General features: G+C 36.2%; 51 protein-coding genes and 1 pseudogene (2 of these 52 cut by a window edge). 24 read left to right on the top strand and 28 right to left on the bottom strand.

Features of this window, described 5'->3' with window-relative positions; genetic code table 11:
• Together B5X53_RS19315 and B5X53_RS06715 are read right to left on the bottom strand one after the other, a co-directional pair.
• Window positions 1-220 (bottom strand): annotated as a pseudogene (locus tag B5X53_RS19315) (amidohydrolase family protein) (it extends 1,025 nt beyond the left edge of the window).
• 152 nt (window positions 221-372) lie between these two features.
• Entirely contained in the window at window positions 373-789 is a 417-nt protein-coding gene (locus tag B5X53_RS06715; RefSeq protein ID WP_079712465.1) for a DoxX family protein, read from the bottom strand.
• Window positions 790-1,075: 286 nt separating this feature from the next.
• Here B5X53_RS06715 and B5X53_RS06710 point away from each other — a divergent pair, with 286 nt between their 5' ends.
• The 7 genes from B5X53_RS06710 to B5X53_RS06680 all read left to right on the top strand — a co-directional run bounded on the left by B5X53_RS06710 (window position 1,076) and on the right by B5X53_RS06680 (window position 12,000).
• Window positions 1,076-1,576 (top strand): DUF4402 domain-containing protein, encoded by a 501-nt coding sequence (locus B5X53_RS06710; RefSeq protein WP_198550770.1) that lies wholly within the window; start codon window positions 1,076-1,078, stop codon window positions 1,574-1,576.
• A gap of 176 nt (window positions 1,577-1,752) precedes the next feature.
• Window positions 1,753-2,244 (top strand): DUF4402 domain-containing protein, encoded by a 492-nt coding sequence (locus B5X53_RS06705; protein WP_079712463.1) that lies wholly within the window; start codon window positions 1,753-1,755, stop codon window positions 2,242-2,244.
• A 95-nt stretch (window positions 2,245-2,339) separates the two neighbouring features.
• The gene (locus tag B5X53_RS06700) at window positions 2,340-2,834 is read left to right on the top strand and encodes a DUF4402 domain-containing protein (protein WP_079712462.1); all 495 of its coding nucleotides are present in this window, start codon (window positions 2,340-2,342) and stop codon (window positions 2,832-2,834) included.
• An 80-nt stretch (window positions 2,835-2,914) separates the two neighbouring features.
• On the top strand, window positions 2,915-3,733 hold the full coding sequence (locus B5X53_RS06695) for a fimbrial biogenesis chaperone (protein WP_079712461.1): 819 nt from the start codon (window positions 2,915-2,917) through the stop codon (window positions 3,731-3,733).
• Window positions 3,734-3,784: 51 nt separating this feature from the next.
• Window positions 3,785-8,887, top strand: coding sequence for a hypothetical protein (locus B5X53_RS06690; protein ID WP_079712460.1), 5,103 nt, complete (start codon window positions 3,785-3,787; stop codon window positions 8,885-8,887).
• Window positions 8,888-8,896: 9 nt separating this feature from the next.
• Complete coding sequence (locus tag B5X53_RS06685) at window positions 8,897-9,415, top strand: DUF4402 domain-containing protein (RefSeq protein ID WP_079712459.1); 519 nt, start codon at window positions 8,897-8,899, stop codon at window positions 9,413-9,415.
• Window positions 9,416-9,495: 80 nt separating this feature from the next.
• Complete coding sequence (locus tag B5X53_RS06680) at window positions 9,496-12,000, top strand: hypothetical protein (protein ID WP_234999243.1); 2,505 nt, start codon at window positions 9,496-9,498, stop codon at window positions 11,998-12,000.
• Here the strand turns inward: B5X53_RS06680 and B5X53_RS06675 are convergent, their stop codons facing one another.
• From B5X53_RS06675 to B5X53_RS06665, 3 genes are read right to left on the bottom strand one after another with little or no spacing between them, the layout of a single operon-like run.
• Window positions 12,001-13,347: a GntP family permease gene (locus B5X53_RS06675; protein ID WP_079712457.1), complete on the bottom strand. Its 1,347-nt coding sequence runs from the start codon at window positions 13,345-13,347 to the stop codon at window positions 12,001-12,003.
• The gene (gene gndA, locus B5X53_RS06670; protein ID WP_079712456.1) at window positions 13,347-15,248 is read right to left on the bottom strand and encodes an NADP-dependent phosphogluconate dehydrogenase; all 1,902 of its coding nucleotides are present in this window, start codon (window positions 15,246-15,248) and stop codon (window positions 13,347-13,349) included. The genes B5X53_RS06675 and gndA overlap by 1 nt, the downstream gene beginning before the upstream one ends.
• Window positions 15,248-15,742, bottom strand: coding sequence for a GreA/GreB family elongation factor (locus B5X53_RS06665; protein ID WP_079712455.1), 495 nt, complete (start codon window positions 15,740-15,742; stop codon window positions 15,248-15,250). The genes gndA and B5X53_RS06665 overlap by 1 nt, the downstream gene beginning before the upstream one ends.
• A 136-nt stretch (window positions 15,743-15,878) precedes the next feature.
• Between B5X53_RS06665 and B5X53_RS06660 the strand changes: the two genes are divergently transcribed.
• Together B5X53_RS06660 and B5X53_RS06655 are read left to right on the top strand one after the other, a co-directional pair.
• Window positions 15,879-17,690, top strand: coding sequence for an SLC13 family permease (locus B5X53_RS06660; protein WP_079712454.1), 1,812 nt, complete (start codon window positions 15,879-15,881; stop codon window positions 17,688-17,690).
• A 125-nt stretch (window positions 17,691-17,815) separates the two neighbouring features.
• On the top strand, window positions 17,816-19,075 hold the full coding sequence (locus tag B5X53_RS06655) for a glycosyltransferase (RefSeq protein WP_079712453.1): 1,260 nt from the start codon (window positions 17,816-17,818) through the stop codon (window positions 19,073-19,075).
• Between the two features lie 54 nt (window positions 19,076-19,129).
• Here B5X53_RS06655 and B5X53_RS06650 read toward each other — a convergent pair whose 3' ends face one another.
• A complete protein-coding gene (locus tag B5X53_RS06650; protein ID WP_079712452.1) occupies window positions 19,130-20,467 on the bottom strand; it encodes an aspartate kinase in 1,338 nt (445 codons plus the stop codon).
• A gap of 167 nt (window positions 20,468-20,634) precedes the next feature.
• Between B5X53_RS06650 and B5X53_RS06645 the strand changes: the two genes are divergently transcribed.
• Complete coding sequence (locus tag B5X53_RS06645; RefSeq protein ID WP_075326967.1) at window positions 20,635-21,279, top strand: hypothetical protein; 645 nt, start codon at window positions 20,635-20,637, stop codon at window positions 21,277-21,279.
• A gap of 120 nt (window positions 21,280-21,399) precedes the next feature.
• On the opposite strand, the gene B5X53_RS19150 is transcribed toward B5X53_RS06645, so the two are convergent.
• Together B5X53_RS19150 and B5X53_RS06640 are read right to left on the bottom strand one after the other, a co-directional pair.
• On the bottom strand, window positions 21,400-21,546 hold the full coding sequence (locus B5X53_RS19150; protein ID WP_198550769.1) for a hypothetical protein: 147 nt from the start codon (window positions 21,544-21,546) through the stop codon (window positions 21,400-21,402).
• 61 nt (window positions 21,547-21,607) lie between these two features.
• Window positions 21,608-22,483, bottom strand: coding sequence for an SMP-30/gluconolactonase/LRE family protein (locus B5X53_RS06640; protein WP_079712451.1), 876 nt, complete (start codon window positions 22,481-22,483; stop codon window positions 21,608-21,610).
• A 155-nt stretch (window positions 22,484-22,638) separates the two neighbouring features.
• On the opposite strand from B5X53_RS06640, the gene B5X53_RS19455 reads away from it, so the two are divergent.
• Window positions 22,639-22,770 (top strand): hypothetical protein, encoded by a 132-nt coding sequence (locus tag B5X53_RS19455; protein WP_257787182.1) that lies wholly within the window; start codon window positions 22,639-22,641, stop codon window positions 22,768-22,770.
• Here B5X53_RS19455 and B5X53_RS06635 read toward each other — a convergent pair whose 3' ends face one another.
• Genes B5X53_RS06635 through B5X53_RS06625 form a run of 3 tightly spaced genes read right to left on the bottom strand, consistent with a single transcriptional unit; the run spans window position 22,771 to window position 25,788 of the window.
• Window positions 22,771-23,841, bottom strand: coding sequence for a transporter substrate-binding domain-containing protein (locus B5X53_RS06635; RefSeq protein WP_079712450.1), 1,071 nt, complete (start codon window positions 23,839-23,841; stop codon window positions 22,771-22,773).
• A gap of 6 nt (window positions 23,842-23,847) precedes the next feature.
• Window positions 23,848-24,297 (bottom strand): 3D domain-containing protein, encoded by a 450-nt coding sequence (locus B5X53_RS06630; protein WP_079712449.1) that lies wholly within the window; start codon window positions 24,295-24,297, stop codon window positions 23,848-23,850.
• Between the two features lie 24 nt (window positions 24,298-24,321).
• Window positions 24,322-25,788 carry a Gfo/Idh/MocA family protein gene (locus B5X53_RS06625; protein WP_079712448.1) on the bottom strand — a complete coding sequence of 489 codons (1,467 nt, stop codon included), beginning with the start codon at window positions 25,786-25,788 and terminating at the stop codon, window positions 24,322-24,324.
• Between the two features lie 284 nt (window positions 25,789-26,072).
• On the opposite strand from B5X53_RS06625, the gene B5X53_RS06620 reads away from it, so the two are divergent.
• Window positions 26,073-26,504: an FKBP-type peptidyl-prolyl cis-trans isomerase gene (locus tag B5X53_RS06620; protein WP_079712447.1), complete on the top strand. Its 432-nt coding sequence runs from the start codon at window positions 26,073-26,075 to the stop codon at window positions 26,502-26,504.
• Between the two features lie 151 nt (window positions 26,505-26,655).
• Window positions 26,656-27,069, top strand: a complete 414-nt coding sequence (locus B5X53_RS06615) for an OsmC family protein (protein ID WP_079712446.1) — start codon at window positions 26,656-26,658, stop codon at window positions 27,067-27,069.
• Window positions 27,070-27,141: 72 nt separating this feature from the next.
• Here the strand turns inward: B5X53_RS06615 and B5X53_RS06610 are convergent, their stop codons facing one another.
• The 3 genes from B5X53_RS06610 to B5X53_RS06600 are packed head-to-tail and all read right to left on the bottom strand — an operon-like array spanning window position 27,142 to window position 30,497.
• Window positions 27,142-27,825: an N-formylglutamate amidohydrolase gene (locus B5X53_RS06610; protein ID WP_079712445.1), complete on the bottom strand. Its 684-nt coding sequence runs from the start codon at window positions 27,823-27,825 to the stop codon at window positions 27,142-27,144.
• Window positions 27,822-29,042: a carboxylate-amine ligase gene (locus tag B5X53_RS06605; protein ID WP_079712444.1), complete on the bottom strand. Its 1,221-nt coding sequence runs from the start codon at window positions 29,040-29,042 to the stop codon at window positions 27,822-27,824. Before B5X53_RS06605 ends, B5X53_RS06610 begins: the two co-directional genes overlap by 4 nt.
• 3 nt (window positions 29,043-29,045) lie before the next feature.
• On the bottom strand, window positions 29,046-30,497 hold the full coding sequence (locus B5X53_RS06600) for a RimK family protein (protein WP_079712443.1): 1,452 nt from the start codon (window positions 30,495-30,497) through the stop codon (window positions 29,046-29,048).
• Window positions 30,498-30,636: 139 nt separating this feature from the next.
• Here B5X53_RS06600 and B5X53_RS06595 point away from each other — a divergent pair, with 139 nt between their 5' ends.
• Window positions 30,637-31,926 carry a dipeptidase gene (locus B5X53_RS06595; RefSeq protein ID WP_079712442.1) on the top strand — a complete coding sequence of 430 codons (1,290 nt, stop codon included), beginning with the start codon at window positions 30,637-30,639 and terminating at the stop codon, window positions 31,924-31,926.
• 81 nt (window positions 31,927-32,007) lie between these two features.
• Here the strand turns inward: B5X53_RS06595 and B5X53_RS06590 are convergent, their stop codons facing one another.
• The 6 genes from B5X53_RS06590 to B5X53_RS06565 form a co-directional block, all read right to left on the bottom strand.
• Window positions 32,008-32,556, bottom strand: a complete 549-nt coding sequence (locus B5X53_RS06590; protein WP_079712441.1) for a type 1 glutamine amidotransferase domain-containing protein — start codon at window positions 32,554-32,556, stop codon at window positions 32,008-32,010.
• 130 nt (window positions 32,557-32,686) lie between these two features.
• Window positions 32,687-33,697: a YihY/virulence factor BrkB family protein gene (locus B5X53_RS06585; RefSeq protein ID WP_079712440.1), complete on the bottom strand. Its 1,011-nt coding sequence runs from the start codon at window positions 33,695-33,697 to the stop codon at window positions 32,687-32,689.
• On the bottom strand, window positions 33,697-34,218 hold the full coding sequence (locus B5X53_RS06580; protein ID WP_079712439.1) for a DinB family protein: 522 nt from the start codon (window positions 34,216-34,218) through the stop codon (window positions 33,697-33,699). The genes B5X53_RS06585 and B5X53_RS06580 overlap by 1 nt, the downstream gene beginning before the upstream one ends.
• Before the next feature lies 1 nt (window position 34,219).
• Window positions 34,220-36,793 carry a phosphoenolpyruvate carboxylase gene (locus B5X53_RS06575; protein WP_079712438.1) on the bottom strand — a complete coding sequence of 858 codons (2,574 nt, stop codon included), beginning with the start codon at window positions 36,791-36,793 and terminating at the stop codon, window positions 34,220-34,222.
• A 95-nt stretch (window positions 36,794-36,888) separates the two neighbouring features.
• On the bottom strand, window positions 36,889-37,368 hold the full coding sequence (locus B5X53_RS06570) for an Lrp/AsnC family transcriptional regulator (RefSeq protein ID WP_037314044.1): 480 nt from the start codon (window positions 37,366-37,368) through the stop codon (window positions 36,889-36,891).
• A 75-nt stretch (window positions 37,369-37,443) separates the two neighbouring features.
• The gene (locus B5X53_RS06565; RefSeq protein WP_079712437.1) at window positions 37,444-38,607 is read right to left on the bottom strand and encodes a M14 family zinc carboxypeptidase; all 1,164 of its coding nucleotides are present in this window, start codon (window positions 38,605-38,607) and stop codon (window positions 37,444-37,446) included.
• A gap of 278 nt (window positions 38,608-38,885) precedes the next feature.
• Here B5X53_RS06565 and B5X53_RS06560 point away from each other — a divergent pair, with 278 nt between their 5' ends.
• Window positions 38,886-39,293, top strand: coding sequence for a helix-turn-helix domain-containing protein (locus tag B5X53_RS06560; protein WP_079712436.1), 408 nt, complete (start codon window positions 38,886-38,888; stop codon window positions 39,291-39,293).
• Window positions 39,294-39,342: 49 nt separating this feature from the next.
• A complete protein-coding gene (locus B5X53_RS06555; protein ID WP_079712592.1) occupies window positions 39,343-39,717 on the top strand; it encodes a DNA topoisomerase IV in 375 nt (124 codons plus the stop codon).
• 2 nt (window positions 39,718-39,719) lie between these two features.
• Here B5X53_RS06555 and mscL read toward each other — a convergent pair whose 3' ends face one another.
• The 7 genes from mscL to B5X53_RS06520 all read right to left on the bottom strand — a co-directional run bounded on the left by mscL (window position 39,720) and on the right by B5X53_RS06520 (window position 51,033).
• A complete protein-coding gene (mscL, locus tag B5X53_RS06550) occupies window positions 39,720-40,175 on the bottom strand; it encodes a large conductance mechanosensitive channel protein MscL (RefSeq protein WP_079712435.1) in 456 nt (151 codons plus the stop codon).
• Entirely contained in the window at window positions 40,176-42,824 is a 2,649-nt protein-coding gene (locus B5X53_RS06545; protein WP_079712434.1) for a DNA gyrase/topoisomerase IV subunit A, read from the bottom strand.
• Window positions 42,824-43,306 (bottom strand): hypothetical protein, encoded by a 483-nt coding sequence (locus tag B5X53_RS06540; protein WP_079712433.1) that lies wholly within the window; start codon window positions 43,304-43,306, stop codon window positions 42,824-42,826. Before B5X53_RS06540 ends, B5X53_RS06545 begins: the two co-directional genes overlap by 1 nt.
• Entirely contained in the window at window positions 43,303-45,165 is a 1,863-nt protein-coding gene (locus B5X53_RS06535; RefSeq protein WP_079712432.1) for a DNA topoisomerase IV subunit B, read from the bottom strand. The genes B5X53_RS06540 and B5X53_RS06535 overlap by 4 nt, the downstream gene beginning before the upstream one ends.
• A gap of 120 nt (window positions 45,166-45,285) precedes the next feature.
• A complete protein-coding gene (locus B5X53_RS06530) occupies window positions 45,286-45,714 on the bottom strand; it encodes a response regulator (RefSeq protein ID WP_079712431.1) in 429 nt (142 codons plus the stop codon).
• A 220-nt stretch (window positions 45,715-45,934) separates the two neighbouring features.
• Window positions 45,935-50,260 (bottom strand): PAS domain-containing protein, encoded by a 4,326-nt coding sequence (locus B5X53_RS06525; RefSeq protein WP_079712430.1) that lies wholly within the window; start codon window positions 50,258-50,260, stop codon window positions 45,935-45,937.
• A gap of 200 nt (window positions 50,261-50,460) precedes the next feature.
• Window positions 50,461-51,033, bottom strand: a complete 573-nt coding sequence (locus B5X53_RS06520; protein ID WP_079712429.1) for a T9SS type A sorting domain-containing protein — start codon at window positions 51,031-51,033, stop codon at window positions 50,461-50,463.
• A 219-nt stretch (window positions 51,034-51,252) separates the two neighbouring features.
• Between B5X53_RS06520 and B5X53_RS06515 the strand changes: the two genes are divergently transcribed.
• Entirely contained in the window at window positions 51,253-52,131 is an 879-nt protein-coding gene (locus B5X53_RS06515) for an AraC family transcriptional regulator (protein ID WP_079712428.1), read from the top strand.
• 78 nt (window positions 52,132-52,209) lie between these two features.
• Here the strand turns inward: B5X53_RS06515 and B5X53_RS06510 are convergent, their stop codons facing one another.
• Window positions 52,210-52,563 carry a 4Fe-4S dicluster domain-containing protein gene (locus B5X53_RS06510; protein WP_079712427.1) on the bottom strand — a complete coding sequence of 118 codons (354 nt, stop codon included), beginning with the start codon at window positions 52,561-52,563 and terminating at the stop codon, window positions 52,210-52,212.
• A 134-nt stretch (window positions 52,564-52,697) separates the two neighbouring features.
• Between B5X53_RS06510 and B5X53_RS06505 the strand changes: the two genes are divergently transcribed.
• The 7 genes from B5X53_RS06505 to B5X53_RS06475 all read left to right on the top strand — a co-directional run.
• Window positions 52,698-53,747 carry an acyl-CoA reductase gene (locus tag B5X53_RS06505; protein WP_079712426.1) on the top strand — a complete coding sequence of 350 codons (1,050 nt, stop codon included), beginning with the start codon at window positions 52,698-52,700 and terminating at the stop codon, window positions 53,745-53,747.
• Between the two features lie 21 nt (window positions 53,748-53,768).
• Window positions 53,769-54,833, top strand: coding sequence for a 3-phosphoserine/phosphohydroxythreonine transaminase (gene serC / locus B5X53_RS06500; RefSeq protein WP_079712425.1), 1,065 nt, complete (start codon window positions 53,769-53,771; stop codon window positions 54,831-54,833).
• A gap of 162 nt (window positions 54,834-54,995) precedes the next feature.
• A complete protein-coding gene (locus B5X53_RS06495; protein WP_079712591.1) occupies window positions 54,996-55,949 on the top strand; it encodes a D-2-hydroxyacid dehydrogenase in 954 nt (317 codons plus the stop codon).
• Window positions 55,950-56,108: 159 nt separating this feature from the next.
• Entirely contained in the window at window positions 56,109-56,729 is a 621-nt protein-coding gene (locus B5X53_RS06490; protein WP_079712424.1) for a DUF937 domain-containing protein, read from the top strand.
• Between the two features lie 119 nt (window positions 56,730-56,848).
• Window positions 56,849-57,268: a DUF6146 family protein gene (locus tag B5X53_RS06485; protein WP_079712423.1), complete on the top strand. Its 420-nt coding sequence runs from the start codon at window positions 56,849-56,851 to the stop codon at window positions 57,266-57,268.
• A 44-nt stretch (window positions 57,269-57,312) separates the two neighbouring features.
• Window positions 57,313-57,615 carry a DUF6787 family protein gene (locus tag B5X53_RS06480; protein ID WP_079712422.1) on the top strand — a complete coding sequence of 101 codons (303 nt, stop codon included), beginning with the start codon at window positions 57,313-57,315 and terminating at the stop codon, window positions 57,613-57,615.
• A gap of 6 nt (window positions 57,616-57,621) precedes the next feature.
• A protein-coding gene (locus B5X53_RS06475) for a hypothetical protein (RefSeq protein WP_143533243.1) crosses the window boundary here: on the top strand, window positions 57,622-57,671 show its 5' portion. Its footprint extends 268 nt past the window's final position; the window shows 50 of its 318 coding nt (coding positions 1-50); the start codon lies at window positions 57,622-57,624; its stop codon lies off the right edge, out of view.

Here is a 57,671-nt window from a genome sequence, read left to right as displayed (position 1 = left end):
TTTTAAAATAGCCTTCGTTAGGAGAATCCCCGGACATACTTCTTAATAAGGATGTCCATAAATGCCAATGACAATCTATAAGGCCGGGAATTAAAATTCCGCCTTCAGCATTTATTGTTTCAGTGTTTGAGGGAGCTTCAATATTTTTACCCAGCTTTGCTATTTTTCCTTTATCAATAAGAACATCGGCAGAATTAAAATCGCCGATTTCTTCATCCATGCTAAGAATGCTGGCATCTTTAATTAAATAGGAATTTTGCTCAAACTGAAAGCGTTTTTGTTGATTTTCAGAAAAAACATAAAACGGATTGATAAATCCGCCGATGCCTAACAACCCGGTTTTCTTTAAAAAATCCCGACGCTCGCTTTTCATTATTTTTTCTTTAAAAGATAATAATCCAGGGAGAATTTACCGGCACCGGTAAAGAAAAGTAAGAGAAATCCGCCCATATATAATAAAGGTAATTCCTGGCGACCAAATCCATCGGTCCAGTGAACAATAATGGCTGCCACTGCCATAGTAATAATTAAGGGAATTGCAGCAAAACGGGTAGCCCAGCCTAGTAGTATTAGTATTGCACAAACAAATTCTGCAAAAACAGCAAATGTAAAGGTCACGGTTTCACCCAAACCTATTGGATCTGCAAAGGCTATTTCTTCGCTGCCAAAAAAGGTAATGAGCTTTGGTACCCCGTGTGTAAGGATTAGTCCTGAAATAAATATTCTAAATAGTAGCAAGCCAAAATCTGTATTTTGAAGATTTAAGCTGGTAGTGTAAGAGTTTTTCATTGATATGATTTTTTTTTGGTAGTTTCAATCCCCTAAATTAAACATATTCTTTTCATAATCCATGAAATTTCCGGTTTCAGGATAGAGAAATTTTTCTCTATCATTAGTGAATCATCAATGCTATTCTCCTAAGGTGAAAAAAATAAAATTTAAGAAGAGATTTCGTTTTTAAATTAAGTTAAATAAAAAACTGAGTATTTCATCGATATATTTGGTATTTTATCGATTTTAATGATGGAATTTAGCTATCTTTATAATCCGAAAATCTTTATAATTTCCTATCTTAATGACGCGATTATATTTAATAACCTTAATTCTACTCTTTACAGGAATGTCTCCTGTCTTTTCACAGGCCTCTGCTACAGCAAATTTTACAGCTTCTGCCACAATCATTCAACCTATAGGTATTACTACAACATCTAATATGCAATTCGCAAATATTGATGCTCAAAATGGCGGAGAGGTTATTCTTACACCAAATAATACCAGGATTATCACTGGGGAATTAGTTTTAGCAGAAGGAGGAAATGTTTCTGCAGCAACTTTTGAAGTTACCGGACAAAACGACTTTGCATTTGGGATAAGTTTGCCAAAGGGAACTCACCGGTTAAGTAGCGGAAGTGAAAGTATGTTAATTCAGGATTTCACCACTAATTATGATGGCAGCAGTTTAAACGGTGATGGTAAAACTATTAGGGTTGGTGCCAGTTTAATTGTAAGACCAAACCAAAAACCGGGAGATTATATAACTACAGGCGATCTACAGATTACGGTTAACTACAATTAAATTTTCTTCAATAAAATCAACGATATCGATGTAGTTTTATCAAAAATTTATCAGAAAGTGCATTTCAACGAGTATTTTATCTTGGTTGTCGAATAAGTTTCATTTGTATAGGGGATTACCCCCATATTTGTACTGTTAAACTTTTGAAACCCAAATCAAAACTAAAAATACTCAAAATGAAAAAAATTACTTTTACCCTACTAGTTGCACTTATTTTTGGAAATGCTTTTGCACAAGATGCTGAGACTGCTACTGCTACTGCCAACGCGGCTGCAGATATCGTTAGTCCTATCGGAATTTCATCCCAACAAGATTTAAATTTTGGTAAAGTTGCTAACAACGAAGCGGGAACAGTAGTAGTGGCTACAGATAGTGATTTTAGCACTTCTACTTTATCTCAAATTGGTTCAACAACTCCAACTGCTGCAAGTTTCAATGTAACGGCAGCTGATGGTTTTAGTTATTCTATTACCCTACCGGGATCTGTTGATCTTTCTAATGGCACCGATGATATTACCGTAGATGAGTTCAAGCACGATGCAGAAGGAAGAACTACAGGAACAGGCAGCGCTCAAACAGTTGGTGTTGGAGCTACTCTAAATGTTGCATCTGCGCAAGCTACTGGGAATTATACCGGTACTTTTGATGTAACTGTGACTTACGAATAGTAAAACAATTACTTTATAATATAAAAAACGCCGCCATTGTGGCGGCGTTTTTTGGTTTTATTAAATCTTTTAGCGAATTGTTATTGAAAATATTAATGAAGAATTATCATATCATTTTATTTTTCAGCTTAATAGGGTTAAGTGCTTCGGCGCAAAACTCGGCTTCAGCGACTGTAAATAGTAGGGCAACAGTTATAGATCCTATTAAAATTAATAAAACGGTAGATTTGGATTTTGGTAACGTAATAAGTGCCTATAACCCAGGACAGGTTATTTTATCTCCAGACGGCTCCAGGGTGGCTTACGGGGTGCAAATTTCAAACTCTATACCAGGAACCGTTAATCCTGCAGAAGCAGTAGTAACCCACGGTAATAACAATTACTCCATTAGTCTTCCTGAACAATTTACATTATACAACCAGGAAAACCCTAACCAGGTGCTTCTTATAGATCAGTTTACTATTCAACCCCAAGAAGGGAATGTTATTGATATAATTAAAATTGGCGGTACTTTAAATCTGGAAGCCAACCAGACTTCCGGCTTTTACACCAATTCCTCCGGCTTTAATGTAACGGTTTCCTATAATTAAACTTTTAGAATTCTTTAACAGGTAACTTATTTAGTATCTTTGTACCCAATGACATAATCTAAAAATCCAGCCCCACGGATATGAAAAAAAAACTACTTAGCCCCCTACTCCTTTTCTTTATATTTACTTTATTAGGACTTGCAACTTATGCCCAAGGTGATCTAATGATTATGCCAAAACGTTTGGTATTCGAAGGTTCTGAGCGTTCTCAGGAAATAAACCTGGTTAATACAGGAAGTGACACCGCGGTATATGCTATTTCTTTTGTGAATTACATCATGACCGAAAAAGGAAATTTTGAACAGGTGGAAGCACCTGAAGATGGTCAGAGATTTGCTGAAGATTTTCTTCGCTATTTTCCAAGACGTGTTACTTTAGCTCCTAATGAAGCCCAAACTATTCGGGTACAAAAAACCAGAACCGGAGATTTAGAACAGGGCGAATACCGTTCTCATATGTATTTTCGTGCCGTAGAAGATCAAACTGCACTTGGTGCCGAAGAAACCGAAGAAAGCGATGGAATTTCCATTAACATCAAAACTGTATTTGGAATTAGTATCCCCATTATTATTAGAGAAGGAACATCTACTACAAATATTACTCTTACCGATCTTGCATTAGCTACCGAAACCGAGTACCCAAAATTATCCCTTGTTATTAATCGTTCGGGTAATATGTCTGTCTACGGAATTTTAAAAGCAACTCATATTGCCCCTAATGGTACTCAAACCGAATTAGGGATGGTAAAAGGAGTTTCGGTGTATACCCCTAATGTAAAAAGGATTTTTAGCTTTGAGCTTAGAAATGCTACGGAAGTTGATTTGAATAGTGGAAAATTGGAAGTTTCATATTCGGAAGAAAAGGGAGAAATTCTTGCGAGTAAAATTTATGAATTGTAAAAATACTCAAAACACTTCGCTATTAGTAAAAATTAATTCTTCCAAAATATAATGATCAAGCCCCCCATTGCACGTATTCTTATCTTATGCATATTTATGCTTGGAAGTTATTTTGTGCAGGGGCAGGTTTATGAACCATTAATCACACAACCTGTGGTTGAAACAAGTTCAATTTGTGCTGGAGAGGAAATAAATATTTCTTTCCAGGTAAGAAATGGCTATACAAGAAACTGGTTTTTTATTTATTATTATACCGATTTTATACCTTTTACTACCAATACAAACTATAAAATTCTCCTTAACACTCAAGATGGACCTCAAGAAATAAAATCATTTAGTTCTCAAACCGCACCAGGAGTAGAGAGTAGGAATCAATTTCAAATAAATACAAGGGTAACCATTCCTGCAGAATTAAGTGGATCAAATTATACTTTACAGGTTCAATCATCAAGTCCCAATTCTCGCTCTGCTCTATCCAATACTTTTACAATAAACTCTTCAACGTTATACCAGGAAAGAGAATCTGGTAACGACTCCTGGATAGGCCACGTTTACGATGGGACAAACCAAAATATAACTTTTGATCAAAATTTCAATAATTATATAGGGGGATATATAGAAAATCTAAATTTTGATCAAGACTTTGGGGGGAATACTAATAATTTTCAGTTAGGTACAGATATTTGCGCTCCTTCGGTTTATACCGAAACTTTTGCGGTAAGATATCGAATAAATAGCAGCCTTGAGGGTTTATATAGTTTAAATATAGGTTCCGATGATGGTAGCAGATTAAGTGTAGATGATGAGTTAATTTATAATGATTGGAGTGATCACGGATATCGCAATCAAAATATTCTACTAAGTCTATCTGGTAATAGTAATTTAGTACTGGATTATTATGAAAACGGCGGTGGAAACCGTATTAGTATCGGGGAGCCACAACTTCTTATTGAAAATATTTTATCCAACAATCTTACTCAAACGCTTAATTCACAGAATTCAGGACAGACAATCACCGGAGACGAATTTAATAATCTTCCAAACGGGATGAGTCGGTTTGGTAATGGATATCAATGGGTTTACAGTACCGTTGAGGGCGGGGAAACCACTGAAATTCCCGGAGCTACAAATTCAAGTTTTACTCCCAATAATAATTTAGCACCATTTTTTAATACCGAAGGTACTTATTATATATATAGAATAGCTACTCTATCCAGTAGCAACAATAGGTTAGGAAGTGCTTACAGGGCAAGGATAAAATCAAATGCGGCTATTATTACTGTAGAAAAGCCGATTAATATTATTGATCAACCCGAGAATTTCACAACGTGTACAGGTAATCCAATTAATTTCAACGTGATTGCTGAAGGACAAAATTTATTTTATCAATGGCAGAGAAATAACGGCGGTAATACCGGATTTTACAATATTAATAATGGAGAAAATTTTTCAGGAACACAAACAACAAGTTTAAGTATCAATGTGATTGAAACTTCTTTAAACGATAGTAGATTTAGAGTAATAATTTCTGATGGAAATGGAAACACCCTTACCTCTAATTCGGCAGTTTTGAATCTTTTCCAAAGTCCCCAAGGCATTTATACCCAACCTTCAAATCAAGTAGTTTGTGAAGGAAATGATATTTCTTTTCAAACTTATACTTCTAATGATCAAAGACAATGGCAGGTCAGTGCAGATAATGGCACTTCCTGGATTGATCTTTCTAACAATCAATTTTATGAGAATGTAAATTCAGAAAGATTAGATATAATAAGTACACCAGCCAATTTTAATAACAACTTATATCGTATTGAAGTTTTCAACCAAAATTGTAGGGTATATTCTAATTCCGCAACTTTACAAGTTGACCCCGATCCTATTACCCAGCAACCCCAGGATGTCTTCGCCGCGTTTGGTGAAAATGCGATAATTGAAGCTGAAGTATCTGGGAACAATCTGAGCTATCAATGGCAAACATATAGTTCAACTTGGTATGATATCAATAATGATGAAAACTATAGCGGTACAAGAACCAAAAGATTAGAGCTTATAACAGTTGGATATTGGCCAGAAGATGGTTCTCGCTACAGGCTCTTAATTACCAATGAAAATGGTTGTGTTTCTATTTCAGAAACAGCTTTTTTAAATGTGGGAGAGAACAATTGTCCCGAAGCTCCTGAGATGACTCTAAAAGCCCCTGTCAACATTTGCCCGGGAGAAATTATTATTGGTGGTTCTTTTACTGGTACAGGTCCATGGAATATTTCGGGAGAAATAAATGGCCAACAATTTAACTTAACTATAAATGAAAGGGATTTTAATTATCCATTTAATATTCAACAAAATACTACTATTGAAATAATCAACATTACCGATGGTAATGGTTGTGAAAATAACAATCCAAATAAAGCGGTAACTATAGATGTGATCAATTCTATTGAAAACAATAGAATTATTGGCGCACAGGAGTCCTGCGGAGTATTCGATGCGGAAAGCCTAATTGGAGAAGATTTAGGAAAAGGATATAATTACGAATGGGAAATAAGCACCACCAGTGAAACTAATGGTTTTACCCAGGCTCCTGGAAATAATAACCAGCCCAATTACAATCCCGGAACGGTGTCTCAAACTACCTGGTACCGTAGAAAAGTAAACGTTGAAAATTGTACTGAAAATATTTCCAATTCAATTGAAATTACAATCAATGCTAACATAGCTAATAATAATATTTCATTTTTCAACGGTAATACAAGCACACTTCAAGCAATAGCAAATGAATATGGAGAAGTAAATTTAGAGGCGCCCGAAGGAACGGTTTTTACTTATGTAGATTTTGCCAGCTATGGAACTCCTTTTAATGACGCAGGCAATTTTAGTATTAATGAAGAATGCCACGCTAATACCAGTCTTCCTGTTACAGAATTTTATTTACTAGGAGAGAATTTAGCTATTATTCCTGCAACAAACGGTGTTTTTACAGATCCTTGTGTAGGTACCGTTAAACGACTTAATATTAGCGCAACCTATTCTGAAACATTTTGTAAAGGAATTGATCCAGGTACAGTAATCGGTACAGAAATAGACGGAAATAATATTTCTTATAGCTGGCAATTGAGTACCGTTGGGCCTGCTTCTGGTTTTGCTCCAGCCCCGGGGAATAATAATCAGCAAAACTATAACCCTGGAATTTTAAACCAGGATATCTGGCTAAAAAGAACTGTAAACTCTGGCAATTGCAGTAACCAATCCCCTATTTTATATATTCCCGTACAGGGAGAAAACATCTGGAGAGGAAGCGAAGATACCAACTGGAACAATATCGCCAATTGGAGCTGTAACGTCTTACCTACCCTGGAAACCGATGTTTTGATACCGGACGATTTGGCTTCAGGGAATTATCCTGAAATAAGCACCGGAGGTAATGCGTATGCTAAAAATCTTTTTATTGAAAATAATGCTTCTGTTGAAGTACACGAAAACTGGTTACGAGTGGCAGGTATTCTTACCAATAACGGAATCCTAAATACTGAAGCCGGAAGTATTTCTTTGCAGGGCGCCTCTCCTCAAATAATACCTGAGGCTGCATTTCTTAATAACCGGGTTCGAAATTTAAGGATCGATAATACTTCAGGAGTGACTTCAGAAGCTATAATAGAAGTTACCGGAATTCTTAATGTGGAAAATGGGAATTTTAATACTGGAGATAACCTGATTTTGATTTCAAACGAGGAACAAACAGCGCTCATAAGTGGAGCAGGAAATGGTCAAGTAATTGGTACAGTTAAAATGCAACGCTATCTGGATAAAGCTTTCGGATATAAATATTTTAGTTCTCCGTTTCAAAATTCAGTAGTTAGAGATTTTGCTTCATATTTGGATTTAGAAGATCCAATAACGGGATTTCCAAATTTTTATAGATATAACGAAAACCGTAATATAAATATAAATGATATTGTTCGAGATGCTACCGGTTGGGAAGTATATACCACGGTTACCAATAGTTTAAATATTGCTGCAGGTTATGCGCTTAATTTTGGAACTTCAATCGCTTCACAAACTATAGAGTTAAGTGGTGAAGTTAATAATGGTATTATTCCCAACCGCCAGTTAGAAAATCATCATCGTGAATATACAAGAGGTTTCCATTTGGTAGGAAACCCATACCCTTCCCCTATAGATTGGGATGCTACCCAGGGTTGGACGAAAACTAATATTGACGACGGAATTTATTTTTTTACCGCCAGTGATACAAGTCAGTATACCGGCACCTATTCTGCTTATGTAAATCAAGTATCTACAACTGATGGAAAATCTTCTAATATTATTCCATCTATGCAGGGCTTTTTTATTAAAGTAAGTGATTCTGACACCCAGGATGTAGTAACCGGAAGCTTTGCAATGGATAATAATGTTCGGGTAAACGATTTTGACCAGGATTTTTTAAGAACCCAGGAAGATTTAAAATCTTTAATTCGATTGGAGGCCGGCTTTAATACTTCAAACCAGCAGGATGCTTTGGTTGTCTATTTTTCATCTTATGCTACTCTAAATTTTGAAAAGGAAATGGATGCCCATAAATTGATGAATACCGATCTCGCCGTTCCGAGTTTTTATACTCTAACCGAAAATAAAAAAGAACTGGCCATAAATGCTATTCCTTTCCCAGAAGCGAGGGGTTATAAGAAAATTCCACTCGGTATTAAAGTGGATAAAAATGGTGAAATGAAGATTGACCTGGCCTCGGTAGAAAATTTGAATTCAAATTTTAATATTTATTTAATAGACCACGAAAAAGGCAAAGGCCAAAACCTAAGAAATAATCCAGAATATAGTTTCAATATTCTAGCAGGAACTCATAATTCCAGGTTTGAAATAATGTTTTCTGATGAAAAAGTAACCAGTCCTGCCATTGCTTTCAATGAACCTTTTGATGTGGAAGTAGAAAATGGGGTTGTGGTGGTAAAAATGAATTTAGAAGAAAATCAGGAAGGGATTTTAAGGGCCAGTACAATGACGGGGCAAATTCTTCAAATAAAAGATGCAGGCGGCAAAGACGAAGTTATTTTTGAAGGAATAACAAGTGAAGGGGTTTATATCATTAACCTACAGATAGGAAAAGCGCAATACGGTAAAAAAGTATTAATAAAAAAATAAACGAAAACTATGCAAAATAGACGCTTATTCAAGAACACATCTTTGTTGTTATTGCTTATGTTTTCAGTATTTGAAATTAATGCCCAAGAAGATCCGCCTATTCCCATAGAAGTGGAAGTTAGGACTTCGAGGAATCTTAATTTCGGTTCATTTACTGCCGGTAGTGCTGGTGGGAATGTAACTGTGAGTTATGACGATCAACGGACTGTTAATGGCGACATTGTTGAACTAAATTTTGGAGAACCTGTCTCTGCCGCTTTATTTGATGTATATGCCAACCCTGGGACCATTATTCAAATTGAAACTTTAGGAGATTATATTTTGCTAAATCAGGATACCGGAGCCGAAATAAAACTTACAATTAACAGTTTTAGTACTGGCCAGCGAACTTTTGTCACCCAGACCGCTAATGCCCAAACCCCAAATGAAGTTTTTGTTGGAGGTACTTTAACCATTCCTCCAGATAATTCAGGTATGCTGCCGGGCACCTATTTTGGTAATTTTACTTTAACTTTTATTCATCAATAGTAAGAACGCTAAGCGAAATGCAAACCCTCCCCTGCGCTTTTCCTGTTGAGTTTTATAAAAAACTTTTTTCAATAATTTTTTTGTTGTTATTATCTTTTACAGGAATAGCCCAGGAAGATTTCCCTGAATACGACGAATTAAGTGTGGATATGAATGTACGAGACCTCGGTACTATTGAAATTCCTATCGCAATTAAAGGTCAGGACGCTTATATTCCGGTAAAGGAGCTTTTTGATTTTTTAAAGATTAAAAATGAAGAAACTACTAATGGCGTCGTAGGTTTTATTATAAATCCCGATTCTACATATCAAATAAATCCTTCAGAAAATAGGATTCTTTATAAGAATGAAGAATTTTCGCTTTCGGAAGAAGATTATATTCAAACTCCGCTAAATCTTTATTTAAAATCGAACTTTTTTGGCGAGATTTTCGGCTTAAATACCAATTTCTCTTTCAGAAGTCTTTCCGTTACCATGGAAACCGAAAAAGAACTTCCGGTAATAAAGGAAATGCGACTTAGAAAAGTAAGGGAAAACCTAAATCGCGTTCGTGGCTTTGTAGAAGTTGATACCACTATGGAAAGGCGGTACCCTCTTTTTAAAAGTGGCGCTTTAGATTGGGGAGTTGTTACTACTCAACAAAGTGAATTTGAGAATGACAACCGATTATCCTTAGGTCTGGGAACAATGTTTCTTGGTGGGGAAACCAACTTAATGCTGAATTACTCCACTCGGGTTCCATTTGATTCCAGAAATCAGTTTTACCAATGGCGTTATGTAAATAATAATAACCGGGTTTTTAAACAGGTAACAGCCGGTAGAATTTTTACCCGCGCTACCTCTTCCCTATTCGCCCCTGTTAGTGGGGTTCAAATTAGTAACAGTCCATTCCAAAATCGAAGATCATTTGGAACTTACGTGCTTAACGATTATACCGAACCTCGCTGGACAGTAGAATTATATGTAAATAATATTTTAGTTGAATTTACTCAGGCTGATGCTTCAGGTTTTTACACGTTTGATGTGCCATTAATGTATGGAAATACGGCCGTTAGTCTCCGGTTTTATGGTCCTTATGGTGAGGAACGTATTCAGGAAAGAGTGATCAATATTCCGTATAATTTTGTTCCAAAAAATGAATTGGAATATACCGTTAGCGCCGGGATTGTAGAGAATGAAGACCTTGACCGTTTTTCCAGAGCTAATTTTAATTATGGACTCAGCAATTCAGTAACCATTGGTGGTGGTGCCGAATATCTTGCAGGTGTAACCAGTGGCGAAGTAATGCCTTTTGTGAATTCATCTATTCGTTTTGCTTCAAATTTTCTATTTACAGGAGAATATATGCACGGCGTAAAAGGAGAAGGGATTTTAAGTTACCGTACTCCCGGAAATATCCAGGTAGATCTTAATTATATAAAATATGATGAATACCAGACAGCGATAAATTTTAATTACCTGGAAGAAAGAAAATTAAGCTTTTCGGCACCTATTAGAAGTAAAAACTTCTCGATGTTCAGCAGGTTTAGTGTAAACCAAATCATTATGCCTACTACCGAGTTCACTACGGCGCAATTATTACTTTCTGGTGCTATTATGGGAATTAGCACCAACCTTACCACCTATGGTATTTATAATGACCGTGTAAAAGAACCAACTATATATACCTCGCTTTCGCAGAATTACAGGCTTCCGAATAAATTTTTGTTTTCACCGCAGGTGCAATACGATTTTAGCCGGAATCAGTTCAATAATATTATTATGGAAATAGAACGCCCGGTTTTCGAAAACGGTTTTCTAAACGTAGCCTATGAAAAGAATATGCTTAGAAATGCCCATATTTTTGAGATTGGTTTAAGGTATGCGTTCAATTTTGCTCAAACATCGGTGACTTCCAGGTTGGGTAACCGCAATAATTCGTTTGTACAATCGGCTCGCGGTAGTTTAATGTTAGACGATAATACTGGTTACGTGATGGCAAATAATCGTACCGCAATGTCAAGAGCTGCTATAAGTATTATTCCGTTTTTGGATTATAATACTAACGGAAAAAGAGATCCTATGGAACCAGCTGTGCGAGGGATGGAAATCAAAAATACCTCTGGCCGACTTTCGTATAACGAAGATGAAACTATTTTACGAATTACTGAACTTCAGCCTTATATAGATATTATTATTGAAGTAGATCCTAATAGCCTGGATAACATTGCCTGGAAAGTGAAAAATGAAAAAATAAAGGTACACACCGTTCCTAATCAGTTTCAGGAGATTGAAGTACCAGTAGAGGTTTTAGGTGAAGTTGCCGGAATGGTGTATGTAAGAAAAGGAAACAGTCTAAGCGGGCAGGGAAGAATAACGATAAATATTTTAGATGAAAATGGAAGCCTGGTAAAAGAAATTTTAACCGAAGGAGATGGATATTTCACTTACCTGGGACTAAAACCCGGAAATTATACTGCTGAAATTGACCCTTTGCAAATGCAGAAACTTAATTATACCGCGAGTGACCCCATTGAATTTGAAATCAAAATAGATGAATATGGTGATATTGTAGATACACTGGAATTCACCGTTGAAGCCAATTAATTAAATTATAAGCCATATAATTAGGGAAACAGCCAGTCCCACTACAGCGATTAAGGTGGTCATTACCGTCCAGGATTTAAAAGTCTGTTTTTCGGTTAAACCTAAATACTGGCCAACGAGCCAGAATCCACTATCGTTAACGTGAGACAAAATTGAAGCGCCTGAAGCTATGGCAATTACAATTAGTGAAGTTTGCGCCATAGAATAATCGCCTCCCGTTAAAACCGGCGCAGTTATCCCTGCAGCGGTTATCATTGCTACCGTAGATGATCCTTGTAAGATTCTGACCAATGCCGCAACAATAAACCCAAAAACCAAAGGGTTAAACCAGGCGTTATTTAAAGCATCGGCAATCATCTCTCCGCCTCCTGTTTCGATCAAAATTTGTTTAAAAGCGCCACCAGCACCGGTAAGTAAAATAATTATCCCGGCTGCTTGAAAAGATTTAGTAGCTACTTTCAGTAAAAATTCTTTTTGCATTCCCCGTCTTACTCCAAGAAAATACCAGGCTACAAGATTTGCAATTATCAATGCTGAAAATGGATGTCCCACCAATTCTATCGCGTACAAAAGCCCTTCCGGAATTGAAATTCCATCAAATAAAGGACTTTGAACTAAAGTGTTTGCCACAATTAGAAAGATTGGAATAAGAATGATAGAAATAATTAATCCCGGTGCCGGTGCTTTTGATTCATCATATTCTATTTCTTCGGTAAAGCTTTTAGGCTCAATCTGGATTCTTTTGGAAATATATCTTGCGAAAATTGGTCCGCTGATGATTGCTGCTGGAATTCCTGCTAAAAAACCGAAAACAATCACCCAACCTAAATCGGCACCAAGAATATCGGCAACCGCAATTGGTCCTGGGGTGGGCGGAATAAACGCGTGGGTTATCGCTAAGCCCGCAAGTAAGGGCAGTGCATATAGCAACAGTGATTTTCCAGTGCGTTTGCTTAAAGCGTAAGTAACCGGTACCAGAATAATAAATGCAACATCAAAAAATACGGGAATTGCTACGGCAAAACCAGTAACCATCATAGCCCAGGGTGCTTTTTTATCGCCTGTTTTCTTTAATAAGAACGAAGCGAGGCGTTGCGCTCCACCAGATTGTTCCAAAACTCCACCAAAAAGGGCACCCAAACCAACTACCGTGGCCACAAAGCCCAGCGTGCTGCCCATCCCATCTTTCATAGTTTCCAGGATTTCTGTAGCGGGCATTCCTGCGATAATTCCAACCGCGATACAAACAATTAATAAAGCCAGAAAAGCCTGGATTTTTAGTCTTAAAATCAGGAAAAGCAAGAGCGCGATTCCAGCTATAACGGCAAAGAGTAATTGTATATCCATTAATTATAGGTTTTCCATTGGGTATGAAAAAATTCGCCCCGGGGGCTATCGATTCGCTCGTAAGTATGTGCTCCAAAATAATCCCGTTGAGCCTGAATCATATTTGCAGAATTTTGAGCAGAAGTAAAATTCAGAAAGTAATTAGTCGCAGCCGATAAAACCGGAACGGCATAACCAGACTGAAGTGCAATACTAACTGTTTTCGTCAATGAGGCCTGATTTTTTTGTATTTCTGAAGAAATATTTTTATTCAGCAATAAATGATTATTTGAATCTTTAAAGATTTCAACTAGATTTTCCATTAATCCCGATCTAATGATACAGCCGTTGGTCCAAATCCGGGAAATTTCAGATAAATTAAGGTTCCAGCTGTATTCTGAGGAAGCAACCCTCAGTAAATCATAACCCACGGTGTGATTAATAATACTGGCGGTTTTGTAGGCCTGGAATAATTTATCTTTTATTTCTTCCAAATTTCCACCTTGGTTATCATTTTTATACAAATATGAAGCATTAACCCGAATTTCCTTCATCCCGGAAATATTCCTGGCCAAAACCGCAGCGGTAATGGTATCAAGCGGAACACCGAGTTCTAAGGCGGCGTTCGTTGACCAACCGCCAGTGCCTTTTTGTTTAGCTGCATCCAGAATTTTATCGATCAGGAAGTCTTCATTCTCCTTTTTTCGAAGAATATCTACGGATATTTCCAGTAAATAGCTTTTCATTTCCTTATTCCAGGCTTCAAAAAGACTGGCAATTGCTGTCGGTTTTGAATTCGTATAATATCTTAGAAAATGGTAGGTTTCAGCAATTAGTTGCATTTCGCCATATTCAATACCATTGTGCAACATCTTTACAAAATGACCTGCGCCATCGGGACCAATATGGGTACAGCAGGGATTTCCGGTTTTATCTTTTGCTGCTATTTTTTCTAAAATCGGTCCTATTTGTTTATAAGCTTCTAAAGATCCTCCGGGCATAATTGAGGGACCTTTTAAGGCGCCTTCTTCCCCACCCGATATTCCGCAACCTATAAAATGAATTCCCTGTTTTTTTAAGGTCTTTTCCCTTCTCAAAGTATCTTTATAATGGGAATTCCCACCATCGGTAATTATATCATCTTTTTCTAAGAAAGGAAGCAAACTTTCTATTACAGCATCAACCGCAGCACCGGCATTTACCATTAATAAAATTTTCCTGGGTGGATTTAAAGACGAAACAAATTCTTTTAAATCATCAAAACCCTGAAATGTATATTTTTCAGCATTTTCCTGAACAAAATTTTTAGCGATATCTTCTTCCTGACCGGGTACGTGCCGGTTAAAAACAGAAACATTAATATTTTTTGAAAGTAGGTTTAAAGCCAAACTCTTACCCATTACACCAAGTCCGATAAGTCCTATTTCAGCTTCAAGAACATTTAATTTTGCCATAATTTCCTTTAAAATATTTTCTTCAGAAGTATTTACATTTATTCGAATGGCATAATTTGGTTCTTCCAGTGTCTCAAATTGCGAGGTGAGCATTTCCGGCTTAAAGTAATGCCCTTTTCTTGATTTTAATCTTTCTAAAATCACCTCAAAATCTGCCGAAAGGAAAATCCATTTTAAATTTTCTTCAGGAATTGAAGTCAATTGCTTTCGGTATTTTTCTTTTAAAGCCGAACAGGCCAAAACAGCGCCACCGCCTTGCTCCCCTTTTTGAATATTTGCAGCTAAAACTGCTAACCAGCCATTTCTATCATCATCCTGAAGCGGAATTCCATTTTTCATCTTTTCCACATTTTCGGGAGGATGAAAATCATCGGCGTCATAGAAAGGTAAATTCAACTCTGTAGCGAGAAGTTTTCCAATAGTGGTTTTACCTGAACCCGAAACACCCATCACAATATATACGGCCATTAGTAAGTAATTTTAAGGATTTCCAGTTTTCGGGTTTCTTCACCTAATTTAAAATCAATTTTATTCCCCACTTTCTTACCTGTCACTGCTTTAGCGATAGGCGCCACAAAAGCGATTTTTTGCTTTTTCACATCAGCCTCATCTACGCCAACAATTTGGAACCTTTGGGTATTCCCGTTTTGTTTTAATTCTACCAGAGCACCAAAACGCACTTCATCTTCAGGTTGCTCTTTAGGATCTAAAATCCTGGCGGTGCTAATTCGCTCTCTTAATAATTTAAGATTCCCGTCTATAACCGCCTGTGCCCTTCTACGTTCAGTTTCATTTTCTTTATCGAGATTGGCGCGTTCTTCTATAAGTTCTTCCTCTTCTTCTTTTAATTCTTTTAATCCATTTGGCGTCACATAATTTGTTTCGCCTGCCGGTAAAGCCGCTCTTGGCGGGATAATAGGAGCTTCTTCCTGGTCGTCTTCTTTTACAAATCCTCTGCTCATAATTTTGTTTTAACCTTCAAAATATGAATTAATATGCTTTGGTAAAAAATTAAACTGATTTATTAATTCATAAATCTTTCAGAAGAAGAATTCTACAAAGCGGTATTCCCTTACTTTTATTTTATAAATTTAAATAATGAGCCTCGAAATCGCCATATTGTTTTTTATCATAATTGTGGTAATTGTTCTCTTTGCCCTGGAAGTTTTTCCGGTAGATAAAATTGCCTTTTTTATCCTTGCAGCTTTATTATTAAGCAATTTAGTTAGTCCCGAAGAAGCTATTTCAGGCTTTTCGAGTCCGGCCACTATTACGGTGCTGGCTTTAATGATTATAGCCATAGGTTTGGAAACAAACGGGGTGATAGACTGGCTGGCCGGCGGACTCAAAAACCTAAGAGTTTTACCCATTTTTCTAATGATCCCGGCATTTATGTTTATTGCCGGGAGTATTTCTGCATTTATTAATACTACGGCAGTGGTGATCGTTTTTATAAAAATCATCACTGAATTATCGGCTAAATACGACATCCCTAATTCAAAACTGCTTTTGCCTGTTTCTTTCGCGGGAATTATTGGAGGAAGTTGCACCTTGATGGGGACTTCTACCAACCTTATTGTAAACGCGGTTGCTATAGATAGAGGTGTTGAACGATTTAGTTTTTTTGAATTTACCTGGTATGGAGTAATTTTTTTAATTATCACCATAGTTATAGTCAGTGCTTTGGCAAAACTTCTCCCCGCTACTAAAAAGACCAAATTAAGTGAAGATTATAACCTTGATGAATATATTACCAAGGTTATTATTACCGGAGATTCCAAGGTAATTGGGAAAAGTATTGGCGAAACTTTTTTGCACGATAATGATGATATTGAAGTTTTAAGACTTAAGCGCAACGGGATTATTAACGACAGGCCAGGGAAATTCACCAGCCTTAAAGAAGACGATCAGCTTTTACTGCGCTGTAATCTTGAAAACCTTATAAAACTTAAAGATGCTGAAGGTTTTACCGTAATTAAAGATGAAGACAATAAAAAACTAGCCGACCCTATTACTGATTCTGAAGAACTGGAAGAAAATGTACAGGTGGTAGAACTTTTAATGCTTCCCAATTCACCTTTAATTGGAAAAAACATCAAAACCGTGGGTTGGTATGATCTTCACGGGGCTGTACCGCTGGCAATAAGAAAAAGAAGAAATTTTAGAAATCCCAGGAGACGAATTTTTAATCGTGGTAAAGATGAAATTGAATTAAGGGTTGGAGACCGGTTGCTAGTAGAGGTTAGCGAAAGTGCCATGGATGAACTTCAAAAGATTGAAAACGTCACCATCTTACAGCAACACAAGAATATTGAGGTTACCACCAAAACTAAAAAATATCTGTCGCTGGCAATTTTATTAGTAGTTATTGGGCTTTCAGCTTTTTCTATTTTTCCTATCTTAAAAAGTGCGCTTATTGGCTGTTTTTTAATGATTTTCACTAAATGTATAGACCTTGGTAAAATTTATTCCCAGGTAAATTGGCAAATCATTTTCTTACTTGCAGGAATGATTCCTTTAGGTGTAGCGATGAATAACACCGGCGCCGATCATTGGATTTCTGAACAATTATTGCTAATCTTTCAAAACCAAACCGATATTATTGTAATAGGAATTTTATTCCTGGTAACCATGGTTTTAAGCGGATTCATCTCTAATAATGCGACGGCAATTATAATCACACCCATCGCCATAAGTATTGCGGCGAGCATGCAAATGGATCCAAAACCCTTTATTTTATCGGTTTTATTTGCTTCTAATTTTAGTTTTTTCACTCCGGTTGGCTACCAAACCAACACTATAATTTATGGAATGGGAATTTATCGGTTTAGGCACTTTTTTATAATTGGCGGTACCGTTTCGCTAGTGCTCTGGGTAACCGCATCCCTCCTACTATCGGCCAGTCTTTAATTAGGAATCTGCTTTAATTTCAGGTATTTTTGACAAAAAATTTATGCCGCTTTTACCCGATAATCGGGATTCAGATGGCGTAGATCTAAGTTCAAATTAGATATTAATTTTTCTGTAAATTTTTTATGAGCTTACCTAAAAGTCGCTTACTTGTAATTGGCTGTGTTTGGCCAGAACCTAATTCTTCTGCCGCCGGTAGCCGAATTCTTCAATTATTAGAATTTTTTCTTGCCGAAAATTACGAAATCACCTTTGTGAGCACTGCAGCGCGTAGCGAATTTGCTGTAGATTTAGAAAAGATGAATATCGCATCTCAAGTGATAATAATGAATCATCCTTCTTTTGATGAATTACTGAAAAAAATTCGGCCGGATTTAGTGCTTTTTGATAGGTTTATGACTGAAGAGCAATTTGGTTGGAGAGTTGATGAAACTTGCCCTGATGCGGTAAAAATTTTAGATACTGAAGATCTTCATTTTCTCAGAAAAACCCGGACTGAAGCTTATAAAAAAAATATTTCTGCAGAAAGTCTTTATTTTGATGTCGATATAACGAAAAGGGAAATCGGGAGTATTTATCGCTGCGACCTGAGCCTGATAATTTCTGAAGTTGAAATGGATTTGCTTCAGAAGGAATTTAAGATAGCTAAGAACCTCCTGCATTATCTTCCTTTTCTTCTGGAAACAATTTCATACGAAAATAAAGCAAAATTGCCACCATTTAACGAAAGACAGAATTTTATAAGTATTGGAAATTTTCTTCACGAGCCTAACTGGAATGCAGTTTTATATTTAAAGGAGAAAATCTGGCCATTGATAAGGCAACAACTTCCGAATTCCAACCTGGAAATTTATGGCGCTTATCCTTCACAAAAAGTCTGGAATCTGAATAATGAAAAAGAAGGTTTTATCGTAAAAGGTCGTGCCAGAAATGCGGAATATGTGATGAAAAATGCTAAAGTTTGCCTGGCGCCTATTCAGTTTGGAGCTGGATTAAAAGGAAAGCTTATCCAGGCAATGCAATGCGGAACACCTTCTGTCACAACTTCTATTGGTGCCGAGGGAATTCCCGGAGCACTTGATTGGAATGGTTTTATAACCAACGATCCTAAAGAATTTGCAGAGAAATCGGTGCGATTATACTCCGAGGAAAAACTTTGGAAAAATTCGGTAGAAAATGGTTTTAGAATTATCAACTCAAGATTTAATAAAGAAGCATTTCAGCAGGATTTTTCAGAAAGATTAACTGATTTAGTTCAAAATCTAAATTTCTACAGGCAAAAGAATTTTATAGGAAAAATGCTACAGCATCATCAGCATAGGAGTACTTATTTTATGGCCAAATTTATTGAAGAAAAGGAAAAAAATAAAAAAACCGCCGGTTAGCCTACCGGCGGTTCCACTACACAAAAGGAACAGTTGCCTGTTCACAAACAGAAATCAAACAAATTGAGGTACTTCTTGTTCCTCAAACAATTTATGGTTTAAACCCTGCAGGGTCTTTATCTTGTTTTTAGTATCGACCAGCAAAGAAATATTGTTGTCGCTTCCGCCATAAGAAATCATTCTCACGGGAATATCATTTAGTAATTCAAAAAGTCGGCTAGTACTTTTATCTTCAATTAGGCCCTCGCCTACAATGCAAATAATACTGTGTTCTTTTTCCACGGTAATCTCACCGTAAGCATTTAATTCTTCCAGAATAAGGTTTAAATTCCGGTCGTCATCAATGGTTAGGGAAATCGCAATTTCTGAAGTGGTAATCATATCAATCGCGGTTTCGTATTTATCAAAAACCTCAAAGATCTTTTTCAGAAAACCGTGTGCCATCAGCATTCGGTTGGATTTAATTTTAATGGCGGTAATCCCATCTTTAGCGGAAATCGCTTTCAATCCACGGGAATGAATTTCAGCCGAAATTTTAGTTCCGGGTAGATCGGGAGTAAAAGTATTTTTTAGAAAAAGTGGAATCTGTCTTTTTATAACCGGGGAGATTGTTTGTGGATGCAAAATTTTTGCCCCAAAATAAGCCAGCTCGGCAGCTTCCTCAAAACTTAATTCGGCAATGGCGTGTGTATTTTCAACATATCGCGGATCATTATTATGAAACCCATCAATATCGGTCCAGATTTGAACTTCTTCGGCCTGAACTGCTGTAGCCAGGATAGTTGCGCTGTAATCGCTACCGCCACGTTTTAACGTGCTAATATTATTCTGCACATCGATTCTTACAAAACCCTGGGTAATGTAAATATCAGTGGATTCCAGGTTTTCTATATTCTGCTGAAATAGTTTTCCAACTAAATCTGTATCAGGATTTTCCAGGTTTGAAACCTGCATAAAATCTTTGGCATCCAGGAAGTTATTCTGAATTCCCGAATTGGTAAGAAACGTAGAGAAAATATAAGTGAGCATAGTCTCACCGGTAGTTACAACTTCGGCATAAACCTTTTCAGAATATTTATTGCGGCTAATTTCCTGTAAACCTTCAAGCACATTATTCACAAAAGCTTTGGCATAAGAATTTAATCCAGGTTTGTCTATAAGAGCATCTATGGTAGTTTCGTGCTTTTGTTTTAATTCAGTAATAATTGTATTGATCGCTGAATAATTTTCAAGCTTAATATTTTCGGTAATTTCAACCAGTTTATTAGTTACCCCGGCCATTGCCGAAAGTACAAGAACTTTCTTTCCTTCCCTTGAAGCTAAAATGTTCTTTACATTTCTAATGCTCTCTACAGATCCTACTGAAGTACCCCCAAACTTTAATACTTTCATTGCTAATTATTTACTCACTATGTGAGATTTTTAATGCTAAATTTTCTTTTTATTATTTCAATTTTGCCTGCTGGAATAATTTAATGCATAATTAGAATTAAAGCTTCCTGCAACAAAAAATATCTATCAATTTATATACATTTGCACAAAATGTACAATATTTAACAATGAAGACGATTACTACCTGTGTTCACGATATAATTAGACACCAACCTTTCCTGGATGATGCGATTGCCCGGGATATTGTAAATTTTAGCGGACTCGCGGAAGATATTCAGCCGCAGGTAGAAAAAGAAATGCGGAAACCGGTAAAGCAGGGTTCAATTATAATGGCGTTAAGGCGCTACGCTCCCCGCCGAACCAAGATTAATATGCAGCATTTGCGGGAACTGGGAGATATTGTTGTACGTTCCGGCATTACCGAATATACTTTTTTAAACTCTAATACGATTATTGCTAATAAGGCTAAATTGCTGGACGCGGTAAAAGATCAAACCGGGGTTTACCTTAATTATTCCAGCAATTATCAGGAAAGTAATATTTTGGTTTCTTCCAGTCTTACAAATCTTGTTGAAGATTGCTTCAGGAATGAAAGGCGGGTTTCTATTAAAGAAGAACTTTCTTCCATTACTATTGCCCTACCTAAAAATAGTTCGCAGTTTGTTGGACTCTATTTTTATCTCTTTAAACTTCTCGCTTACGAAGGAATTCCAATTTTTGAAATGATCTCAACCTCAAATTATTTCGCACTTTTCTTAGAAAAGGAATACGTAAATCAGGCGTTTTTATTGATTAATGAGATTAAGAAGTAGATAAAAGCTCCCCTCCTTTCAAAGGAGGGGAATGAATTCAGCTTTGCTGAAAAAAGGGGTGGTTACCCCATCCAAAATTTTATAAGGAGAAACCTTCAGTTAGACGGTTAGTTATCCCCATTACCAAAACCCAAAGTAAAAACCGGAAATTACTACGGCTACTACAAGAATAAGTAAAATGGTAATTATAAAACCTATTCCAAAATTAGTTTTCTTATTATCTTTTAAAATATAATCTTTCTCTTCTTCGTCTTTCTTAAGTTCCATAGGTTAGTTTTTATTCAAAATTAGTATTTCAAAATTTTAAGAGTGATAAGGTATTCTTAGATTATTGAAGTTGGTACCACCAAACAGAGTTTTGAAAATTCATAGGTAAAACCAACTGATTTTTTTTAGCATCAAATAGAATATCCCCAGAACTTTTTTCTGAAGTTAATACTTCTTTAAGTTCCCCGTCTTTCTTAATAAGATAAATTGTACCGGTAGCCCAATCTGAAATATAAAATGCATCATCCCCAACCGGTTGAACGCCGTCTAAATTCCCAATTCCTTCTTTAGATACTTTTTCGATCTCGCGTGTATCCATATCAATTTTCAGGAAGTTACCGTCGGTGTTTTCCCCCCAGGCAGCAGCGTAAAGATGATCTTTATGCGCGTAAAGTCCGTTTACATATTCTAACCTTGTAGTGTTTAAATATTCAATAATCTCCCCTTTCTTATCTTCAGGAACCATCATATTTGCAGAATCGCCGGGCATTAAATAAATAGCACTTTTACCGGAATCTGAAATAAAAATATTGCCCACGGCATCTACAGTTATATCATTTAAAGATTTTGCACCTTCAACTTCAATTAGCTTTGTGATTTCTGATCTTCCAATACTAATTTCTATAAGTTCGGTATTATTGGTAACATATACCTTATCGTCTTTTACCAGTAAACCTTTTGGGTCTTTTAAACCATCTATCCATTTTAAGTCGATAATTTCTCCATCAGCAGAAACCCTGGAAATAAATCCGTCTCCGGCTTCGTTATCGGCCATATTTGAGACATAATATTCATTTTCATCCTCATTAAAAACAACAGATTCAGGATGGCTAAAGCCTTCTACCTTCTTTATTAAAGTAGCCGACGTACTTTGGGCATATACGCCACTACTAATAAACACGCTTAAAAGAAGGATTTTAATAGAATTTAATTTCATAATATTTTTTGTTAGTTTTTATAAAGATACAAAATACAAATGTTTAGAATTTTTAAGGCTTTGTACTAATATGCTGCTAAATATTTGCTAATTCTAAACTTTGAAATTTGATTTCAGCTACATTAGTCTTCACTTAACCTATAAACTATAAAATTATGAAAAATATCATCAGGGCTATTCTTGCCGGTTGGGGCGCCAAAAAACTTGGTGGCGGCTGCGGGTGTATAGGAATTATCGTGGTATTTATAATTCTATGGATAATTCTTGGATACCTTGGCCTCGGATAGTTATTCGTACTCGGCCATAATAGTATTCCATTCCATCGTTTTCATTACTCCAATGAGAACAGGATCAATTTTATTTAATAAAGGTGAATTTTTAGGAAAGCTATACCCGTAATAATCTTTTTTTAAGGTTTTAGGGAGAACTTCAATATCATCTTCTAATCCTCTTCTTTTTAATTCGTACCGCAGAATAGGCTCATCGTAAACAAAAAGCTTGGTTTCTTTATTCTCTAGAAGCTCCATTCCTTCCTTTTCGCTCACTACTTCGGTATGCTGTATATTGTAAAGATTTAATAATTCCTGGGCACTGCTGCTTCTTACGCTGGTTACTTCAAATTTAGATAAATCCTGTACGCCGGTAATTTCATCGTTCATTGTTTGAACGGTTAGTGATGAAGCAATTCCGGCCGTTAAACTGGAAATAATAATGATGGCCATAAACATCCAGATTAAGCCAATTATACGTCCGCCGGTAGTTCTGGGCGATTTATCACCGTAACCCACTGTTGTCATTGTAACAGCACTCCACCAGAAACCTTCCAGAATTCCACGAGAACCGCCCCCAAATTCTTCGGCATTCTTTTTACGTTCAAAAATCCAAACCAGGAACCCAAAAACAAAAATTACTGCTAATAAAATAAGAATTGCCGAAATAAAATTCCAGCTAAATAAATTTGCTAAATAACTAAAAACCTGAGATTCACTTCTTTTAGCCACACCGGTATGAGATATGAAATATGGTTGGGAAAAATCCATTCGCTGCATCCTATTATCGGTCACCGTCACCGGATTAATACTAAAATCTACTTCGTTATTTTCAATAGCGTTTAATAGATTGCCCAGGGAAGTATATTCTTTAAATTCGTAATTAAAATCCAGCTCCTCATTTACCAAATCCCAGGCTTCAATGCTAAGTCCCGTGTATTCGCCGTTTTCTTTCATTATAAAAGGCGGCGTAGGTGTAACTCCAATTACAAATGTTTGGTTAATATCCAGACTATCTGGAGCTTGTTGTGCATTAAAACTAAAACTTGAAATTAATAGACTAAATAGAAAAACGTATTTTTTGATCATTAAGAATTAATCTTTTGTGTTTTTATTCCTTGAAATTGAATCTATTGGAACTTCATAATAGATCTTTAATTTTTTACGACCAAATTCCCGGGCTTTTTGTACATCCGCGTCCATGTAGATGTCAATTTTGTTTTTCCAGCGGTAATGCATTTTATCTTTCACCAGGAAAATGCTGTCAAAACCTTCAATTTTAACCGGCGTATTATGGTCTAAGCCTTTTTTAATTAAATCCCGGGAAACAGCGATTGCTCTTAATCCTGGTTTTAAAGTATCTCCCCAGGCGGTAATATTAGCGCCACCGGCACCGGTTTGCCAACTAAGGGAATTATAGGCAGATGCTGTAACTTCAAGGGTATCCCATACGGTAGAAGGTTCTATGGAATTTTTATCCTTAAAATTACAAGCTAAAAAGCCGAAATAAATAATTATTAAAAAAACTATTATTCCGGCTCTCATAACTTATTAATTTGAATTCTTATTCTAGCTTAACTTCCAGCCATCGCGATAGTCTCTACGCACAAATTGATTGGCTTCATCAAAATTGGTAACGCGCATTTCTTCTGAATTCCAGAGCATTTTTATATCGCGGCCAGGATATTCAAAATACGTATCTCCATTTTCGCGTTTCTTTTCGTTTCTAACATCGTACCCCCTAATGGCTAAATTTGCTATTAACAAAGTTTCAGTTAGCGGACCGGCAATTTCAAATGGAGAACTCAATTCTTTCTTACCATAGCCGGCAATTGCGCCTTCTACCCATTGGGAATAATGGCCTTCTTCCCCCCCGGGAACACGATCATATTTTTGAGCAACATTAACTTCGTCGGTTTTTGAGGTGGGTAATAAACGAGGATTTCGACCATATGTACCACACATCATTTTTCCTTTATCACCAATAAATAAAACACCGTTTCCACCATCGCCAAATGTTTCATTTGGACCTAGTTCTTCAGGTCTTTTTGGTTTAATGCCACCGTCCATCCAGTGTAAAGTTACATCTTCGCTGGTTTTTTCGGTTTTAGGGAACGTAATTACCGCGTGGCTTGAGGGCGGACAACTTTCGGGGAAATAACCTCTTTGAAATTCATCTACATAAACACTTCCTACGCTACACTGCACGTCTTTTGGATGGCCAAGGCCTAAAACACGGTATGGTGCTTCAATTAAATGGCAGCCCATATCGCCAAGTGCACCGGTACCATAATCCCACCATCCGCGCCAGTTAAACGGAACCAGTCCTTCAATATAATTTTTATACGGAGCAGTATTTAACCATAAATCCCAGTCTAAACCTTCCGGTACAGCGGTGGTTTTTCCTTTTGGCCACGGAATTCCCTGTGGCCATACCGGTCTATCTGTCCAAACATAAACTGTGTGTACTTTTCCTATAAGATCGGCATCATACCATTCTCGCATTTTTCTAACGCCATCACCCGAAGCTCCCTGATTCCCCATTTGGGTAACAACTTTATATTTTTCGGCAGCTTCAGTTAATTGTCTTGCTTCATAAATATCGTGGGTAAGTGGTTTTTGAACATAGACAGGTTTTCCTAATTCCATAGCGGCTAAAGCCTGCACAGCGTGACCGTGATCTGGGGTAGAAATGGAAACGGCATCTATATTTTTAGCTTCCTTGTCTAACATTTCTCGATAATCGGTATAAAATTTAGCCTTGGGGAAACGGGCTACAGAATTTGCGGCTCTTTTCTTATCAACATCACATAAAAAACCAATATCAGCCTTTCCTGATTGATAAAAGCTATTTATATCACTTTCACCTTTTCCTCCTACTCCAATTCCGGCAATCACCAGTTTATCACTTGGGGCCAAAAATCCGGGGCCTCCCATTACGTGCCTTGGGATAATGCTAATCCCGGCCGTGGCTAAGGCAGTTGTTTTTAAAAAACTTCTTCTGGAATTAGATTTAGAGGTTTCTTCTTTTTTCATGTGTTTCAGGATTTACGTTAAGTGGGTTAAGCTTATTAAAGTTTTTCTAAATTTTGAGTTAATAAATGTATTTACTTATTCCGTGAATTCCAATTTAAATATTAAGCTATTGTCTTTCAGTACTTATGCTTTCAGAATAAATTTTTATTAGAAATGTTAAGATTTTTAAAAGATTTCGGGATTAAAGCGGTCATAATTTGGAAGCGGATTTTATAACTGTACCTTTGCACTCTTTAACGGGCATATTGTTAATAAAGCCCATTATAATTTTGAAAAACAACATTATGAGTCAAGTAAAAGCAAATGACACGGTAAAGGTACATTACACAGGTAAACTAGCTGACGGGCAGGTTTTTGACAGCTCTGTAGAAAGAGGTGAGCCTATAGAATTTACTATGGGACAAGGACAGCTTATCCCTGGTTTTGAGAAAGGCCTTATCGATATGAAAGTGAACGAGAAGAAAACCATAAATATTCCTAAAGAAGAAGCTTACGGAGAGCCAAGAGAAGAACTTGTGCAAGAAGTAGAAAAAAGCCAGCTTCCGGAAGAAATTAAGCCGGAAGTAGGAATGGGACTTGTTTCCAAGAGCCCTGACGGACAGGAAATGAATCTTGTGGTTAAAGATGTAAAAGACGAAACTATTGTGGTAGATGGAAATCACCCATTAGCAGGAAAAGACCTTGTATTTGATCTTGAAGTAGTTGAGATCAAGTAAGTTCTTTTAACTTATATAGAAGAGCCCGAAGCCTAATGGTTTCGGGCTTTTTTGTTGTATGATTTTTAAAGAGGGGTTAATGTTTTGATAATAATTTGAGGTTAGTCATAATGATTTTTATCTTAGAAAGAAATCAACAAAAAATATTATTATGAAAAGACATGGAACCGCAGTTTGGAAAGGAAATCTTAAGGAAGGTAAAGGAACTGTAAGCACCCAAAGTGGTGTTTTAAAAGAATCGCAATATTCTTTTAAAACCAGGTTTGAAGACGGAATTGGCACTAACCCCGAAGAACTTATAGGTGCGGCACATGCCGGCTGTTTTACGATGCAACTCTCGGCTAATTTAACCGAAGAAGGTTTTGCACCTGATGAACTGGAAACCAAATCTGAAATTACTTTTGAAGATGGTGCTGTAAAAAAATCACATTTGATTTTAAAAGCGAAAGTAAAAGGAATTGATAAAGCGCAGTTCGAGAAAGTAGCCCAGGATGCGAAAAAGAATTGCCCGATTTCTAAATTGCTCAACACAGAAATCACCTTGGAATCTGAATTGATTCAATAATTTGTTGAAAGACATTAGAAGAAAAATATTCGCCACGAATACACTTATATGTTTGTGAATTCGTGGCTTTCTTTATTTTAATGAACCTTTCAATGCGAAAACCACTGCATTTTTAATTCGATGATCCATTTGGTTTTTTGACACAAATTTTTGATTTATTTCTAACTCAATTCCCAAATAATTTTCAGGAAATTTTTTACGTAAATACGTAGTAAAACCATCTGCCTTTCCAAAATAGGGATAGTTAAACCTGATTTTTAGATGAGGGTTTTCTTTTTTTAATTTTCGCTTGAAATTTTTACTGAATTCCTTTTCCCCAGATTTCGCAGGATCATAAAGTAATCCGATATCGGTATTTCTTACTATTCCGTTTAATCCCGGGATAAAAGTATGTACCGAAAAATGCAACACCTTCTCCCCTTTCTCAATAAATGCTGAAATATTAGTTTCTACAGAATTCCGATAAGGAAAATAGTATTGGTTTAAAACTTCTGTTTTCTGCGACCGGGATAAAATTTTAGTAAACTCTGAAAATAAATTTGGATGACCAATTGATCTGTTTACTTCAACTAATAATCTACCATTTTCCTGAACCTGATTAAAATCTGCTAAAACTTCTAATTCCCGAAACAAATCCAGAGAGCCGGGATCGTAGCCTCGATGTGAATTGAGAATTTCCTCAGCATCAGAGAATAACTCTTTGTATTCCTCCGGAATTGTATTAAAAGCGTGTTCGCAGGTTAAGACCAGTTTCACAGCTTAAAGAATTTATTTTCTTCAAGGCAATCGGCTAATTTAAAATAGGTTTTTTGAATATTCCCTTCTGAAAAGTCATCATTTAGAGATTTCAAAATGCGGGTAGAAAGACTTCCGTTATTCAATAAGAATTTAATGCTTTCCTGGTGTTTTTCTGCAATATTCCTTTTTACTTTTGAAAATAAAATACGCCAGATTTCCTTAATTTCTATAGCTTGTGAAAGTCCGAAGATCTTAAGATATTCCTTGTTATTAATTTTAGTATTTTCAGCATCCTTAATTACGGCATCAAATATTTCAAAAAGTTCGTTTTCGTGCCATTTTTTTTGCTCATCAATAGCAATTAAATCTTCACTAACCAGCAATTTTAAACATTCAATAATAAAAATCGCAATTGCCATATCGGCTTTAGGACATTCCTGAACGTCAATAACGCGAATTTCAATGGCATTTCGATCAAATCTTGCAATAGCACCACGGGAATTTAAAAAATGATGATCCAGAATATTTTCAGTATCGTGCGGCTTGATTTTGTTATTTATCGGTTCAAAAATCGTTTTGTAATAATCGTCTTTAGAAAAAACCTGTTCCGGAATAACTTTTCCAGTCATCTCCGGAATTTCCTTTTGGTTGGTTTTATAAACCTGCATCCTGGTATCCTTAAAACCAGTATCCTTCCCTTCTAAAATAGGAGAACTCGCGCTTAAAGCAGGAATTATGGGCAATAGCAAGCGCACCGCTGCGTGTAATTTTTCAAATTCAGCATCATCAAAAAACGGAAGATTTATATGCATACTTTGTACATTGCTCCAGCCGTGTCCGCTGCAATCAAAGATCCTGTTATAAAGTGCGTAAATTTTACTGGAGCTGTGTTTCCACAATTCAGTTTCAGTAGCGGGCTTCATTAAAGGATGTGCGGCCGAAGGTAAAAGCCTGGTGTTTTTCTCTTTCAGTAAACTATTAACCTCCTTAATATTTTTAGCAAAAAGAAGGTCTAAACTGTCCAAATCTCCGGTGGGACCGTTGGTTTTTAATTCTACAACGTGGGCAACCAATTCGTTGCTCCATTCAATTTCTCCATTTTCTATATCTGAGGTGATTTCCCCATTTTTACTAATAAAAAGCTGATCAACAATTGGATTCACCTTAAAACTGGACGCATCAATAAACATATATTCCAATTCAATTCCAAAAACTTCAAAAAGATGATACTTCATAAATTATTTCTTTACCAGTCGGTTTTTTAATGCCGATAAAATCTCTACATAAACCTGATCGCCATAATAGGCATCTTCCACTCCAAAATCGATGTTTGGATTATCATTAATTTCAATAACCAAAGCCTTACCTCCTACTTCTTTAACATCAATTCCATAAAGTCCCTTTCCCATTAATTTAGCCGATTTTAAGGCAGCTTCCAATATTTTTTTCGGTACTTTCTCTATAGGCAAACAATCAGCATTTCCATCCTGATCGTCTTTTTCCTTGGCATCCCAGTTATAGATTTGCCAATGGTCCTTGGCCATATAATATCGGCAGGCATAAAAAGGTTTATTATCCAGAATTCCTATTCGCCAATCGTATTCTGAAGGTGAAAATTCCTGGGCAATCACTAATTCCGATTTTTTCAGCATCATTGTTACCAATTCCTGGTATTCGACGGGCGTAGTTGCTTTCTTTACACCGAAAGAAAACGTAGAATCGGGAGATTTTAAAACCACCGGAAGTCCGGTAAGTTCAAGTACTTTGTCTTTATTTTCTTTATGAATTATTACAGTTTTCGGAGTTGGAATATTAGCATTTTCCAAAGCCTCAGCCATATAAACTTTATTACAACATTTCAGAATAGCATCTGGATAATCTATAATCGCAATCCCTTCCTGCTGGGCTTTTCGTGCAAAAGCATAAGCCTCATTATTTACTTCGGTACTCTGCCGAATAAACAAGGCATCAAAAGCAGATAAACGCGAAAGATCTTTAGGAGAAACTATTTCTACATAGAAATCCATTTTTTCAGCAATTTCCACGAATTTCTTTAATGCTTTGGCATTACTTGGCGGTGCGGGATCATCGGGTTGTACTAAAATTGCCAGATCATATTCCGCAGTATTTGTGCGAGGTGTGTCGTAACGTTTTTTGGCAAAATACTGCGCCGCAAATTCGTACATACTTTCTAAGTGATCGTCGGGAATTTCGGCCTCAGAAATTGCTTTAATGCTTTTAATGTTCCACCTGGTGGTATAATTAAATTTTACCCGAAGAAACGGAATTTGAAAATGCCGGTGAAACATTGCACTCAACTCCTTATATTTCTGCGCTACGTTTTGCCCAAAATAGATACTAAGGGTGAATTCCTGTGATTTTATGCTTTTTAAGCTGGTTTGCATTAAATCGTCAAACTCTTCGGAAACTATTTTTACAAGTTTCGGTTCGCGTAAATCCACAATATTTTTAACCGTAGGAATTGCTAAATGCCCCCGGGCTTCAGCTAAAAGCGACACGTAGTAACCTTTTGACTGATAAGAATAATCTTTGCAAAGGTTGAAAATCCTTGCGTTTTTAATCTTTGCAAAGTCGGGATTTGTGAGATAAGCCTGGGCAGAAATTATCTCTACATTAGCCAGTTTTAACTTCCACTTTTCAGGGTGGTTTACTATTATATATTTATTCATTGAGTAGTTGAAAATTCTATCAAATGTAGGAGAAAATTAAATACGCTTTTAATGATTTTTATCAAAATAAGGCATTCTATTTATTTCTTTAATATTTATTAGTAATTTCAGGGCTTCAATAAAATGAAATACAATATATATGAAATTAAATCTTCTTAGCCTTGCGCTAATTTTTACGGGAAATCTGGTACTTGCCCAACAAAACAGCGATGAAGCTTTACTTGAAAAAGCCAAAGAAATTCATGAGAATGTCATTACCATAGATACCCACGCCGATATTAATATTAATAATTTCACTGAAGAAAGAAATTATACCATGGACCTGGAAAACCAGGTAACGTTACCCAAAATGGAAGCTGGCGGACTCGATGTTGCCTGGTTTATTGTTTATACCGGTCAGGACGAACTTACTGATGAAGGTTTTAAAAATGCATACGAAAACGCAATTAGCAAGTTTGATGCTATTCATAAACTGGTAAAAAATTTCGCACCGGACCAAATAGGATTAGCTACAAATTCTGAAGAAGTAAGAAAGTTAACCTCTGAAGGAAAAAAAGTAGCTATGATCGGTGTTGAAAATGGATATTCTATCGGAAAGGATATTGAGAACGTTGAGAAGTTCTATGATCTTGGCGCGAGGTATATGTCGCTTTCTCACCAGGGCCATAGCCAGTTAAGCGATTCTAACACCGGCGAGAAAAATGATGAATGGCTTCACAACGGCCTTAGCGATTTAGGAAAAGAAGTAATCGCTGAAATGAACCGACTGGGAATGATGATAGATGTTTCGCATCCTTCTAAAGAAGCTATAAAACAAATGTTTGAGATTTCCAAAGCACCGCTTATCGCTTCCCACTCTTCTGCTCGCGAACTTTGCAATCATAGTAGAAATTTAGATGATGAACTTTTATTGCTGTTCAAAGAACACGGCGGGGTTGTACAAACCGTTGCATTCAGCGCGTATGTAAATACCGAAAAAACCCAGGCGTTTAATGAGGCGAGCTCTAAAGTTTACGAGAAAAAAGCTAAAGAAATGAGTTTTGAGGTTTTACCACGGGATTCTGTAAGAGCGTTAAGCAATGAAGATAGAAATGCTTATTATGCCGATTTTCAAAAAGTAAGATCTGCGGCTGCGCCTGAAGTTGAATTACTAAAAGAAGAAATTGAACCCGTAGGAGTTTCAGATTTTGTAGACCATATAGATTATATGGTAGATTTAATTGGAATTGAGCACGTTGGAATTAGTTCAGATTTTGACGGTGGTGGCGGAATTGACGGCTGGCAGGATGCTTCTGAAACCTTAAATATCACCAAAGAATTGGTAAAACGCGGTTATACCGAAGAAGAGATCGCTAAACTTTGGGGAGAAAACTTGCTTAGGGTTATGGATAAAGTTGATGCCGTAGCTGCAGAACTTCAGAAAGCATAAATACTGAAATATAAATATTAAAAAAGCCTGTCGGGATTATTACGGACAGGCTTTTTTAATTCTAATATCTCTAATTAAGAATTAAGCGTGTTGTAAATCGTGCTTACCTTCTCTAATCTCTTCGATCATTTTAGCGTTAAACGCCGGTAGATCGTCAGGGTTTCTTGAAGTTACAAAAGCTTCATCTACAACTACTTCCTTATCTACCCAAAGTGCTCCCGCATTTTCCAGGTCTTTCTTAATAGAGTTGAAAGAAGTCATTGTTCGACCTTCTACAACTTCCGCATTAATTAGTGTCCAGGCTGCGTGGCAAATTGCACCAACAGGTTTTTTCTGTTTAAAGAAATCCCGTACAAATACTAAAACTTCGTCGTGTCTTCTTAATTGATCGGGATTAATTACTCCGCCGGGAAGTACCAAAGCATTATAATCTTTTGCACTTACATCTTTTACAATGTAATCAACATCAATTTCTCCAGACCAGTCAGTTCCTTCCCAGCCTTTTATTTTTCCTTTTTCAAGGCTTATAATATCTACTTTAAAGCCTTCACTTTCCATGGCTTCTTTTGGTGAAAATAGTTCACTTTTTTCAAAACCATTTGTAGCTAAAATTGCTATTCTCTTTTCCATAATTTTATCTTCTTTTTTGGTTCATTCAAAGATAAAATATGTTTAAGGAAGACTGTGCTAAGGTCTTTATAAAAGGAAACCCGGTTAAAGTTAAACTTTATTAATTCTCTTAAAACTATTTAAAATGAGGTTATTTTTTATTCTTTGTCTTCTGCCCGCTTTCCCGGTTTTTCTCCCAGTTCATATTATTTTTAAGCGTATCTATAATTTCCTTTTCTTCCTCTAATTGGGTACGCTTTTGTTGCAATTTTTCCAGTTCCTGGTAAATCGCCGGTTCTCCATATTTATTGGGTACTACCCTTTCATTTTTGAGTAAGGCATATTGAACGGTAAATTCGGCTCCAAAAAATAAAATAAGGCAGGTATAATAAACCCATAGTAGAATTAACACTACCGAAGATGCTCCACCATAAACCGATGCCGGTTCACTTTTTCCAAAGTAAAAACTAATCAATGCTTCACCTATTAGAAATAAAACAGTTGTTACCGCGGCTCCCAGATAAGTAATTCTCCAGCGTAATTTAATATCTGGAAGTAACTTAAATATAGCTGCAAATAAGGTGGTTATAACCAGAAAGGAAATCCCCGCATTGGCAACCTCTACCATAAATTCAGTTACATTAGGGGCGTATTGCTTTATTTCATCTTTTAAAATGGTGATTAAAGCGGAAATTACCAGGGATAATAAAAGTAAAAGACCAATGACCATTACCATTCCGAAGGAAATAAGTCGGTCTAATAAAATTCTAAGGAAATCGGTTTGTTTGGCCGCTACATTCCAAATATTATTCATTGCCATTTTAAGCTGAAAAAACACCCCGGTAGCACCAAAAAGCAACATTCCTATACCAAAGATAATGGCCCAGGTAGATTCTGTAGCGAGTGCCGCGCTGGCAATCATTTTTTCTATAGCATCTGCAGGCTCCTGTCCAACAAAACCACTGATTTCTGAAGTTAACCTTCCCTGCACAGCTTCCTGTTCAAAGAAGTAACCTGCAATGGTTACCACAATGATTAACAAAGATGGTAAAGAAAACAAGGCATAATAAGCAATAGTAGCGCTGCGCGCATAGGGTTCGTTCCTATTCCAGCTAATATAGGCTTGTTTAAAAAGGGACCAGGTGGTTTTGAGGAATTCCATTAAATCTGGTATTTCTCTTTAAAAATTTCAATATGATGTTTGGTATGGCCTGCGGTTATAAAACCTAATGCCCTGCAACTGGTAGAACTGCCACTTATAAATCCCTCGCTTTCCAACATTTCTTTTGAAAAACTCTGATAAAGGAAAATCCCGGCATTTCTTACTGCTTTAAATTCCTTTTTAAGACTTTTTAAAGTTCGGATTTTAGCAGCGCTGGCAGGAACGTACGTATCATGATCAAAACCCGGTAGTTTAATTCCCGGTTCTCTCGCCAGGGTAAGTGATCTATACTGAAAAATACGTTCTACATCTATAAGGTGCTGAATTACTTCGACTATAGTCCATTTACCTTCAGCATAACTGTAGCTAAGGTCTTCCGGTTTCATCTTATCCAACAATCTCAGGAACTCTTCCCTGTTTTCAAGAAGTAAAATCCCCAGCTCTAAATTGCCGGGGATTTTCTGTAAATATCTGTCGTAGTACGCATTGTACTCGTTAGAATTTAGATTATTTGCTATCATTTTAAGCAGAATTTCTACTTGCGTTAATATTTCCGTAAAGGGAACGCGTTACCATTTTCTCGTAAACTTCCAGCATTTTCTCGGCACTCTCTCCTTGTGCCTGAAGTTCCTGAACTTTTCTAAGCGCGTGTTGTTGAATGGTTAACAATGGTAATACAATTCGCTCTCGTGCCTGAATTGACGCTCTTCCAGCCGGCTGATTTTCCATAAGCGCATCGTAACCGGTTACTTTTAAAAGCATATCATGGCTACGTTTATATTCGGCATAAATAATCTTCCAGAATTCACCAAATTCCTTATCCTGTTCCATATACGCAGTTAGCGCGAAGAAGGACTTGGTAAGGCTCATCATAGAATTCTCTAATAAAGTTTTAAAGAATACCGAATTATTATAAAGTTGCTGAACTTTGTCAAACTCACCGGCTTTCTCGAACTTCTCTAAAGCGGTACCCACTCCAAAGAATCCGGGAACATTTTGTTTTAACTGGCTCCAGCTTCCCACAAATGGAATCGCCCTTAAATCGTTTAGATTAAGTTTCGCATCCTTATTTCTTTTAGATGGTCTACTTCCAATATTTGTTTTTGAGTAATATTTTAAAGTACTCATTTTTTCCAAATACGGAATGAACTTTTCGTGCTGTTTGAAGTTAGTATATGTTTCGTAGCTTATTTCAGCAAGACGCGTCATTGTTTCGCGATCTTCATCTGTCAACTGATTTTTTCCTTTGCTAAATATCTCGTTAGAAACACCGGAACTAAGTAATTGTTCCAGGTTATACCTACAAGAATCACGAGTTCCAAAATTAGAACTAATGGTTTGTCCCTGCACGGTTAACTGGATTTCTTCATTTTCAATTCCGGAACCTAAAGAGGCATAAAATTGGTGAGTTTTTCCACCACCACGAGCCGGTGGCCCTCCTCTACCATCAAAGAATACAACTTTTATGTCATATCTCCTGGAAACCTCAGTTAGCATTTCTTTGGCTTTATAGATACTCCAGTTGGCCATTAAATAACCACCATCTTTAGTGCCGTCGCTAAAACCAAGCATGATAGTTTGCTTGTTTCCTCTACTTTTTAAATGCTCACGGTAAACCGGATTATTATATAAAGTCTCCATTACATCTGGAGAAGCTTTTAAATCAGGTACTGTTTCAAAAAGAGGAATAATATCTACTGTAGGTTTATTCCAACCACACATTCTTAAAAATGCAAATGGCTCCAAAATACTTTGTGGTACTTCACTATGACTAATTATGTATCTATTAGCGCCATTTTCCCCATTTTTCTTCTGAATTTCCTGCATTGCATATATTGAGGAAAGCGTTGATTTAGTGATACCGTCTTCATAACTTTCAGGATCAATATTTCCTTCAACTTTTGTAAGCGCTTCTATTTGTTCTTCATTAGAAAGAGAAGCATAGTTTTTAGGAAGTAAATCGGGCTGGGTATTGATAATTTCCTCTAAAACTTCAGCGTGTTTTCCCGAATCCTGGCGGATATCTAAAGTAGCAAAATGATACCCAAAGATATTTGCTTTGTTAATAAGATCGTCAATCTCTTCAACAAACAATCCCTGGTGTTTATTTTCAACTATTTCTTTGATTTCATGTAATTTAGACTTAAAGTCTTCAAGTGACATTTTAATTTTTCCTGTCTTGGAAATTGCACTTTGATATAGTGGAGTTTCTATTTCAGTAATAATCGTGTCTACTTCGCTAAAGGTCACCCTTCTTTTCAGTTTTCTAATGTCGCGGTAATAATTCATCAAAATAGTGCTTCTTAGCCTTTGCGCTACTTTTAAGGTGATTTCAGTAGTTACAAATGGATTACCATCACGGTCTCCTCCCGGCCAGAATCCTAAATTGATTACCTGGTTACCAATATCTTCGCCATCAAAAATATTCTGCTGAATATAATTATAAATCTTACTTACACTTTGGTAGAAAACATTCTCAAAATACCAGATCAAGCTTACGGCTTCATCGTAAGGTGTAGGCTTCTCTTTTTTGAAAAACGGGGTTTTCCCAAGCTGAGCCAATAATTTTTTAATAAGCGTAATATCATTTTTCTGAATAGCCTTATCCAAGTCGGTGATTATTCCTAAAACGGCTCCCGGATAAAACTGCGTTGGGTGGGCGGTTAAAGTTGGCCTCACGTTAAAACGCTTCAGGTATTCCCGCAACTCAGGTGTTTTTTCTTTAGCTTCGGCTTCCTCTTTAACATTTCTAAGAGTTCCGCGGCCATCCATATTATTTACTATAGGAAAGGACGCATCTTCAATAGCATCAAAAAGCACTACCTGTCTTTCTATATATTGAATAAACCTGAAAAGCAAACTGATTTGATGTTCTTCTGAAGGATCATCCTGATATTTACTAAAGAAGGTTTCAATAATTTCTGAAGGATTTTTATTTTCCTTAAAGCCTGCTTCACAAATTTCCTGAAAAAGAGGCAGCAGGGATCCTGTTTTACTAATATCGTCAAAAGGCAGCGTTAAAAATATACTGTTATAAACCTGATATTTTGAAAGTACGCTCTCATTAAAACGTTCTAGTTTTGGTTCTCTGTGCATAATTAGTTTTAGTTGATTAAGATTAAATTTAAAGTTATAAAAAAACCCTTTAAACACGGAAGCCTAAAGGGTTTTTATAATAAGTTTAGGCTTGTTTACATATCCTGAAAAATAGAGTGCATTAAACGTTTTTTATCGTTTAAGCTCTCTTCTAAAGAAATCATAGTTTCTGTTCTGTAAACTCCTTCAATATCGTCTAATTGAAAGATTACTTCCTTAGCGTGTTGTGTATTACGTGCTCTAATTTTACAAAATACATTAAATTTCCCAGTAGTAACGTGAGCAACAGTCACGAAAGGAATTTCGTTAATGCGTTCTAATACAAATTTGGTTTGTGAAGTATTCTTAAGGAATACGCCTACGTAGGCAATAAACGCATAACCCAGTTTCTTATAATCTAGAGTTAAAGAGGAACCTTTTATAATTCCTGCTTCTTCCATTTTTTTAACCCTTACGTGTACGGTTCCGGCCGATATTAAAAGTTTCTTTGCGATATCGGTAAATGGAGTCCTCGTATTCTCAATTAACATATCGAGAATCTGGTGATCTGTTTCGTCTAATTTAAACTTGGCCATTTTTTAAATTTCTTTATTTATATGAAATTCAAAATTAATACAAAATCCTTGAATAATTGCTAAGGTTTTTGAGAATTATTCACATTTAAGAGGTAATTCTATATCATTTAGAGTGATTTTATTAACTACAACGTTTTCGATAGCCTTAGATTTTTCATTTATTTCAATTTTTTTATTCTCACAGGAGAATTCTTTATGTGCAAACCTGGTAATTTTTGGGTCTATTTTTTCTATTTCCGGTAAAAACATCAATTTCCCATCTTTTACCCCTTCTTTATATTGTATAGCGATATCTACTACTCCATTTTCAGTTTTTGCATTCCTTAAAATAATATCGTTGAATAGTTTTTGATTTTCAGGAATTTGCTCATACTCACGATAATCGATTTCCTTAAAACTTTCTTCGCTTATAGCTTTTAAAACCGAAATTAAGGCTAAAAACACATATTTCCTGGTTTCCTCCCGCTTATAATCGCCCGGATAATGCCCGGCTTCAAAAAGAATGGTCGGGGTTTGGGTGCTTTGAAAATTATCTCCTGTACAGTTAAGATTAAAAGCATCGTCATACCTTCCCATTCTCCCCGGAAGTAAATCTGAAAGATCTGAAGCTATATTAGCAATTAACTGCATACTTTTAATTCGAGAAGGGAAGATTTGCCTGTCTTTATCCATAGAAGGCGTTAGAAATGATAAAACAGCGGGTTCCGGCTGGTTTCCGGCACTAAATATGGTACGCTGGTCGTGGAGATTTAGACAGTAATCGGGTTGAAATTTCTCAAATTCCTTTCGCAAAATCCTACTTTCCGGTTGACTTAAATCTTGGGCATCCCTGTTTAGATCAACATTATTAGCATTTACACGAGTATAAGCTTGCGCGCCATCGGGGTTTAGCATAGGAATAATACAAAAGCTGCAATTGGTTAAAAAAGACTTTACCAAAGCATCGTCCTTATTTATAGATACATAATTAAGCAGATCAAAAACAGCCTTGGTGGTGGTAGATTCATTTCCATGCATTTGGGACCAGACAAAGATTTTAATTGACCCGTTACCAAATTGAATACTATGAATAGGTTGTCCCAGAACCGATTCTCCGATTTTTTTTACAGTGAATTCTTCTTCCAGATTATCTAGCAAATTTTGAATATCAGTTTGCCGAATATACCTCCCGGAAATTCCCAGATTTTTAAATGAATTATAGTCTTTATAAAGCTGAGTAAATAATGCTGTTTTTTCCATGTTTACAAAAGTAAACAATACATATTTTACAATTGTAAACAAGTAAATTTACCTTTGTTAATTACAAGTGTAAACAAGAGTTCAACCCAATACACCCTTGACATGGAATAAATCCTACGAAACTATTTTCACTAATTAAATTATTGTTTTTTAGTCATTTATATGTGTAAATCTAAAGTTGTAATTCATATAAATTTAATCATTTACATATGTAATTTGCAGGCTATCTAAGGTTTGATTACATTTGTAAATAGTAGTTATACGCAACAGAATTCACAATGGTAAACACCGAAGACTTTTCTAAACGCTTGCATAAAATCCTTGAATTTTATGAGTTATCGGCTGCTGGTTTCGCCGATAAGATTGAAGTAGGACGCTCTTCTATTTCGCATATTCTATCCGGTAGAAATAAGCCGAGTTTAGATTTTGTGATGAAGGTTGTAAAGTCTTTTCCCGAAGTTGAATTATATTGGCTGTTAAATGGTAAAGGAAGTTTCCCTCCTGCAGAAGAACCTTCCCCTGAGCCGGAAATTAAAAATGAAGTTTCTACTGCTCCACCTCAAACAGAACCCATTCCTGAGAATGATAAAGTCCCATTTACATTTCCGCAGCAGGGAAAAAGCAAACCGATTAGAAGAATTGTTATTTTTTATGAAGATGGCACTTTTGAGGCCTTTGAAAATTGACAGTCCGGTTAAAATAGGTTTATTTTGCATTTTAAAAGCGATTGCCATTATGAAGAAGATTTTAGCAGTATTAAGCCTCCTTTTTATTTTCACAAGTTGTTTTGAACCCGAGAGAAATTGCACAGATTTTAAAACCGGTACGTTTGAGTATAAAACCTATTTAAACGGCGAATTAGCTACTTCTACCTTTAAAAGGAATGATTCTATAGAAATTGATGAATTCCAGGGGAAATCTGACACCTCGTCTGTTAGATGGATCAATGACTGCGAGTATATTCTTAAGAATTTAAATCCTAAGAGTATGGCTGAAGAAAAGCCAGTCCATATCAAGATCCTTACTACTAATAAAGACGGTTATACGTTCGAATACGGAATTGTAGGGCAGGATAAAAAACAACGCGGCCAGGTAGACCGCGTTAAATAAGCCTATTTTTTGTTTGAAAAGTTATTTTTAAGCAACTGGTTTTGTTCTTCCATTAGATGATTCATTTTGGAAAGCAGCTCAATATCTTTTGGGGTAACTTCCCGCTTATCTTCAGGGTTTTCGGCCTTACTTCTAAAACGATTCATAAATTTTATCACCAGGAAGATCGTCATGCCAATTATAAGAAAATCCAGTAAAGATTCAATTAAAGCACCGTAACCTACGGCCACTTCTTCCACAAGCGTTACTCCTTCTGCTTCCGCAACACCTTCCCGGAGTACCCACTTTTTATTAGCGAATTCAATACCATCGGTCATTAGGCTTAAAGGAGGCATTACTACTTCTTTTACCAAAGTATTGACCACTGAATTAAAAGCCGTCCCGATGATGATCCCCACGGCCATATCTACCATATTTCCTTTTATGGCAAATTCCTTGAATTCTTTTAAAATACTCATTTACTCATCAAATAATTTAGTCTGACTTTCGGAAGAATCACCGGAATCCTCCTTTTTTCGAACAATATTCAGTTTGGCTTTTTCATCTGAAACAGATTCTTCCTCTACTACTTCTATATCTTCTGCCGGAACCTCTTCTTCCTCTTCATAAGGCAAAGGATCTAAAGGGTTTATTTGCTTTACTTTATCGGTAGTTAATTGGTTTCCAAGAGCCTTAATCCCTTTTACCGAAATGAATTCTTCAATATTCACTTCTTCGTTGGGACGCTGTTCTTTTCCACGTTGTTTAGAAAAAATAATTTCCGCTTGCGGATAATAATCGGTAGAAACCAGTTCCAAATATGAGTTCTCATGATCGCTGATAAATTTTTCTTCTCTATCCGGATTTTCAATTAAAAAACGTTTTACATAAAAACGCTCCTTTTCGGGTTCCCAGTAAATTGCTGAAATTGGTTTCTTCGGCATCCATTTTTCCAACACCACCATTTCTTCATCAAAACGGGTAGTAAGCTCAGGAATTATAGTTTTCGCAATTCCATCCTGGGTTACGATTAAAATTCTATCTTCTCCCTTAAATTCTCCAAGAAGTTCCCCACGTTCATCTACATTCAATCTTTTTACGGTTTCATCAAACCAAATTCTCCTTGGTTTTAAGGTAGAAACACCTTCTTCTTTTAATTCTACGCGTTTTATGGCGTATTTTGTAACAATATTTCCCTTTACGTTTCTGCCTTTAATAAGCATATCGGCAAAGTCTACGTCAAATTTTAATTTTTTGATACTTCCAACCTGTCGCAGGAAAATAGTCACCACTTCTGCTTCACCATTAGGGTTTGCTGAAAAATAATGTACTTTTGAATCTTTTTTTCCTTGGGATAAGTCATATTCCTTATCTCTGGTAACCGAGGTTACCGAAAAACGTTTAATGTATGATGCACCACCCTTTCCATCACGATAAATCATATTATAAATGGTGCGCTTATCTTTTTTCTTGAAAATAGCGACGTGTATGATATCTTTTCCAACAAAGGTTTTGCTATCAACCTTGGTCACCATCATTTTCCCGTCGGCAGTGAAACAAATTATATCGTCTATATCGCTACAATCGGTAACATATTCATCTTTCTTAAGCGCGGTACCAATAAACCCTTCTTTACGGTTTACATAAAGTTTGGAATTTCTAATAACCACTTTGGTCGCTTCAATATCATCAAAAATGCGAAGCTCTGTTTTTCGATCTTTATCATGACCGTAATCTTTTTTGAGTTTGGTAAAATAAGCAATCGCATAATCTACCAAATGATCTAAATGGTGTTTTACTTTTGCGATCTCATCTTCCAGGGCTTCAATCTTCTGCTGTGCTTTATCTAAATCAAATTTCGAAATTCTTTTAATCCTAATTTCGGTAAGCCTGGTGATATCATCCCGGGTTACGGCACGCTTCAAATGTTTTATATGTGGTTTTAAACCTTCATCTATGGCATTGATTACTCCATCCCAGGTTTCCTCCTCTTCAATCTCGCGATAGATTCGTTTTTCGATAAAAATTCGCTCTAATGATGAAAAATGCCACTGTTCTTCGAGTTCCTCAAGGGTAATCTCTAATTCCCTCTTCAATAAATGAAGCGTATGATCTGTAGAGCTTCGTAATATTTCAGAAACTCCAAGGAAAATTGGTTTATTGTCTATAATTACACAACCCAGGGGTGCGATAGAATTCTCGCAACTAGTAAAAGCGTAAAGCGCATCTATAGTCCTGTCTGGAGAAATGTTGTTTGGTAAATGAATAAGGATCTCCACTTCCGCAGCGGTGTTATCCTCGATCTTTTTTACTTTAATTTTTCCTTTATCGTTCGCCTTTAAAATAGAATCAATTAAAGTTGTGGTTGTAGTTCCGTAGGGAATTTCAGTAATCGCAAGGGTGTTTTTGTCATACTGACTAATTTTTGCCCTCACTCTTACGCGGCCACCACGTTTTCCGTCGTTATAATTGGAAATATCTGCAATTCCACCGGTTGGGAAATCGGGGAATATGGTGAATTTTTTTCCTTTTAAATGTTTTATAGAAGCATCTATAAGCTCATTAAAATTATGCGGAAGTACGCGAGTACTTAAACCAACTGCAATCCCTTCAGCACCCTGCGCGAGTAACATCGGGAATTTTACTGGAAGATTTACCGGTTCCTTCTTTCTCCCATCATAAGAAAGTTGCCATTCGGTTAACTTGGGATTAAAGAGAACTTCCAGCGCAAATTTTGATAAACGAGCTTCAATATACCTTGGTGCCGCAGAACGGTCTCCAGTTAAAATATTTCCCCAGTTTCCCTGGGTATCTATAAGAATATCCTTTTGGCCTATTTGCACCATGGCATCCCCAATACTAGCATCACCGTGCGGGTGATACTGCATGGTATGCCCAACGATATTCGCTACTTTATTGTAACGACCATCGTCCAGATCTTTCATAGAATGCATGATACGGCGCTGCACCGGTTTAAAACCATCTTCCATGGCAGGTACCGCACGTTCAAGAATCACATAAGAAGCATAATCCAGAAACCAGTCTTTGTACATACCGGTTACCTTTATAAGCTCTTCTTTTGGTTGTTCTAAATGTTCATCTTTAGCTTCTTCCTGGTTTTCTTCCATTAAGCTGTAGTTTTTTGATTGTCTACTATTTTCTGCATAGAAGCTATCATGCCACGCTTCTTTTTACGGTGGAGAAAAGTAGTGTTAAAAGTATATTTTTTGTAGCCGCGTCTTCGGCGGGAACTTATATAAATTGTTACTGCGGAATAAAAAAAGTAATCGCTTATCCTGAATTTCCCCAGTTTTCTCTTAGGGAATTCAGCTTTCTTTACCCGGTATTCCATAAATTTTGAAAAGAAAACCCCGTTATTCTTGAGATTAACCGTTTCACCATCGCTGTCAAAGTCGAAACTCTGGCCTATTCTATGGATATAAAAACCAAGTAAAAGTACCACAATATTTGGCAGGTAATGACTAAACCTTACCGGTTCATCGCTACTCATAAGCTCGATATTCACAAAAATATTGGTGACGAAAATCGCCACCAATACAATGTAAATAGAAGGTACTATTTTTACTTCATTCTTATTGCTGAACCTCATAAGCCTAACTCTTCAATAAGATCAAGTTCAACTTTAAGGTTATCAATAATGAATTCCTGCCTGTCTGGCGTATTTTTTCCCATATAGAAATTAAGCATTTCGTCTATAGACTTTTCTTTATCCAGCATCACGGGATCTAAACGAATATTGTCACCAATAAAATGCTTGAATTCATCGGGAGAGATTTCACCTAAACCTTTAAATCGGGTGATTTCGGCTTTTCCGGTGAGTTTTTCTACCGCATTTCTTCTTTCGGTTTCGCTATAGCAATAAATGGTCTCTTTCTTATTTCGAACCCTGAATAAAGGAGTTTGCAGAATATATAAATGATTTTCCTTGATCAATTCGGGAAAAAACTGAAGGAAAAACGTAATTAGCAATAACCTAATATGCATCCCATCTACATCAGCATCAGTAGCAATTACAATATTATTATACCTAAGATCTTCTAAAGACTCTTCAATATTAAGCGCGGCTTGCAGCAAATTGAATTCTTCATTTTCATAAACGATCTTTTTGCTTAAGCCATAGCTGTTCAAAGGTTTTCCTTTTAAACTGAAAACTGCTTGTGTATTTACATCACGGGATTTGGTGATAGATCCACTAGCCGAGTCTCCCTCGGTAATAAACAAAGTAGTTTCCAGGTAACGTTCTTTTTTGCTGTCTCCAAGATGAATTCGGCAATCTCGTAATTTTTTATTGTGTAAACTGGCTTTTTTAGCCCGGTCTTTTGCCAGTTTTCTAATTCCTGAAAGGTCTTTTCGCTCCCTTTCGGCCTGTAATATTTTACGCTGAAGCCTATCGGCTGTCTCCTGATTTTTATGGAGGTAATTGTCCAGTTGGGTTTTTAGAAAATCATTAATATGAGTCCGAACAGTAGGCATATCCCCTCCCATATCGGTAGAACCCAGTTTTGTTTTGGTCTGACTCTCGAAAACAGGTTCCATCACTTTAATGCTTATCGCTGATACAATAGATTTTCTAATATCGCTGGCATCGTAATTTTTTCCGTAGAATTCACGAATAGTTTTTACAATTGCCTCTCTAAAAGCGGCAAGGTGTGTTCCTCCCTGGGAAGTATTTTGTCCATTTACAAAAGAGTGATATTCTTCACTGTACTGAGCTTTACTATGGGTTAAAGCTACTTCAATATCGTCTCCGCGCATATGAATAATTTCATATAATCGCTCATCTTCGTGAATACTATCTTTCAAAAGATCTTTAAGTCCGTTTTCTGAATAAAATTTCTCACCGTTAAAAATTATGGTTAACCCTGGATTCAGGTACACATAATTTTTAAGCATTTTCTCTATATATTCATTTCGGAATTTAAAGTTTTTGAAAATAACCTCATCGGGTACAAAAGTCACTTTGGTTCCGCGACGACGGGAAGTTTCATCTAAATGCTCTTCGTCTTTTAATTCTCCCTGCTCAAATTCAGCAGCGTGAGACTTACCGTCTCTAGAAGATTCTACTCTAAAATAAGAAGAAAGCGCGTTAACAGCTTTTGTTCCAACTCCATTAAGTCCCACAGATTTTTTAAAAGCACGGGAATCATATTTACCACCTGTATTCATTTTAGAAACTACATCTACTACTTTCCCAAGCGGAATTCCACGCCCGTAATCGCGAACTATAACCCTTTGGTTTTGTACCGATATCTCAATGGTTTTCCCAGAGCCCATTACAAACTCATCAATACTGTTATCCAGCACTTCTTTGAGGAGAATATAGATCCCATCATCGGCACTGGAGCCGTCCCCAAGCTTACCAATGTACATCCCGGGACGCATTCTAATATGTTCTTTCCAGTCTAAAGACCGTATATTATCTTCGGTATACTTTGTTTCCTGGCTCATAAGTGGTTCATGGAGTTGTGGCGCTAATATAAGGTATAGGGCAAAAAGTTAAAACAATGCAAGAGGAATTTAATTAACAAAGATTTAAAATTTAATGTTAATTACATTTTGAAAAAACAGCTATTTAGAGGGATGTTTTACCAAATTCACCCAAAACTCTTCAATTTGGTTCACGGCTTTCATAAAATCTTCTACTTCTATTGGTTTTGTGATATAACAATTTGCATAATTCTGGTAAGAAATATCTATATCTTCTTTTGAAGAAGAAGTAGTGAGCATAATTACCGGAATTTGTTTTAGATCTTTATGCTGCTTTACGAATTTAAGCACTTCGTGCCCATTCATTTTGGGAAGATTTACATCTAATAAAATAAGATCTGGAGTAATTGCTTTTACATGTTTTCCTTTTTTATCCAGGAAATCCATAGCTTCTTTTCCATCTCTAACCACACTTAATTTATTCAGGATTTTACCATCCTCAAGTGCTTCAGAAGTCAAAAGTATATCGCCTTCATTATCTTCAACCAAAAGTATGTGGATAGATTCCATAGCTATAAGAATTTATTTGAAAGTTTCAGTAGTAACTATCTCGAAGCAAATTCTCGAGAAGTTCATAATGAATAATTGTTTAATATTCGAGACAAGTACCAGAGCATTTTAAACTCGATCACCGAGTAAAATATACGGATTTTTACAATAATTAACTCAAAATCTTACTCATTTTTAATATAAATCTAAAATTCAACTTATTATAAGTAAACTCTTATAATTAAGCAATATTTTTTGCAATGGTGAAGAGAAAAATACTTCCATTACCTTCCTGGGATTCTACCCAAATGTTTCCGCCCAGATTTTCAATGATTTTTTTAGTTACCGCCAGACCCATTCCGGTACCTGAGTATTCATCCCGATGATGCAAGCGCTGAAAAATCACAAAAATACGATCAAAATATTCCTTATCAATCCCTATCCCATTATCTTTAATGCTAAATTCCCAGAAATTCTGAGTCTCCTGAAAATCAATGGTGATCTCGGGATGCACGTCTTCTTTGCTGTATTTAATAGCGTTGCTAATAATATTCTGAAATACCTGCCTTATGGGGCTTTTTGGAACTTTTATTACCGGTAAGTCTTTACTTATAATCTTTACTTTTCTTTCTTCTATTCTTTTGCGGTACAAATGTTTTATTTCCTCTAAAATATCATCTAATTCTACGCTTTCAAGTTTATCTTCGGTTCTTCCTACCCTGGAAAATTCTAAAAGATCCAGAATAATCTGTCGCATCCTTTTTGCTCCATCTACTGCGAAATTTATATACAATAAGCCTTTCTCGTCCAGAACATCTGCATATTTCTTTTCTAATTGGGTTAAAAAGCTAGTAACCATACGCAGTGGTTCCTGTAGATCATGAGAAGCCACATAGGCAAATTGTTCTAATTCTGCATTTGAAGTTACCAGCTCTTTGGCTCTCTCATTTAATTCAGTATTAAGCTTTTTTAGCGATATTTCGTACTGTTTCTTACGCGAAATATCCTGCATTGCTCCTACTACCCTAAGGGCTTTATTATTTTTATCACGTACTACAAAACCTCTGTCAAAAACATCTAAATAATCACCCTGGGCATTGCTATACCTATATTCTTCTTCCCAAATAATATCTTCGCTGCTAAGAAACTCCTGAAAGCTGTTAACAATTTTCCCCTGATCTTCAGGATGAATTCTGTTGTACCAGCTAGAAAGTTTCGGTTTAAACTCGTTTAAATTATAGCCGAATAAAGTTTCAAAACCTGCACCCCAAAACAATTTTCCTTCAACAACGTCATAATCCCAAATCGCATCAGAAGTGGCCCTGGTTACATAACGGTACCTTTCATTTGCATTTTCAAGTTCCTTTTCATAAGCTTTAATATCTGAAACATCGCGAAGTACACCAATCATTCTTACGGCTACCCCTTTCTCATTTCTAATAATATACCCATTATCAATAATACTTAGATAAGAACCATCAGTTTTTCTGAATAGATATTCAGAATACCATTTCTTTTTATTTTTATCCTTTAAACTATTTTCAAGACTTTCATTTACTTCAGCAAAATCCCTGGGATGCACGCCCTCACTCCATTTTTCGAGCGGAAATTTGCCATTTTCCCTATCGGTACCAACCATTTTGTAAAATCCGTCTCCCCACTTTAATTCATCATTGAGAACATCCCAATCATACATAGCGTCTTCAGTAGCTTTATTTACAAATTCATAACGCTGATTACTACGCTTCAAAGCAATTTCATTTAACTGAAATTCAATAATTAGCTGTAACAATCCTACCGACCTTTTAATACTTCTCTGCTCCTTCTTTTCTGCGGGAAAAGGATCATTCCTATAAAAAACTGTAAAAATCCCAAGCTTCTCTCCTTTTGAATCTATAATGGGGTAAGTCCAGCAAGACTCAATTTCATTTTCTAATGCTATGGTTTTTAACTTGGAATCAGGAGCCGTTTTAATTTTTAAAATAATAGGTTTTCCGTCTTCAAATACAGAGCATATTTTCTCTCTTTTTTCAATTCCCTGCTCATTTAAAGCCTCTACAAGAGTAGGTGGAATTTTACCGGAAGTCCAATAAGATAATTGCTCGTTTTCAAGCTTTTGAATAACGAAGAATGCATTGGGATTTACCTCCTCTAAGTTCGTTACATAAAAATTAAGAATCTCCTTTAATCGGGAAGTCTTTTTAAAATTCATTTCCAGGACTTTTCGCTCTAAATTCTCTAATTCCTGAAAACGCTTCTTGTCTGTAATATCCCTGGCGTTAGAAACATAACCGTTTACTGCGGGATCATCAGAAAGATTGGTTAAGGTAGTTTCTAACCATCGCCACCCCCCATTTTTATGTTTAAACCTAAAACCACTAATTTCTAGTCTTTTTTGCTGCTCTATTTTCGCAAATTCCTTTTGTACCCGGGGAATATCATGCGGATGAATAAAATCAAAAGCATTTCTATTATTAAAATCGTCTGGTGTGAAGCCCAAAACATTCATGGAAGTTGGGCTTGCATAGATATAATCACCGTTTTTATCTAAAATAGTGATTAAATCACCACCTTCCTGTACCAAACCTTTAAAACGCTGTTCACTTAATTGAATTTGTTCTTCAGCTTGTTTTCTTTTAGTGATATCGGTCATAATACCCCTGAGCCATTGGATTCTCCCATTTTCCTTTACTACCGAAACTACATCACTTAACCAAACATAACTGCCATCTGTCTTTCGCATTCTATATTCAAAACTGTGGTTGTTTCCCTTTTTTACCTGGCTCGTACAGAAATTAACCGCATACTCACGGTCTTCAGGATGTAAGTGATCTTCCCAAAACTTAGAATCGTTATACCAGTCTTCAGGACTAATTCCTATTAAATCTTTAGCCTGTTCACTTACAAAAGTAAATTCAAAGGTTTCTGCATCCATTTCCCAGAAAACACCTTCTATACTGTGTATTAAACCTTCATATTGTTCTTTCGCTCTATTAAGCGCTATCTCTGCCTCTTTTTTTTCTGAAATATCTATCCCTATACACTGAATTTCATTAGGCTTTCCATCAGCATCACATAAGGCAATAAAATCCCAGACAGTGGTGCGTACTTTACCGTCCCTTTTTGGTTTACCTATTTCTATTTGAAATGTTTCATTAGGATTCTCCAGGCATTTAATAGCAGTTTCTTCTACTTTAGGTCTGTCTTCTTCTACCACGGCAATCATACAGGTTTTTCCAATTAAACCTTCTTCTTGGATCCAGCCAAAATCTTCATCAAATTTGGAATTATAATAGGTGTAATTTCCTTTTATATCGGTTCTAATAACATAATTGGTTTGAGATTCGAGTAAACTACGTTGCCTTGATTCATTTATCTCCAATAATTCATAAGCCAATTTTTCTTCGGTTACATCTAAAACAATGCAATCCCAAACTATACTTTCGTCTGCCAGTTTTTGCGGAGCTCCAAATCCTCTATTCCATCTTAATCCCTTTTCAGGGTGCTTAACACGCCACTCATTTGTCCATAGACTTAAATTACTGGCTGATTCATTAATTGTTTTTTTTAGACCGGGAATATCATCTTCATAATACAAATCCCAAACCTTATTATTGTTTCGCGAAGCTTCTTCTGGAGCTATCCCCCAAACCTGCCGAACCCCTTCGCTTACGTACATTAATTGATCTTTACCATCTGGCCTAAGTTTGTATCTAAAAACAACCCCGGGAATATTATCGTTAATATTTTCAAGCCTTATTTGAGCCTGCTTTCGGGAAGTAATATCCTGGGTAGCTCCAAAAATTCTAATGCACTTTCCGTTTTTAAAATCAGGTCTCCCTGTTGCCCTTATCCACTTATCATTATTTTTAGCAGTAATAATTTCAAGTTCAAGATCAAAAGACTTACCGGTTTCTATCGCATTAGAAACCGCATTTTTAATGGCGGTTTTATTTTTTTCTGCTTTGTAAAACCCTATTGCAGTATCAAGCTCCGGTGTAAAATCTTGCGGAACCTCATGAATATCTTTAAGCACTTTAGACCAGTAAAGGATGTTCTTTTCAACATCCAATTCCCAGCTACCAATTTTAGCAATTTCCTGGGTTTCCTTTAAAAATTTTTCATTTTTCTGTAAACTTTTAAGCGAAGTTTCCCCCTTTTCCCGGGTTTTAATTACCTGAGTAATATCACGTACCCGGTGCAAAATAAATTCGGTTTCTCCCTTATCATTTTTAATAGGAATATTATCTGCTTCCCAAATTTTTCGCTGTAAAATACCAGTTTCATCAGGTAGATCATATCTAACCTGGGGAATATGATTGGGTTCGCCAGATTCTATAGCTTCCCTAAAGAATTCTGAAATAATCTCAATAAAATCATGATTATTTTCTCTTTCAAAAACTTCCAACATTCCCTTCCCCACCAACACTTCACGCCGCATACCGGAACTTTTTATAAAAGCACGACTAACTTCAATAATTGTGAATTTTGGAGAATCTGGTAGCAATAAGAAACAATTATCGGGAAAAGACAGGAAGACTTCCTTTTGTTGCGCAAGGTTAATCATTACAGAATGGGATTACTGGACTTGAATTTAATTATTTAAACAAGACGCTAATTCTTCTGGAAAATACTTAAAATTTGTGAAACCTTTTAAGGGGGAATATAAAAAGACCGAAACTGGAGAAACCCAGCTTCGGTCTTTAAATAATAAAAGCAGGAATTTTAGGTGCAAATTCCTGCTTTAAGTTGAATTAATAAACTAACTTAAATTGAAAGTTTTTCTGTAATTGTCTTGTCGGCAACACTTAATGTAAAAGTGTATTCTCCTTTTGGCATTTTGGAAAAATCCAGGGTTTTATTCATTGTATACCCTTTTTCTTTAACTTCTCCTACCAATTTTCCAGTAGCATCATATACTTTTAAAGTGGCATAGGTTTTTGCAGGATTGGTTAGAAAAAATTTCACTTTATTAGATTCCACTTTGTAAACTGGCTTAAAAATAACCGCAGCAGTTTTGTCTTCAATACTTATTCCATTAGAAGATTTCTTAATTTCAGTAGTGTAAATCCCACTAAGATCTTCGGTATTTAAATAGTATGTTCCAGCTGGAATTCTGCTAAAATCTATTTGTTTTTTATAGTTTCCATCAAGCGACGGACTATCCTTAAATAGAATAAATCCTGAAGCATCTTCTAAACTTACAGTACTTACATTATCTAACTCAACAATTAGAGTTTGTCCTTTATCAATACTAACTTCCACACGGTCAGCTGCGTACATGTTTAACCCGGTTACTAATACTACCAGTAATAACGAATTTTTCAATAGTTTTTTCATAATTTTGATTTTTAATTGTTAATATCCCCTTGTTTACATTTACAAAGATAGAGGACTTTTACCCTGCTGAATAGTAGTGAATGAACAAGAAAATGTGCTATATTGATCTTTACAATAATTTAATATTGAATTATTGTGCATATAGCATATTTTTTAGTTAATTTTGAACTACAGACTTATATTAAGCCCATATTATCTAAAAGTTAATTTATTGAGAATATGCTAAAAACCAGCAAACCTTCTTTTGAAAAAGTAGACCCAAGCTTTGGAAGTTCATTTTCTTTTAAAAATTTTAACCAGGAACACCAGAACAAAAACCACACATTCTGGCATTATCACCCCGAAATTGAACTTGTTTATGTAAATGGGGGATCTGGAAAAAGACAAATTGGAAGCCACGTCTCCTATTATCAAAATGGTGATCTTATTTTAATTGGTGCCAATCTACCGCACTGTGGGTTTACCGATAGTTTAACCGATAATGACCGTGAAACTGTTATTCAGTTTAGCCCCGATTTCCTAGGAAAGAATTTCTGGGAAATTCCTGAAATGAGAAATGTGCGGGTTTTACTTGAGCGGGCCAAAAATGGAATTGTTTTTCACGGTGAAGATAAAAACCTGATTGGTGAAAAGATAGAAGCTTTAAGCTCGTTGACTAACTATAAAAGGTTACTCGGTTTACTTGATGTTCTTAATATGCTTGAAAATGCTAAAGATTTCACACTATTAAATGCTGAAGGGTTTGTACTTGATACTGAACTTGAAGATCACAACCGGATTAATGTAATCTTTAATTTTGTGAAAAATGAATTTAAAAGAAATATTGCCCTTGAAGAAATTGCCGATGTGGTGAGTATGACGGTACCGGCTTTTTGCAGGTATTTCAAGAAAACCACTGGAAAAACTTTTGTTCAATTTGTGAACGAGTATCGCCTGGTACACGCTGCCAAATTACTTCACGAAAAACAAATAAGTATCACAGATGTATGCTTTGAAAGTGGCTTTAATAATTTTAGTCATTTTAATAAGCAGTTTAAAAAGTTTACCGGGAAGTCACCTTCGGTTTATCGTAATGAAATCAAGTTTGCGGTTTCTTAAGTCATTCTATTATATAAAAACAAAAGATCCCGTTTTAGCTGAAACGGGATCTTTTATATTTTAAATTCAGAATAGAATTTATTCATTCTCGTGCATAAATTTCTGCTTAGCGAGTAATTCTTCTTCGCTTTCTACGTGTTCATCATCGGGAACGCAGCAGTCTACCGGGCAAACCGCAGCACATTGCGGTTCCTCGTGAAATCCTTTACATTCGGTACATTTATCGGGTACAATATAATAGATCTCATCACTAACAGGTTCCTGGGCCTCGTTAGCATCGGCCTCTTTACCATTTGGTAATACCACGTTGCCTTCAAGGTCTGTTCCATCGGCATAGCGCCAGTCATCTGCACCTTCGTAAATCGCTGTATTTGGGCACTCTGGCTCGCAGGCGCCGCAGTTTATGCATTCATCTGTTATAACAATTGCCATAGCTTTTTTCTTTGTAATTTAATTATCATAAAACTTAGTTGGTATTTCCCATCGTTTTTTAGGAGTTTGCCGCCTTAAGTTTTAATTTCGCGCTACAAATTTAAAGCCATTGGCTATCATAACCAAATAAGGAAATGACAATCGAAGAAAGAAAATCATATTTTATTCAAGTAGGAAAATTCCTGAGTCTATTTGGGGATACTACTAATGATTCAATAAAAATAACAGCGGAAAACGAAAGATTTTTTAATGAATTAAATGATAAAATTGATCAGGCGGTTCATTATAACGGTTGGTTTACCCGTGGAAACGTAATTTTCTCACTTCAGCAATGGAGCAAAGCGCTAACGCAAAGCAATTTGGGCCAATGGCTGGAACCATACAAACTCGATAAAACAGCACAAAAAACGGTGGCCATTATTATGGCCGGAAACATTCCGCTAGTTGGATTTCACGATTTCCTTTCGGTATTAATTTCAGGACATAAAGTATTGGTAAAACAATCTTCTAACGATAAACAATTATTACCGGTAATTGCAGGATTTTTAATGAATATCGCCCCGGAATTTGAAAACCGAATAAGATTTACCGAAGATAGACTCACCGATTTTGACGCGGTTATCGCAACCGGAAGCAACAATACCGCCCGCTATTTTGAATATTATTTCTCCGGAAAACCCAATATCATAAGAAAAAACCGAAACTCGGCCGCTATCCTTACGGGGAAAGAAAGCAAAGAAGAATTAGAAGCACTGGGAGAAGATGTTTTTAGATATTTCGGCCTGGGTTGCCGCAATGTTTCTAAACTTTATGTGCCCAAAGAATATGATTTTGATTCTTTCTTTAAGGCGATGTACCCGTGGAATACTTTGTTGAATTCAGCTAAATACGCCAATAATTACGATTATAACAAAGCGGTGTATTTAATGAGTGAATTTAAATTACTGGAAAACGGATTTCTTATCTTAAAAGAGGATGAAAGTTTCGGCTCCCCTATTGCCACCTTGTTTTATGAACAATATGAAGGTGAAAAAGAATTACAGGAAAAACTCGAGCAAAATAAAAAAAACCTGCAATGCGTTGTAGGAACCAATGCCGATGTTGATTTTGGCCAAACCCAGCACCCAAAATTATGGGATTATGCCGATGGCGTTGATACTTTAAAATTTTTAGAAAAGCTTTAAATAACCACTAATTAACCAACTATGAAAAAACATAACTATAGCGCCGGCCCCTGTATTTTACCGCAGGAAGTTTTTAAAGAAGCCGCGCAGGGTATTTTAGATTACCAGGATTCAGGATTATCTATTATGGAGATTTCGCATCGCAGCGCTGCTTTTGTAGACGTAATGGAAGAAGCCCGTAACCTTTCGCTCGAACTTTTAGGACTTCAAAATAAAGGCTACAAAGCCTTGTTTCTGCAGAGCGGTGCCAGTATGCAATTTCTAATGACTGCTTATAATTTACTGAATAAAAAAGCAGCTTATCTCAATACCGGTACCTGGTCTTCCAAAGCGATAAAAGAAGCGAAACTTTTTGGTGAAGTGATTGAAGTTGCCTCTTCAAAGAAAAAGAACTTCAACTATATCCCAAAGAATTATCAAATTCCTTCTGATGTAGATTATTTTCACTGCACCAGCAATAACACTATTTTTGGCACCCAAATTAAAGATTTTCCGCAAGTAGATGCACCAGTTGTTTGCGATATGAGTAGTGATATTTTTTCACGTGAACTCGATTTTTCAAAATTCGATCTTATATATGCGGGAGCTCAAAAAAATATGGGCCCGGCAGGAACTACACTTGTGGTGATCAAAGAAGATATTTTAGGAAAAGTTGAGCGTGAAATTCCATCAATGCTTAATTATAAAGTACACCTGGAAAAAGACAGTATGTTTAATACTCCGGCGGTTTACGCGGTTTATGTTTCGCTGTTAACCCTAAGATGGATTAAAAATAACGGCGGGATTGCAGCAATGGAAAAACGAAATAATGAAAAAGCTAATCTACTGTATAAAGAAATAGATAGAAATCCATTGTTTAAAGGTTTTGCTGAAGTTGAAGATCGTTCGGCAATGAATGCCACTTTTAATATTACCGATGAAAGCAAAAAAGAAGCTTTTGATAAACTTTGGAAAGACGCCGGCATCAATGGACTTAACGGCCACAGGAGTGTTGGCGGTTACCGTGCCTCTATGTATAACGCTTTAGATATTGAAAGCGTAAAAGTCCTAGTTGAAACAATGCAGCAGCTGGAACAGCAGTCGTAAATCAGAATTCAAAACCTGGCCTGAAACTGGATAAATAAATTGAAAACGGACAGGAAAGACATATAATCCTGTACAAAACTCCCATAAGAGGGATTAAATTATAAATAAATGAAGCCTGAAGATTTTTTTAATAAACCCACTACTACAACTCAACCTGAAAGGATTAAAATCCTGGCAAACGACGGTCTTGCAAAAGCCGGGATAGAACAACTTGAAAAAGCAGGTTTCGAGGTCATAAGTACCAAGGTAGCCCAGGAACAACTTGCTGATTATATAAATTCAAAAGACATTCAGGTTTTACTTGTTAGAAGCGCTACCAATGTAGACAAGGCAATTATTGATGCCTGTAAAAATTTAAAATTAATTGGCCGCGGTGGTGTTGGTTTAGACAATATTGCCGTAGACTATGCTAAAAGCAAAGGTATAAAAGTTATTAATACGCCACAGGCAGCTTCAGGATCGGTGGCAGAACTTGTTTTTGCACATCTTTTCAGCGGAGTAAGAAAATTGTTCGACTCTAACCGAAACATGCCTTTAGAGGGAGAATCGAGATTTAAGGAATTAAAGAAATCCTATTCCGCAGGAATTGAACTTCGAGGAAAAACCCTTGGAATTATAGGTTTTGGTAAGATTGGTCGGGAAGTTGCTAAAATTGCCTTAGGCCTGGGAATGAAGGTTATTGCGAGCGATAAAGAAGATGGGGAAGTAAAAATTACTTTAGAATTCTATAATCATCAAAGTATAGAAATCCCTATAAAAACTGAACCTGTAGAGGAACTCATTAAGCATTCAGATTTTATAACGCTACATGTGCCAGCTCAAACCAAACCCTTAATTGGAAAAAAGGAACTGGAAGCGATGAAACCGGGAGTGGGAATCATTAACGCTGCTCGTGGGGGAATAATTGATGAAGTGGCGCTTTTGGATGCTATAGAAGATGGTAAAGTTGCTTTTGCAGGCTTAGATACTTTTGAAGCTGAGCCGAGACCGGCCATTAAATTATTGATGAACGAGAAATTGTCTTTAAGTCCGCATATTGGTGCATCTACCTTAGAAGCCCAGGAACGTATAGGATTAGAACTTTCAAAACAAATAATTTCGCATTTTAAAAAATAAACTTTAAGAGCAAGTATAGTGGACATGGAAAGCGAACAAATGTTTAATTTTAGAGGAAAGCCTCAGAGCGTTTAATCTCGATTATCGAGTAGATTATAATAAAGCTTTAACGTGACTTATTATTTAAAAGCCGTAAATTCATTTTAATAAAAAAAAAATATGGCTTCAATATTAGATTTACTTAATACGCAAGCGGGCGATAAACTGGTGAATAAAGCCAGCGAAAAAACTTCAGAAGATAAAAGTAAAATAACATCGGTACTGGGAATGGCTATGCCGTTAATTCTTGGCGCGATGAAAAGAAATGCGAAAAATCCCAAGGGCGCCGAAAGTTTGGATAAAGCTTTACAGGATGAAAAACATAACGGAAAAATTTTAGATAATTTAGAGGAAAAAGATCCGGAGGAACTCACTAACGAGGGAAGCAAAATTTTAAGCCACGTTCTGGGTGCAAAACAAAGCGGAGTGAGCAAAACCATTGCCGGAACATTAAATATAGATGAATCTACAGTGAACAATATTCTTGAAATGGCTGCACCGGTTATTATGGGATTATTAGGCCAGCAAAAGAGGAAAGATAATGTAGGTTCTTCCGGTTTATCAGGTTTATTAGGGTCGGTTATGGGCGCTGATGATTCTCACGACCAATCCTTTCTTGAAACTTTATTAGATGCTGATGGTGATGGCAGTGTGATAGACGATGTTGCCGGAATGGCTTTTGGTGGTAAAAAAGGCAAAAAAGGTGGCAGCCTCCTTGGCGGTATGTTGGGCGGAAAATAAATTAAAATGGTATCTTTTTGATTAGAAGATAATTTAAACTTGAGAAGGTAAAATACTTCGGTTTATTCTTATGTGAATGGAAACCTCGAAGGATTTAATCTCGATTGAATAAAACAAGAATGAAAAACTTCATTTATATTTTACTACTGGGCCTATTTATTTATAGTTGCGCGAGCTCAAAAAACAGGAACCTGGGAGATTCTCAAATAAATGAGGATACGGTTCGCATAGCAAACGATAGCCTGGAATATGAAATTATAATCATTGAACCGGGTTTTAATCTTTTTATAAATTCTATAGCAAAACCCGAGGGGTATTATTCTCAAGAATATCTGGAAAACAAAAACCGATTTCTGGTTTCAGAATACAATCAACGCGTTAGGCAACCCCAAGTTTATAATCCCGATCTTTATTTGCAGGAAATTAATTATGAACCTAATATAGATTATGGTTACGAAGTAAACTACTTGTTATATAATTACTTTGTATTTTTCAGCAGGCATTATAATCAGCGATTCTCTGTGCCCACGCGTATTTAACACTCATTATTTTAATTCTCCGAAGCTTTTAGTATTTTTGCCGCATGAATAAGTTAAAAGCACGTTGGGGTATAGATTCTAATTGGCAGATATTTATAATATTTATAGTATTTGCTATTACGGGATCTACTTCTGCTAAATTAGCTGAGCCCCTATGTAATTTCCTGGGCATCTACGAAGCTTCCTCACATTGGGCGGTTTACTGGAGTGCAAGAATTTTCTTAATTTTTCCTATTTACCAGGTTTTATTGGTTAGTTTTGGCTGGGTTTTTGGCCAGTTTCAATTCTTTTGGGCCTTTGAAAAGAAAATGCTAAGTAGAATGGGCTTTGCCAAATTATTCCAATAATTATTCTTGAAATTCTTTAAACACATATTCGCTTTACTTTTGGGAGCATTACTTAT

This window comes from Salegentibacter salinarum, assembly GCF_900168115.1.
In the GTDB taxonomy this organism is placed as follows: Bacteria; Bacteroidota; Bacteroidia; order Flavobacteriales; family Flavobacteriaceae; genus Salegentibacter; species Salegentibacter salinarum.
Note: the sequence above shows the minus strand (reverse complement) of the source record. Positions and strands in the feature narration are given on the sequence as shown.

Excerpts from the sequence above, each read along its gene's own strand:
- B5X53_RS06695 (WP_079712461.1), top strand. The coding sequence starts at position 2,915 with ATGAAAAAAAAACTACTTAGCCCCCTACTCCTTTTCTTTATATTTACT.
- B5X53_RS06600 (WP_079712443.1), bottom strand. The coding sequence starts at position 30,497 with ATGAATAAATATATAATAGTAAACCACCCTGAAAAGTGGAAGTTAAAA.
- B5X53_RS06575 (WP_079712438.1), bottom strand. The coding sequence starts at position 36,793 with ATGCACAGAGAACCAAAACTAGAACGTTTTAATGAGAGCGTACTTTCA.
- B5X53_RS06700 (WP_079712462.1), top strand. The coding sequence starts at position 2,340 with ATGAAGAATTATCATATCATTTTATTTTTCAGCTTAATAGGGTTAAGT.
- B5X53_RS06510 (WP_079712427.1), bottom strand. The coding sequence starts at position 52,563 with ATGGCAATTGTTATAACAGATGAATGCATAAACTGCGGCGCCTGCGAG.
- B5X53_RS06635 (WP_079712450.1), bottom strand. The coding sequence starts at position 23,841 with ATGATCAAAAAATACGTTTTTCTATTTAGTCTATTAATTTCAAGTTTT.
- B5X53_RS06585 (WP_079712440.1), bottom strand. The coding sequence starts at position 33,697 with ATGGAATTCCTCAAAACCACCTGGTCCCTTTTTAAACAAGCCTATATT.
- B5X53_RS06530 (WP_079712431.1), bottom strand. The coding sequence starts at position 45,714 with ATGGAATCTATCCACATACTTTTGGTTGAAGATAATGAAGGCGATATA.
- B5X53_RS06525 (WP_079712430.1), bottom strand. The coding sequence starts at position 50,260 with ATGATTAACCTTGCGCAACAAAAGGAAGTCTTCCTGTCTTTTCCCGAT.
- B5X53_RS06480 (WP_079712422.1), top strand. The coding sequence starts at position 57,313 with ATGAATAAGTTAAAAGCACGTTGGGGTATAGATTCTAATTGGCAGATA.
- B5X53_RS06560 (WP_079712436.1), top strand. The coding sequence starts at position 38,886 with ATGGTAAACACCGAAGACTTTTCTAAACGCTTGCATAAAATCCTTGAA.
- B5X53_RS06540 (WP_079712433.1), bottom strand. The coding sequence starts at position 43,306 with ATGAGGTTCAGCAATAAGAATGAAGTAAAAATAGTACCTTCTATTTAC.
- B5X53_RS06565 (WP_079712437.1), bottom strand. The coding sequence starts at position 38,607 with ATGGAAAAAACAGCATTATTTACTCAGCTTTATAAAGACTATAATTCA.
- B5X53_RS06520 (WP_079712429.1), bottom strand. The coding sequence starts at position 51,033 with ATGAAAAAACTATTGAAAAATTCGTTATTACTGGTAGTATTAGTAACC.
- B5X53_RS06715 (WP_079712465.1), bottom strand. The coding sequence starts at position 789 with ATGAAAAACTCTTACACTACCAGCTTAAATCTTCAAAATACAGATTTT.
- B5X53_RS06590 (WP_079712441.1), bottom strand. The coding sequence starts at position 32,556 with ATGGAAAAGAGAATAGCAATTTTAGCTACAAATGGTTTTGAAAAAAGT.
- B5X53_RS06640 (WP_079712451.1), bottom strand. The coding sequence starts at position 22,483 with ATGAAATTAAATTCTATTAAAATCCTTCTTTTAAGCGTGTTTATTAGT.
- serC (WP_079712425.1), top strand. The coding sequence starts at position 53,769 with ATGAAAAAACATAACTATAGCGCCGGCCCCTGTATTTTACCGCAGGAA.
- B5X53_RS06675 (WP_079712457.1), bottom strand. The coding sequence starts at position 13,347 with ATGGATATACAATTACTCTTTGCCGTTATAGCTGGAATCGCGCTCTTG.
- B5X53_RS06650 (WP_079712452.1), bottom strand. The coding sequence starts at position 20,467 with ATGAAAGTATTAAAGTTTGGGGGTACTTCAGTAGGATCTGTAGAGAGC.
- gndA (WP_079712456.1), bottom strand. The coding sequence starts at position 15,248 with ATGGCCGTATATATTGTGATGGGTGTTTCGGGTTCAGGTAAAACCACT.
- B5X53_RS06490 (WP_079712424.1), top strand. The coding sequence starts at position 56,109 with ATGGCTTCAATATTAGATTTACTTAATACGCAAGCGGGCGATAAACTG.
- B5X53_RS06515 (WP_079712428.1), top strand. The coding sequence starts at position 51,253 with ATGCTAAAAACCAGCAAACCTTCTTTTGAAAAAGTAGACCCAAGCTTT.
- B5X53_RS19150 (WP_198550769.1), bottom strand. The coding sequence starts at position 21,546 with ATGGAACTTAAGAAAGACGAAGAAGAGAAAGATTATATTTTAAAAGAT.
- B5X53_RS06645 (WP_075326967.1), top strand. The coding sequence starts at position 20,635 with ATGAAGACGATTACTACCTGTGTTCACGATATAATTAGACACCAACCT.
- B5X53_RS06710 (WP_198550770.1), top strand. The coding sequence starts at position 1,076 with ATGACGCGATTATATTTAATAACCTTAATTCTACTCTTTACAGGAATG.
- B5X53_RS06630 (WP_079712449.1), bottom strand. The coding sequence starts at position 24,297 with ATGAGAGCCGGAATAATAGTTTTTTTAATAATTATTTATTTCGGCTTT.
- B5X53_RS06595 (WP_079712442.1), top strand. The coding sequence starts at position 30,637 with ATGAAATTAAATCTTCTTAGCCTTGCGCTAATTTTTACGGGAAATCTG.
- B5X53_RS06665 (WP_079712455.1), bottom strand. The coding sequence starts at position 15,742 with ATGAGCAGAGGATTTGTAAAAGAAGACGACCAGGAAGAAGCTCCTATT.
- B5X53_RS06545 (WP_079712434.1), bottom strand. The coding sequence starts at position 42,824 with ATGGAAGAAAACCAGGAAGAAGCTAAAGATGAACATTTAGAACAACCA.
- B5X53_RS06580 (WP_079712439.1), bottom strand. The coding sequence starts at position 34,218 with ATGATAGCAAATAATCTAAATTCTAACGAGTACAATGCGTACTACGAC.
- B5X53_RS06615 (WP_079712446.1), top strand. The coding sequence starts at position 26,656 with ATGAAAAGACATGGAACCGCAGTTTGGAAAGGAAATCTTAAGGAAGGT.
- B5X53_RS06620 (WP_079712447.1), top strand. The coding sequence starts at position 26,073 with ATGAGTCAAGTAAAAGCAAATGACACGGTAAAGGTACATTACACAGGT.
- B5X53_RS06605 (WP_079712444.1), bottom strand. The coding sequence starts at position 29,042 with ATGAAGTATCATCTTTTTGAAGTTTTTGGAATTGAATTGGAATATATG.
- B5X53_RS06690 (WP_079712460.1), top strand. The coding sequence starts at position 3,785 with ATGATCAAGCCCCCCATTGCACGTATTCTTATCTTATGCATATTTATG.
- B5X53_RS06625 (WP_079712448.1), bottom strand. The coding sequence starts at position 25,788 with ATGAAAAAAGAAGAAACCTCTAAATCTAATTCCAGAAGAAGTTTTTTA.
- B5X53_RS06535 (WP_079712432.1), bottom strand. The coding sequence starts at position 45,165 with ATGAGCCAGGAAACAAAGTATACCGAAGATAATATACGGTCTTTAGAC.
- B5X53_RS06555 (WP_079712592.1), top strand. The coding sequence starts at position 39,343 with ATGAAGAAGATTTTAGCAGTATTAAGCCTCCTTTTTATTTTCACAAGT.
- mscL (WP_079712435.1), bottom strand. The coding sequence starts at position 40,175 with ATGAGTATTTTAAAAGAATTCAAGGAATTTGCCATAAAAGGAAATATG.
- B5X53_RS06660 (WP_079712454.1), top strand. The coding sequence starts at position 15,879 with ATGAGCCTCGAAATCGCCATATTGTTTTTTATCATAATTGTGGTAATT.
- B5X53_RS06505 (WP_079712426.1), top strand. The coding sequence starts at position 52,698 with ATGACAATCGAAGAAAGAAAATCATATTTTATTCAAGTAGGAAAATTC.
- B5X53_RS19455 (WP_257787182.1), top strand. The coding sequence starts at position 22,639 with ATGAAAAATATCATCAGGGCTATTCTTGCCGGTTGGGGCGCCAAAAAA.
- B5X53_RS06685 (WP_079712459.1), top strand. The coding sequence starts at position 8,897 with ATGCAAAATAGACGCTTATTCAAGAACACATCTTTGTTGTTATTGCTT.
- B5X53_RS06655 (WP_079712453.1), top strand. The coding sequence starts at position 17,816 with ATGAGCTTACCTAAAAGTCGCTTACTTGTAATTGGCTGTGTTTGGCCA.
- B5X53_RS06570 (WP_037314044.1), bottom strand. The coding sequence starts at position 37,368 with ATGGCCAAGTTTAAATTAGACGAAACAGATCACCAGATTCTCGATATG.
- B5X53_RS06705 (WP_079712463.1), top strand. The coding sequence starts at position 1,753 with ATGAAAAAAATTACTTTTACCCTACTAGTTGCACTTATTTTTGGAAAT.
- B5X53_RS06485 (WP_079712423.1), top strand. The coding sequence starts at position 56,849 with ATGAAAAACTTCATTTATATTTTACTACTGGGCCTATTTATTTATAGT.